General features: G+C 70.6%; 39 protein-coding genes and 1 riboswitch (2 of these 40 only partly in view). Of the genes, 29 read left to right on the forward strand and 10 right to left on the reverse strand.

The features are described 5' to 3' along the window. Nucleotides 1-692, forward strand: the 3' portion of a protein-coding gene (gene secA2 / locus BN976_RS18050; protein ID WP_375167619.1) for an accessory Sec system translocase SecA2. 1726 nt of this gene lie to the left of the window's left edge; only the last 692 of its 2418 coding nucleotides appear in the window; its start codon lies off the left edge, out of view; its stop codon occupies nucleotides 690-692. A gap of 4 nt (nucleotides 693-696) precedes the next feature. Here the strand turns inward: secA2 and BN976_RS18055 are convergent, their stop codons facing one another. Next, nucleotides 697-1728: an AbrB family protein gene (locus BN976_RS18055; RefSeq protein ID WP_036372687.1), complete on the reverse strand. Its 1032-nt coding sequence runs from the start codon at nucleotides 1726-1728 to the stop codon at nucleotides 697-699. A 166-nt stretch (nucleotides 1729-1894) separates the two neighbouring features. Between BN976_RS18055 and BN976_RS18060 the strand changes: the two genes are divergently transcribed. The 11 genes from BN976_RS18060 to BN976_RS18110 are packed head-to-tail and all read left to right on the forward strand — an operon-like array spanning nucleotide 1895 to nucleotide 14499. After that, nucleotides 1895-2746, forward strand: a complete 852-nt coding sequence (locus BN976_RS18060) for a carbon-nitrogen hydrolase family protein (protein ID WP_011780367.1) — start codon at nucleotides 1895-1897, stop codon at nucleotides 2744-2746. After that, the gene (locus BN976_RS18065; protein WP_036372691.1) at nucleotides 2743-4086 is read left to right on the forward strand and encodes an amidohydrolase family protein; all 1344 of its coding nucleotides are present in this window, start codon (nucleotides 2743-2745) and stop codon (nucleotides 4084-4086) included. Before BN976_RS18060 ends, BN976_RS18065 begins: the two co-directional genes overlap by 4 nt. Further along, nucleotides 4086-5018 (forward strand): GntR family transcriptional regulator, encoded by a 933-nt coding sequence (locus tag BN976_RS32135; RefSeq protein ID WP_011780365.1) that lies wholly within the window; start codon nucleotides 4086-4088, stop codon nucleotides 5016-5018. The genes BN976_RS18065 and BN976_RS32135 overlap by 1 nt, the downstream gene beginning before the upstream one ends. Beyond that, complete coding sequence (locus tag BN976_RS18075; protein ID WP_036372694.1) at nucleotides 5015-5989, forward strand: hypothetical protein; 975 nt, start codon at nucleotides 5015-5017, stop codon at nucleotides 5987-5989. Before BN976_RS32135 ends, BN976_RS18075 begins: the two co-directional genes overlap by 4 nt. Nucleotides 5990-6019: 30 nt before the next feature. Next, complete coding sequence (locus tag BN976_RS18080) at nucleotides 6020-7435, forward strand: 4-hydroxyphenylacetate 3-hydroxylase family protein (RefSeq protein WP_011780363.1); 1416 nt, start codon at nucleotides 6020-6022, stop codon at nucleotides 7433-7435. Next, entirely contained in the window at nucleotides 7432-8610 is a 1179-nt protein-coding gene (locus BN976_RS18085; RefSeq protein ID WP_051558487.1) for an amidase family protein, read from the forward strand. The genes BN976_RS18080 and BN976_RS18085 overlap by 4 nt, the downstream gene beginning before the upstream one ends. Continuing rightward, nucleotides 8607-9491, forward strand: a complete 885-nt coding sequence (locus tag BN976_RS18090; protein WP_036372696.1) for a polysaccharide deacetylase family protein — start codon at nucleotides 8607-8609, stop codon at nucleotides 9489-9491. The genes BN976_RS18085 and BN976_RS18090 overlap by 4 nt, the downstream gene beginning before the upstream one ends. Then, nucleotides 9488-10726, forward strand: a complete 1239-nt coding sequence (locus tag BN976_RS18095; RefSeq protein ID WP_051558488.1) for an amidase family protein — start codon at nucleotides 9488-9490, stop codon at nucleotides 10724-10726. Before BN976_RS18090 ends, BN976_RS18095 begins: the two co-directional genes overlap by 4 nt. Beyond that, nucleotides 10723-12144 (forward strand): FAD/NAD(P)-binding protein, encoded by a 1422-nt coding sequence (locus BN976_RS18100; RefSeq protein WP_011780359.1) that lies wholly within the window; start codon nucleotides 10723-10725, stop codon nucleotides 12142-12144. The genes BN976_RS18095 and BN976_RS18100 overlap by 4 nt, the downstream gene beginning before the upstream one ends. Continuing rightward, nucleotides 12141-13028: a polysaccharide deacetylase family protein gene (locus BN976_RS18105; protein WP_011780358.1), complete on the forward strand. Its 888-nt coding sequence runs from the start codon at nucleotides 12141-12143 to the stop codon at nucleotides 13026-13028. The genes BN976_RS18100 and BN976_RS18105 overlap by 4 nt, the downstream gene beginning before the upstream one ends. After that, entirely contained in the window at nucleotides 13021-14499 is a 1479-nt protein-coding gene (locus BN976_RS18110) for an amidohydrolase family protein (protein ID WP_051558489.1), read from the forward strand. The genes BN976_RS18105 and BN976_RS18110 overlap by 8 nt, the downstream gene beginning before the upstream one ends. Here BN976_RS18110 and BN976_RS18115 read toward each other — a convergent pair. The 9 genes from BN976_RS18115 to BN976_RS18155 all read right to left on the reverse strand — a co-directional run bounded on the left by BN976_RS18115 (nucleotide 14483) and on the right by BN976_RS18155 (nucleotide 25053). Next, nucleotides 14483-15466, reverse strand: a complete 984-nt coding sequence (locus BN976_RS18115) for a methyltransferase (RefSeq protein WP_158498033.1) — start codon at nucleotides 15464-15466, stop codon at nucleotides 14483-14485. The two genes, BN976_RS18110 and BN976_RS18115, sit on opposite strands and share 17 nt — an antisense overlap. Next, complete coding sequence (locus tag BN976_RS18120; protein WP_036372702.1) at nucleotides 15463-17058, reverse strand: phytoene desaturase family protein; 1596 nt, start codon at nucleotides 17056-17058, stop codon at nucleotides 15463-15465. The genes BN976_RS18115 and BN976_RS18120 overlap by 4 nt, the downstream gene beginning before the upstream one ends. Then, entirely contained in the window at nucleotides 17055-18479 is a 1425-nt protein-coding gene (locus BN976_RS18125) for an amidohydrolase family protein (protein WP_011780354.1), read from the reverse strand. Before BN976_RS18125 ends, BN976_RS18120 begins: the two co-directional genes overlap by 4 nt. Further along, a complete protein-coding gene (locus tag BN976_RS18130; protein ID WP_051558490.1) occupies nucleotides 18476-19702 on the reverse strand; it encodes an aspartate aminotransferase family protein in 1227 nt (408 codons plus the stop codon). Before BN976_RS18130 ends, BN976_RS18125 begins: the two co-directional genes overlap by 4 nt. Nucleotides 19703-19745: 43 nt before the next feature. Beyond that, a complete protein-coding gene (locus BN976_RS18135; RefSeq protein ID WP_036372708.1) occupies nucleotides 19746-21173 on the reverse strand; it encodes an aldehyde dehydrogenase family protein in 1428 nt (475 codons plus the stop codon). Continuing rightward, nucleotides 21170-22255: a hypothetical protein gene (locus BN976_RS18140; RefSeq protein ID WP_036372711.1), complete on the reverse strand. Its 1086-nt coding sequence runs from the start codon at nucleotides 22253-22255 to the stop codon at nucleotides 21170-21172. Before BN976_RS18140 ends, BN976_RS18135 begins: the two co-directional genes overlap by 4 nt. Nucleotides 22256-22257: 2 nt before the next feature. Next, the gene (locus BN976_RS18145) at nucleotides 22258-23409 is read right to left on the reverse strand and encodes a hypothetical protein (protein WP_036372715.1); all 1152 of its coding nucleotides are present in this window, start codon (nucleotides 23407-23409) and stop codon (nucleotides 22258-22260) included. A 112-nt stretch (nucleotides 23410-23521) separates the two neighbouring features. Next, nucleotides 23522-24316, reverse strand: coding sequence for an ABC transporter permease (locus BN976_RS18150; protein WP_011780349.1), 795 nt, complete (start codon nucleotides 24314-24316; stop codon nucleotides 23522-23524). Continuing rightward, nucleotides 24313-25053, reverse strand: a complete 741-nt coding sequence (locus BN976_RS18155; protein ID WP_036372718.1) for an ABC transporter ATP-binding protein — start codon at nucleotides 25051-25053, stop codon at nucleotides 24313-24315. Before BN976_RS18155 ends, BN976_RS18150 begins: the two co-directional genes overlap by 4 nt. Nucleotides 25054-25258: 205 nt before the next feature. On the opposite strand from BN976_RS18155, the gene BN976_RS18160 reads away from it, so the two are divergent. From BN976_RS18160 to BN976_RS18240, 17 genes are all read left to right on the forward strand, one after another. Next, nucleotides 25259-25843 (forward strand): CDP-alcohol phosphatidyltransferase family protein, encoded by a 585-nt coding sequence (locus tag BN976_RS18160; protein WP_011780347.1) that lies wholly within the window; start codon nucleotides 25259-25261, stop codon nucleotides 25841-25843. Then, on the forward strand, nucleotides 25840-26733 hold the full coding sequence (locus tag BN976_RS18165; protein WP_011780346.1) for a DUF881 domain-containing protein: 894 nt from the start codon (nucleotides 25840-25842) through the stop codon (nucleotides 26731-26733). The genes BN976_RS18160 and BN976_RS18165 overlap by 4 nt, the downstream gene beginning before the upstream one ends. A 31-nt stretch (nucleotides 26734-26764) precedes the next feature. After that, nucleotides 26765-27097 (forward strand): small basic family protein, encoded by a 333-nt coding sequence (locus BN976_RS18170; protein ID WP_036372721.1) that lies wholly within the window; start codon nucleotides 26765-26767, stop codon nucleotides 27095-27097. Between the two features lie 2 nt (nucleotides 27098-27099). Beyond that, nucleotides 27100-27864 carry a DUF881 domain-containing protein gene (locus tag BN976_RS18175; RefSeq protein WP_036372724.1) on the forward strand — a complete coding sequence of 255 codons (765 nt, stop codon included), beginning with the start codon at nucleotides 27100-27102 and terminating at the stop codon, nucleotides 27862-27864. Nucleotides 27865-27884: 20 nt separating this feature from the next. After that, a complete protein-coding gene (gcvH, locus tag BN976_RS18180; protein WP_036372727.1) occupies nucleotides 27885-28280 on the forward strand; it encodes a glycine cleavage system protein GcvH in 396 nt (131 codons plus the stop codon). 156 nt (nucleotides 28281-28436) lie between these two features. Further along, nucleotides 28437-28910 carry a glycogen accumulation regulator GarA gene (garA, locus tag BN976_RS18185; RefSeq protein WP_011780342.1) on the forward strand — a complete coding sequence of 158 codons (474 nt, stop codon included), beginning with the start codon at nucleotides 28437-28439 and terminating at the stop codon, nucleotides 28908-28910. A gap of 20 nt (nucleotides 28911-28930) precedes the next feature. Beyond that, on the forward strand, nucleotides 28931-29665 hold the full coding sequence (gene ftsR / locus BN976_RS18190) for a transcriptional regulator FtsR (RefSeq protein ID WP_036372729.1): 735 nt from the start codon (nucleotides 28931-28933) through the stop codon (nucleotides 29663-29665). Between the two features lie 47 nt (nucleotides 29666-29712). Further along, entirely contained in the window at nucleotides 29713-30207 is a 495-nt protein-coding gene (locus tag BN976_RS18195) for a bifunctional nuclease family protein (protein WP_011780340.1), read from the forward strand. A 199-nt stretch (nucleotides 30208-30406) separates the two neighbouring features. Next, nucleotides 30407-31030, forward strand: a complete 624-nt coding sequence (locus tag BN976_RS18200; protein ID WP_011780339.1) for a MerR family transcriptional regulator — start codon at nucleotides 30407-30409, stop codon at nucleotides 31028-31030. Nucleotides 31031-31418: 388 nt separating this feature from the next. Further along, nucleotides 31419-31517: riboswitch (glycine riboswitch) on the forward strand. A gap of 138 nt (nucleotides 31518-31655) precedes the next feature. Then, nucleotides 31656-34508, forward strand: a complete 2853-nt coding sequence (gene gcvP / locus BN976_RS18205) for an aminomethyl-transferring glycine dehydrogenase (protein ID WP_036372731.1) — start codon at nucleotides 31656-31658, stop codon at nucleotides 34506-34508. A gap of 30 nt (nucleotides 34509-34538) precedes the next feature. Further along, nucleotides 34539-35282, forward strand: a complete 744-nt coding sequence (locus BN976_RS18210) for a thioesterase II family protein (protein ID WP_036372734.1) — start codon at nucleotides 34539-34541, stop codon at nucleotides 35280-35282. Nucleotides 35283-35836: 554 nt separating this feature from the next. Next, nucleotides 35837-37615 (forward strand): AMP-binding protein, encoded by a 1779-nt coding sequence (locus tag BN976_RS18215; protein WP_036372737.1) that lies wholly within the window; start codon nucleotides 35837-35839, stop codon nucleotides 37613-37615. Then, nucleotides 37612-43086, forward strand: a complete 5475-nt coding sequence (locus BN976_RS18220) for a type I polyketide synthase (protein ID WP_036372739.1) — start codon at nucleotides 37612-37614, stop codon at nucleotides 43084-43086. The genes BN976_RS18215 and BN976_RS18220 overlap by 4 nt, the downstream gene beginning before the upstream one ends. Nucleotides 43087-43145: 59 nt before the next feature. Continuing rightward, the gene (locus BN976_RS18225; RefSeq protein ID WP_036372742.1) at nucleotides 43146-44876 is read left to right on the forward strand and encodes an AMP-binding protein; all 1731 of its coding nucleotides are present in this window, start codon (nucleotides 43146-43148) and stop codon (nucleotides 44874-44876) included. Next, nucleotides 44873-49618 carry a type I polyketide synthase gene (locus BN976_RS18230; protein WP_036372744.1) on the forward strand — a complete coding sequence of 1582 codons (4746 nt, stop codon included), beginning with the start codon at nucleotides 44873-44875 and terminating at the stop codon, nucleotides 49616-49618. Before BN976_RS18225 ends, BN976_RS18230 begins: the two co-directional genes overlap by 4 nt. A 5-nt stretch (nucleotides 49619-49623) precedes the next feature. Continuing rightward, entirely contained in the window at nucleotides 49624-55062 is a 5439-nt protein-coding gene (locus BN976_RS18235; protein WP_036372747.1) for an SDR family NAD(P)-dependent oxidoreductase, read from the forward strand. Next, a protein-coding gene (locus BN976_RS18240; RefSeq protein ID WP_036372750.1) for a type I polyketide synthase crosses the window boundary here: on the forward strand, nucleotides 55062-57671 show its 5' end (the start). 2808 nt of this gene lie beyond the right edge of the window; only the first 2610 of its 5418 coding nucleotides appear in the window; its start codon is at nucleotides 55062-55064; the stop codon falls past the right edge of the window. The genes BN976_RS18235 and BN976_RS18240 overlap by 1 nt, the downstream gene beginning before the upstream one ends.

The raw sequence follows: 57671 nt of genomic DNA on the forward strand, positions 1-57671 counted from the left end.
TGTTCTTCTCCAGCTGGGAGGACGACCTCGTGATGTCCCACCTCGAGGACAACAAGCTGCCGCTGGAGTGCGACGAGACCGGACGGGTGATCAGCCCCAAGGCGGCCACCCTGCTCGAGCATGCCCAGCGGGTCGCCGAAGGCCGGCTGCTCGACGTGCACGCCAACACGTGGCGCTACAACCAGCTCATCGCCCAGCAGCGCGCCATCCTGGTCGAGCGCCGAAACACGTTGCTGCGCACCACGACCGCCCGCGACGAGATCGCCGAGCTGGTGCCGGAGCGCTACGAGGAGGTCAAGGCCAGGCTCACGGCGAAGGACTCCGAGACAGGAGAGGCGAAGCTGGAGAAGATCTGCCGGCTCATCATGCTCTACCACCTCGACCGTGCCTGGGCCGATCACCTGGCCTTCCTGGCCGACATCCGGGAGAGCATCCATCTGCGCGCGCTGGGCAGGCAGAACCCGCTCGACGAGTTCCACCGGATGGCCGTCGACGCGTTCGCCTCACTGGCCGCCGACGCCATCGAGGCCGCCCAGCAGACCTTCGAGACCGCACCGTCCATCGAGGACGAACCCGGAGTCGACCTGTCGAAGCTGGCGCGACCGACGTCGACGTGGACGTACATGGTGCACGACAACCCGCTGGCCGACGACACCCTCTCGGCGCTGAGCCTGCCCGGGGTGTTCCGCTGACCCGTCAGGACGCTGCGCGGCGTAGGTAGGCCGCGATCAGCGGGGCGCTGGCCAGCACGATGAGCAGGCGCAACATCTGCGCCGCCGCGACGAACGCGACGTCGCCGTCGGTCGCCGCGGCGATACCGAGCACCGCGTAGATGCCGCCGGGCGTGGTGGCCAGGTAGGCGTCCAACGGCGACGCGTCGGTCGTGACCGTCAGCACCCAGCCCAGCCCGGCGCACGCGACGAGCGTCACCACGATCGTCAGCAGCGCCGTCGGCAGCATCCGGCCGATGGCCCGCAGGCTCGCCGCGGTGAACTTGAGCCCGACCTGGACCCCGATTACCAGATAGCCGAGCGCCTCCACGACCGGTGGCACCGCCGCGCCGTCGAAGATCGGCACCAGCGTGAGCAGCGCAGCCACCAGCAGAGGTCCGAGGATCGCCGCCGACGGCAGCCGCAACAGCCGGCCCGCCAGCAAACCGCACGCGACCGCCGCGGCCACGAACGGCACGTCGACGCGCCAGTCCGTACCGGTGACACCGAGCGCGGGACCGTCTTCACGCGCGCCGAACACCAGCGTGACCACGAGCGGCATCGTGACCAGCACAACGAGCAGCCGCAGATACTGCAGCACCGCGACGACGCGCGCGTCGGCGCCCAGGTCGTCGGCCATGGCGGTCAGGCCCGCCGCGCCGCCGGCCACCGATGCGAACGTCGCCGTGGCCGGGCTGGCTCCGCGCCTGATCAGCAAACGACCCACCAGCACGCTGACGACGAGTGAGAAGCACGAGACACCGACGACGACCAGCCACCGCGGACCGAGTGCGCCCAGGCTGTGCCAATCCATCGAGGCGCCCACGATGACGCCGACCACCGCCTGTCCCGCCTGAAACCAGGAGTCGGGAAGCCGTAACGGCGCCTGCGGCCGCACCAGGGCGTAGAGCAGGGCGCCGGCCAGCCCGCCGAACAGCAGCGGGGTGGGCAACCGCGCCAGCGTGAACAGCGACGACACCGCCGCGACCATCAGGATCAGCACAAGCCAGCGGCGCATGGCGCACAACCGTAAGGCGCGAACGGCGTCCCCGCACACCGAGACGACGCCCGCTCTGTCCCTCTGTCCCGAATGATGTAACAAGGGTGAGAAACTTCCGCCCGATGCCGTAAAAAGCCAGTTACGGACGGCTTTTCGGGCCCGCCGCGTTCCTAGGCTGACGGCCATGGCACCAAGCACCTACACGCTGGCGATGGCCCAGCCCCGCCGCATCGCCGGCCCCGACGGCAGCGCCAACGTGGCCCACGCGGTCCGACTGGTGGAGCAGGCGGCCGGCGCGGACCTGGTGTGCTTCCCGGAATTCAGCCCGGGGCCGGTGCGCGCCCACGACACCTTCTACGACGCGGGCCCGGCCCTGGCGGCCGCGGCGCGGGCGTGCGACGTCAACGTCGTCTGGTCCCGCACGGAGCGCTGCGACGACGGACGCAACCGGCTCGTCGTGTACGTCACCGGCCGCGACGGGGACCCGGTGCTGCGCTATGCGCGCACCCACCCGGCCACGATTCCGCCGGGCGAAGACGGTGAGCTGGTGTCGCCGGCGGACACGTTCGGCAACTTCGAGGTCGACGGGATCCCGATGGGCATCGTCGTGTGCTCGGAGATGTGGACACCGGAGATCGCCCGGATCGTCGCGCTGCGCGGCGCCGAGATCATCCTCTCGCCCGCCGGCGGCGGCTTCACCAGCCTCACCCGCAACTGGCAGATCATCGTGTCGGCCCGCGCCATCGAAAACCTCTGCTACATCGGCCTGACCAACAATCTGTGGGGCGACGAGCAGGGCGCCGCGATGATCACCGGCCCCGAGCATCCGCTGGCGCACGCCGGACGGAGCGAACTCGTCACGGCCACAGTGGATCTGGACCGACTGCGCTGGCTGCGCGCCCACGACGACTCGATGGCCGAACCCAAGGCGTTCGACTCCATCCCCGGGTTGCTGCGGGCCCGCCGGCCGGAGCTGTACGGCGAGCTGGTCGCCCCGCAGGCCGACGCCTACGACTACGCGAACGGACAGGCATGAGCACCACGCTGATCCGGGGGGCCTGGGTGCTGGCGCCCGAGCCGATCCGCGACGGGGCCGTGGTGATCGTCGGCGACCGCATCGCCGCGGTGGGCACCTACACCGACCTGGCCGCCGAGTATCCCGGCGCCGCCCAGCACGGCTCCGCGCACGACATCGTCGGCCCCGGCTTCGTCAACACCCACGGCCACTTCTCCGAAGGCCTGATCACGGGCATAGGCAGCGACTTCACGCTGTGGGAGTGGATTCACACACTGATCCGGCCGGTGGACCCCCACCTGGATCGCCGGAAGGCGTATCTGGGCACGATGGTCGCGGGCATCCAGATGCTGCGCAGCGGCGTCACCACCGCCAACGACATGTTCGTGTGCACGCCCACCGGCACCCCCGTCTCGCCGGGCGTGGTCGACGCACTCGACGAACTCGGACTGCGTGGCGTGGTGTCGTTCGGCGCCGGCGACGTCGGCGGCGCACCGATCGCCGCCCAGTTCGACGAGCACGAGGCGTTGCGGGAGGCGGCCACGGCCAGCCGGCTGTGCACCTTCCGGCTCGGCATCGGCGCGCTGGGCGGGCAATCCGACGAGATGTTCGCCCGGTCGGTGGACTACGCCGTCGGCGGCGGGCACGGCGTGCACATCCACGTCCAGGAGATCCGCGAGGAAGTCACCGCCACCTTCGCCCGCACCGGGCGCACCGTCGTCGCGCACTGCGCCCACGAGGGGCTCTTCGCCGCGCCCACACTGGCGGCGCACTGCGTGTGGGTGGATCGCAACGACCGCCGGATCCTCGCCGAGCACCGCGTCGGGGTCGCCCACAACCCGGTTTCGAACATGATCCTGGCCAGCGGTGTGGCCCCCGTCGCCGAGATGCGCGAGTTGGGCATCGACGTCGGCATCGGCGTCGACGGCCCGGCCTCCAACGACTCGCAGGACTACCTGCAGGCACTGAAGACGGCGGCCCTGCTTGCCCGCGTGCACCACCGGCAGGCCACCGCGATGAGCGCCTACGAGGCATGGGAGATGGGGACCATCGGCGGTGCCCGGGCGCTGCGCATGGACGACGAGATCGGATCGCTGGAAGTGGGCAAGAAGGCCGACGTGCTGGTCCTCGACGGGCGCGGGCCGACACTGGCCAACGTCCACGACCCCTACCAGGCGGTGGTGTTCGTGGCAGGAAGCCGGGAGGTGAGCGAGGTCTGGGTCGACGGCGTCCCCAGCGTGCTGGGCGGTGACGTCGTGCGCGTCGATCCCGGCGAGATCGCCGAGCTGTCGCGGCCGGCGGCCGCGGAACTGGTCACCCGGGCCGGGCTCGGGCATCTTTCGGCACTGGTGGAGGCCTGATGGACGTCACACCCGGTGTCGACGAGGTACACCAGCGGCTGCTCGACCGCATCCTCACCGGCTACTACCCGGTCGGTTCGCGGCTGCCGTCGTGCCGCGCGCTGGCCGCCGAGTTCGGTTCCAACTCCTCGACCGTCGACCGCGCCATCGGCAGGCTGGCCAGCGGCGGACGGGTGCGGACCATCCCGCGCCGCGGCAACTTCGTGCAGGAGGTACAGGAGGCGGCGGTCGACGCGCGCAGTGTGGTCGCCGCCCAGCTCGACGACGTGCTGCTGCGGGCGCGGCGGCTCGGCTTCTCCGGCGGTGAGCTCACCACGATGGTCCAGGTGGCGCTCGAGCGGGTCGACTCGATGCGCCGCATCGCGGTCGTGGAGTGCAATCCGCGCGATCTGCGCCAGGTGCAGGAACTCGTCCAGCGCGCGATCGACGTCGAAGTGCAGCCGGTCTTGCTGTCGGAGGCAGGCGGCCGGGTTCTGGACGCCGAGTTCGACGCCGTCGCGGTACCGATCTTCCACCTCAACGACGTCGCCGACCTCGTCCGCGACCTCGACCAGGTGATCGACCTCAATCTCGTCGCCTCTCCGACCGCGCTGCGCCAGCTGATCGGGGTGCGCAACGTCGAGCGCCTGGTCGTGGTGGCGCCCAGCGCCCGGGGCGTGCAGTGGATGACCGCGCTGGTCGGCCAGTACTTCCCGGGCCAGATCGACGGTGTCGAGATCGGCAGGGACGACCCCGCGCTGCTCGACGGTGCGCCCGTGCTCGTCGTCAACAACGCCGCGCAGCTGCCGCCGGACATCGCCGATCGCGTCGGCCGGATCATCGCCATCGAGTGGGAGCTCGACGGGCGGTTCACCACCGCGCTGCGCGCCCGCGTCGAGAACGTGATCAGCGAGCGCGCCTTCGTCGGCGTGCCGGGGCGGTCGGTGTCGTGAAGCTGACCATCGGGCTGTCGGGGTCCGCGCGCACCCGTCCGCTGGCCGACGGCCGCGTCGGCATCGACGGCGTGGAGCCGGAGTTCACCGTCATGGGGGTGCAGGCGCTGTTCAACCTGCAGATGACCGCACATCCCTTCGACGTGTGCGAATTTCCGATCGTCACCTATCTGCGCAGCCTGGAACGAGACCGCCGGTATCTGGCGGTCCCGGTGTTCCCGTCCCGGCACTTCCGGCTGTCGTGCATCTTCGTCGGCGCGCACAGCCCGGCCGTCACGCCGAGCGACCTCGCCGCCGCCCGCATCGGTGTCTCCGTGTTCGACATGGCGGCCGCGGTGTGGTTGCGCGGCATCCTGCAGGACCACTACGGGCTCGACCGGTTTGCCCCGACCTACGTCATCGGCGGCCTCGAAGGCGCCCGCGTGGGCGACGAACATCCCCAGCTGTATCCGCCGGGATTCACGTTCGAGCACCGCACCGACGCCGGGCTGGCGCAGCTGCTGGCCACCGGCGAGATCGATGCGTTGATGACCGCCCGCGCCCCGTCCACCTGGCCCGGCGACGGTGTGCGCCGGCTGTTCGACGAACCCCGCGCCGCCGAATTCGACTACTACCGGCAGACCGGCATCTTCCCGGCCATGCACGTGCTTGCGGTCAAACGCGACATCGCCGAACGGTGTCCCGGCTTGCCGGGGGCGCTGTACCGCGCATTCGGCACCGCACAGCAGATGGCCCGCGACGACCTCTTCGACTCCGCCGCGCTCGACACCGTGCTGCCCTGGCAGCTGGAGGAACTCCTGGAGACCGAGCGGGCGCTCGGAGCCGGCTACTGGGCCACCGGGCTGGCGGCCAACCGCCCGATGCTCGAACGGATCATCGACTACTCGCTGGCCGACGGTCTGATCGGCACCGCGTTCACCCCCGAAGACCTGTTCGCCGGCCCCGGCCAGGCCGACATCCTCACCACCTGATTTCACGACCCGAGTAAGGAGACACCGACCATGCGATCCGGTGCCGACTATGTGCGCGCCCTCGACGACGGGCGCTGCGTCTACGTCAACGGGGACAAGGTCTCCCGCGTCGCCGACCATCCCGCGTTCGCCGGCGTGGTCGCGACGATGGCGGCCGTCTACGACGCCTCGTGCGCCGAGGGGTCGCCGTTGGTCGACCCCGGCACCGGCCGGCTGGCGATCTTCACCTGCCCGCGCACCCGCGAGCAGCACGAACTCCGCAGGACGGCGCTGGAGCAGTGGAGCGCGCTGACGCACGGCTTCATCGGCCGGGGCCCCGACCACGTCGCCGGACTTCTGGCCGGATTCTCCTCACGCCCAGAGCTTTTCGACACCGAGCGGCACCAGCTCGGCCGCGGCGTGCAGTGCTACCACCGGTACGCGGCCGAGCGTGGCCTGTGGGTCACCAACTCGATCGTCCCGCCCCAGGCCAACCCGAACGACCCGACCAGCCGGGTGCGGCCGGTGCGGCTGGTCGAGGAGACCGCCGAGGGCATCGTCGTCGACGGCGCCCAGATGCTGGGCACCGGCGCCGCCGTGGCGGACGCGATCTTCGTGACCAGCATCCGGCCGCTGGCCCCCGACGAGACGGACCGGGCGGTGTCGTTCGTGGTGCCGATCTCGGCGCCCGGGCTGAAACTGTTGTGTCGCAGGCCGTATGCCACCGCGGGGGAGCCGTTCGACTACCCGCTGAGCACCCGGTTCGACGAGACCGACGCGATGGTGGTGTTCGACCGTGTGCTGGTGCCGTGGTCGAGCGTGTTCGCCGCCGGTGACGTCACAGTGGTCAACAGCCAGTTCTTCGGCACCGCCGCCCATCAGATCGGCAACCTGCAGTCGATCATCCGGCTCACCGCCAAGCTGCGGTTCGTCACCGGGGTGGCCAGCCTGATCGTCAAGGCCAACGGCCGCGACACCGATCCGGCGATCAAGGGACAGCTCGCCGAACTGGCGACCGTGCAGACCGTGTCGGAGGCGCTGACCCACGCCGCGCACAGCCACGCCGAGCGCGACGAGTACGGGGTGTACCGGCCGGCGGGCAAGTACCTCTACGCCGCCCTCGGCATGCAGACCGAGGTGTACCCGAAGGCCATCAAGCTGCTCGGCGAGCTCGCAGGCGGCGGCGTCATCCAGGTGCCGTCGTCGGTGCGTGACTTCGACGACCCCGAGGAGCTGGCGGCGATGGACGTGCTGATGGGTTCGGACCGGTTCCCGGTGGCCGAGCGGGTCAAGCTGTTCAAGCTGGCCTGGGATCTGGTCGGCTCGGAGTTCGCAGGCCGGCACGTGCAGTACGAGCGGTTCTACTCCGGCGCGGTGGCGACGGTGAGGGCGCACGCGCACCGCTTCTATCCCTTCGCCGACGCCGAGGCGCTCGTCGGCGACTTCCTGGCGTCCTACCGCGCATGACCGGCCAGACCATCGACGGTGCGTTGGCCCCCGCCGGGCGGACAGTGGTGCCACCGACCGGGCGCGGAGCATGCGACGGTGTGCGCGTCGCCGTCAAGGACCTGTTCGACGTGGCCGGGACCGTCACGGCGGCAGGCAATCCGACGCTGGCCGCCGGCCCCGCGGCGGCGCACCACGCGGCAGCGGTGGCCGCGCTGCTGTCGGCCGGGGCGACGGTGGTCGCCAAGACCGCCACCGACGAACTCGCGATGGGGATGTTCGGCGTCAACGCCCACTACGGCACGCCGCCCAACCCGGCCGCGCCCGACCGGGTGCCCGGCGGGTCGAGCAGCGGCTCCGCCAGCCTGGTCGCCGGCGGGCAGGCCGAGCTGGGGCTGGGCACCGACACCGGCGGTTCGATCCGGGTGCCCGCCGCGTTCTGCGGGCTGGCCGGCCTGCGCACCACCCACGGCCGCATCGACACCGCCGGGGTGCGCGCGATGGCGCCGGAGTTCGACACGGTCGGGCTGATGGCAGTCGAAACATCTTTTCTGGCAAAGGCTTTCAGTGTGCTGACGACACCGCGCACGCCGCGCGAGGTCACGGCGCTGGTGCTGCTGACCGACTTGGCGGCGCTGGCGTCGGCAGACGTTGCGGCTCGTACCCGCGCCACCGCGGCCCGGTGGGCCGAGCGCCTGGGTCTCCCGTTGCGCACCGCATCCCTGGGCGGCGGCCCGGATCCGGTGCGGGTGTTCTGGCCGCTGATGAGCGCGCAGCTGTGGGACACCAACGGCGCCTGGGTGGCCGAGGCACGCCCCGTGTTGGGGACGGGCATCGCCGAACGGATCCGCGCCGCCGCCTCGGTGACCGACGCAGAGGTCGAGGTCGCCGAAGCACAGCGCACACGGTTCCGCGAGCACCTGCACGGGTTGCTCGCCGGCGCGGTCGCGGTGCTGCCCACCACGATGGACGCCGCCCCCGCGCGCACCGCCGACCATGCCGCGCTGATGGCCTACCGCGACCGCAACCTGGCGTTCGTGGTGCCGGCGTCGCTGGCCGGCGCGCCGCAGCTGACCGTGCCGCAGGGCACCGTCACCGATCCGGGCTGTGGCACCGACGCACCGGTCGGGGCCTCCCTGCTCGGGCTGCCCGGCGACGACGAGCTGCTGCTCTCGCTGGCGGAGGCGGTGCAGTGACCGAGCGCCGCGCCCCGGCCCCGTTCGCGCTCAGCACCCAGGCGCCCCGGCTGACCCCGCCGGCGGCGGCGACGGTGCTGGTCAATGTCGTGGTCAACCTCGAGCACTGGACGCTGGACCAGCCGATGCCCCGTGCGGCGCTGCCCGCCCCGCACGGGGTGTCGGTGGTCCCCGACGTGGCCAACCACTCGTGGGTTCTCTACGGGCTGCGGTCGGGACTGCCGCGCCTGGCCGAGGCGCTCGCCCCGCTGGGCAGCGCGGTCACCGTCGCGCTCAACGCCGACGTGATCGACCACTACCCGCAGGTCGCCGACCTGATCGACGAACGGGGCTGGGAGGTGGTCGCCCACGGCGTTCGCCAGCGCTCGATCCAGTCCTACGACGAGGAGGAACCCGTTGTCGCAGAAGCAGTCTCGCGGATCCGGCAGCGCTTCGGCGCCGGCGGCTGGCCACGCGGCTGGCTGAGCCCGGGCATGAACCAGACCGACGAATCGCTGCGGATCATGCGCGAGCACGGCCTGGAGTTCAACCACGACTGGATGATCGACGACCGGCCGGTGTGGCTGACCACCCCGGCGGGTCCGATCCTGGGGCTGCCGTACACGCTGACCCTCAACGACGTCACCACCTATCAGATCGGGCTGCAGGCTGACGGCGCCCTGGCCGACCGCACCCTGCGCAGCCTGGAGCGCCACCGCGTCGAAGGTGCGGTCAACCCGGTGGTCATGCCGATCGGGCTGCACCCGCACATCGTCGGGGTGGCGCACCGCATCGGTGAGATCGACCAGATCGTGGCGGCCGTGGTCGGCGCGCCCGACGTCGCCGCGGTGACGTCGTCGCAGATCCACGACTGGTTCGTCGGTCAGGTGCCGGCGCCGTGACCGCCGCGCTGCGGCCGTGGACCGGCGACGCCGCGGACTATCTGGCAGGTTCGGCGCAGATGCTCGCCGAGCTGGAACCGGGGGTCCGGGCATTCACCCACGTCGACGTCGACGCCGCGCGGACCGCCGCCACCCGCGCGGTCGGTCCGCTGGCCGGCATGCCGGTCGCGGTCAAGGAGATCATCGACGTCGACGGGATGCCGGTCACGTTCGGCTCCATCGTGTTCGCCGGCCGGATCGCCACCGAGGACGCCGAGGCCGTGGCTCGGCTGCGGCGCGCCGGCGCCGTCGTCGTCGGCATGACCACCACAACGCCGTTCGCGTGCGGCACCACCACCGGCACCGACAACCCGCACCGGCCGGGCCACACCCCTGGCGGCAGTTCGGCGGGCTCGGCGGCGGCCGTCGGCGCCGGAATGGTGCCGGTGGCGCTGGCCAGCCAGAGTCAGGCCTCCACGCTGCGGCCGGCATCCTATTGCGGCGCATGGGGTTTCAAGCCGTCACACCTGCGCCTGCCGCGGGCGGGCATGCACCTGCTCGCCGACGTCCTCGACGACCTGGGGCTGATCGCCGCCTCGCTCGACAACCTCGACGCGGTGTTCGGGGTGCTCGCCGAACCGTCCCGGGTGCCCGTCGCCCCGTCCGGCCCGCTGCGCGTCGGGCGGCTACGACTCGACGACGGCGGGCTGCCGCGGCGTGCCACCGTCGCCGCGCTCGACGATCTGCTGAGCAGGCTCGCCGGGCCGGATGTCACGGTCGCCACCGATACGCCGGTGCTGGCCGAGACGGACCGGTTGCTCGCCGGATCCGGGCGCACCTGCTTCGATCTGTTCGCCGCGCAGAGCGCGTCGCGGCTTGCCCATTACGCCGCCGCGGGCGAAACGGACCCGCGGCTGCGGGAGATGGTCGGGCACGCCGCCGCGCTCGGTGCGGACGGGGCCGCGCGGGCACTGGCGCGGCGCGACCGGTTGCGCGGCGCCTGGGCGCAGCTGGCGGAGCACTACGACGTGCTGGTGGCGCTGGCCACCACCAACCCGGCGCCGGCGGGTCACGCCGGCACCGGGTGCCGTCGGCTGCCCGCGACGTCGTCGCTGCTCGGTATCCCCGCGCTGACGGCGCCGTGGCTGACGGTCGACGGTCTGCCGCAGGGCGTGCAGCTGCTCGGGTTCGAGGGCCGCGACGAGGAGCTGCTCGCCGCCGCGCGGGTTCTGGCTGAGACGGGAGTGAATGCATGACGGCGCTGGACGCCTTGGCCGAACGGGTCCGCCGGGAACTGGAACTGACCGCCTATCCGCGTCCGCAGTGGCTGACCTCGCGGCAGCATGACGGCGAACCAGTGGTCGACGTGCTGATCGTCGGCGGCGGACAGGCCGGGTTGACGGTGGCGTTCGCGCTGAAGCGGCGCGCCATCACCAACACCGTGATCCTGGAATCCGCACCCGCCGGGGCGGAGGGGCCGTGGACCACGTACGCGGCGATGCACACCCTGCGCACCCCCAAGGGGCTGACCGGTCCGGATCAGGGGCTGCCCGCGCTGACGCCGGAATCCTGGTACCGCGCCGCGCACGGCGACGACGCCTGGGAGGCAATCCAGTTCATCCCCAAGGAGCACTGGCAGGACTACCTGGTCTGGTTCCGGGCGGCCACCGAACCGCGGATGCGCAACGACGTCGCCGTCACCGGGATCCGGGACGCCGGGGACGGCGTGCTGGAGGTCAGCCACACCGGCGGGCGCACGTTCGCGCGGCGGGTGGTGCTGGCCACCGGGATGGCGGGCAACGGCGAGTGGAGCGTCCCGCCGGTCATCCGGGCCGCGCTGCCGCCGCAGCGCTACGTGCACACGGGAGCCCCGGTGGACTTCCGCCGGTTCGCCGGACAGCGGGTCGGGGTGCTCGGCGGCGGCGCGTCGGCGTTCGACTACGGTGCCAGCGCGCTGGAGCACGGCGCGGCCAGCGTCGACCTGTTCTACCGGCGGGCGCAGGTGCCACGCGTCAACCCGTTCCGCTGGATGGAGTTCTACGCGTTCGGCGCGCACTTCCCGGACCTGCCCGACGAGGACAAGTGGAAGTTCACCGTGCAGTTCGCCCGCACCAATCAGCCCCCGCCGCAACAGACCTGGTACCGCTGCACGCGCTGGGACACCTTCGCCTGGCACACGGCGGCGGACTGGTCGGCCGTGCGGATGGACGGCGACGAGATCGTGGTGCGCGCCGGCGCCGACGAGTTCCGGTTCGACGCCGTGATCAGCGGCACCGGCCCGAACGTCGACCTCGCCGCGCGGCCCGAATTGCGGGACCTGGCAGGCCGTGTCGCGGTGTGGGCGGACCGCTTCACCGCGCCGGCCGGCTGGGAGGACAACTCACTGCTCGGCTATCCGTACCTCGGGCCGGGTTTCGAATTCACCGAACGCGACCGGGGAAGCGCGCCGTGGCTGAGCCGGGTGCACGACTTCACCTACGGGGCAAGGTTGTCGATGGGTCTCAACGGCAACATGAACTCGGGTCTGGGCGCAGGCGGCAGGCGGCTGGCCGACGCGCTCTCGCGGGCGTTGTTCCTGGAGGACCGGCACCGGCTCTTCGCCTCCTATCAGGACTACGACGTGGCCGAACTGGTGGACCTGGGCCGGCCGGCGGACCGGGTGGGCATGTCGTGACCCGTGACCTGATCGGCTACGGCAGGCACCGGCCGGACCCGCGCTGGCCGGACGGTGCGCGGCTGGCGGTGAACATCGCGGTCAACATCGAGGAGGGCGCCGAGGACTCGGTCGGCGACGGCGCGGCGCGCAGCGAGGCGCCGCTGACCGATGCCGCCGACGCGGGCGCGGACGTGCCGGGCCGCGACCTGGCGGCCGAGTCGATGATGGCCTACGGCAGTCGCGTGGGCTTCTGGCGCGTGCACCGACTACTCACCGAGCGCGGCCTGGTGGCGACGGCCTCGGCGTGCGCGGTGGCGCTGGAACGCAACCCGGACGTCGCGACGGCCGCGCGTGCGGCGGGCTGGGATCTGCTCGGCCACGGCTACCGGTTCACCAAGCACTACCTGCTGAGCCCGCAGCAGGAACACCGACAGCTCGAGCTGGCGTTGGCCTCGTTCGAGCAGACCTGGGGAGCACGGCCGGCCGGCTGGTACTGCCGATACGGACCGTCCCTGCACACCCGTGAAATCCTGGTCCGCGCAGGCGGTTTCAGTTACGACTCGGATGCCTACGACGACGAGCTGCCGTACTGGACCCGGGTGGGGGAGTGCCCGCACCTGGTCATCCCGCACACGTTCTCCAACAACGACAACAAGTACGCGAAGGGCTGGTGGGCCACCAGCGAGGACGCATTCACCTACCTGCGCGACGCGTTCGACGTCCTCTACGCCGAGGGCGGGGCGATGCTCGTGGTGTCGGTGCATCCACGGCTGACCGGGCATCCGGCCCGGGCGGCCGGGCTCGCACGATTCCTGGACCACGTGCGCGGCCACGAGGACGTGTGGGTGTGCACCCGTTCGGCCATCGCCGACCACTGGCGCCGGACCCACCCTCATGACTGAGCGGCAGGTTCTGCACGGCGGCATCGTGCTGACCGGCCCGCAGTGGCGCCCGCGGCCCGCCGACCTTCTCATCGCAGGCGGCCGTATCGAGGCCGTCGCGGCGCCCGGCGGCTTCGCCGGCGTCGACGCCGCCACCCACGACGTGACCGGCCGACTGGTGATCCCGGGACTGATCAACGCGCACACCCATTCGCACACCGCGCCGGCGCGCGGCGCCGCACGGGCCTGGACGTTGGAGGACTCACTGCTCAACGGCGGCTGGATGGCCGCGCCCCGCTCCGAGGAACTCACCGAGCTGGCCGCCCTGCTGACCGCCACCGAGCTGATCGCCTCCGGGTGCACCGGCGCATTCGATCTCATCGCCCAGGCCGGCGGCCCCGACCCGGCCGGCTGCCACGCCGCCGCCCGCGGCTACGCCCGCGCCGGGCTGCGCACCGTGCTGGCGCCGATGGTGGCCGACCGCACACTGCACGAGGCGATGCCTGCGATCGGGGCGTGCTGCGGGGCGCCGGCAACGGGCAAACCGGGCCCGTCGACAGCCGACGTCCTCGCCGCGTGCACGGCCTACGTCCGGAACTTCCCGGCGCTTCAGGGAGTCATGCCCGCGCTGGCCCCCACCATCCCGGGACACTGCACCCCGGAGCTGACGGTCGGGTTGGGTCGGCTGGCCGCCGAACACGGGCTGCGGGTGCACACCCATCTCGCCGAATCCAAACCGCAGGCACTGGCCGGCGCGTCGCGGTTCGGGCATTCGATCACCCGCGAACTGGCCCGCCTCGGTGTGCTCGGCGACCGGCTCACCGTGGCGCACGCCATCTGGGTCGACGACGAGGACATCAGGATGCTGGCCGCCTCCGGCGCGGTCGCGGTCACGGTGCCCGGCAGCAATCTGCGGCTGGGGTCCGGCATCGCCGACACCCGCGCGATGCTGGCAGCCGGCCTGCGGCTGGCGGTCGGCACCGACGGCGCCAACTCCGCCGACGCGTTCGACGCGCTCGACGCGGTGCGGCTGACCGCGCTGCTGTCGAGGGTCAGTGAGCGGCCTGCCCGCCAGTGGCTGACCGTCGAGGAGACCCTGGACGCCGCCACGGCCGGCGGTGCGGCGGCCTGCGGCTGGACCGACACCGGTCGGCTGGCGCCCGGCCAACGCGCCGACTTCGCACTGCTCGACCTCGGCGCCCGGGCGTTCCGGCCGCCCACCGATCTGGCCAACCAGCTGTTGACCGCGGCGCGCGCCGCCGACGTCACCGATGTCGTCGTCGGCGGGCGGTTCGTCTACCGTGACCGCGCGTTCCCGCACCTGGACGTCGCGGCGGCACTGAACCGGTTCGACACGCTGGTCGAGGAGTTCTGCGCCCGGGTGGCGCCAGCGCGCGCCGACGCCGACCGCCAGGCTGCCCTGGCGGCGACCGCGCTGGCCGGGCTGCGCCGGGCGCCGTCTCCGGTGCGCCGTCTCATCGGCTGGCGATGAACACCCCGTGCGGGCGCCGGTAGGCGCCCGACTCGTGCACGCCGGTGAACCCGGCCGCGCGCAACAGCGCGACGAGTTCGTCGGCCCGCCGCGCCCGGCCCTCGGTCTCGACGCGCATCATCAGGTCGAACATCGGCCCGAACGCGCCCGGCGGGTCGCCCGGCAATTCGAAGACCACCACCTGCCCGCCATGGCGGCACACCGTGGCCGCCACCTGCAGAACGGCGGCGCAGTCGTCGTCGCCCAGGTCGTGCAGCAGATGCGCCAGCAGCACCACGTCGTAGCCGGCGTCGGTGCCCACCCGCTCGGCGGCATCGGGCCCGAGCAGGTCGACCGCCCGCACCTCGATCTGCCCGGGCACGCCCGACCCGGCGAGCCGGCCCCGCGCCCACGCCGCCACCGGCGGCAGGTCGACCAGCGTGACCCGCGCGCCCGCCGCGGCCAGCGGCACGGCGTAGGAGCCGAGTCCGCCGCCGAGGTCGGCGATCCGCACACCCGGTCCCACGCCGGGCAGCCGGGTCAGGTCGGGACCGGTCTCGCGCGCCAGCACGACGAGCGCCTCCAGGAAGCGGCGGACCTGCTCCGGCTCGGCGGCCAGCCTCGACCGCCACGGATCGAGCCGGGGACGTCCGGTGCGCACACTGTCGGCCAGCGACAGCCACGCTTCGGCGAAGAACGCCTCCTTCTCCGCGATCAGGCGCAGATCCCCATCCCGGCCGAGCCGGCGCGCGACCGGCGCCGCGGTGTAACCGCCGTCCTCGGTGCCGAGCAACCCGAGGCCGGTCAGTGCGTCCAGCAGCGCACGGGTGGCCAGCGGATCGGTGCCGAGCCTGGCGGCGACGGCATCAGCAGGCAGCGGCGCATCCGTCAGCACGTCGAACACGCCGAGACGCGCGGCCGCGGTGAGCGCCGCCGCCGGCTGATAGCCGGTCATCATGTCGATGACGTCGAACACGCCCGGGTTCATCGCGGACCCCGGCGCATCGCGCGGTACGCGGTCAGGCCCGACCACAACGCGTGCACCTCCCGCACGGCGCGGCGATCAAGCCGGTCGCGGCGGCGCGTACCCAGTACCGCCGCCGCGGCCGCGCTGCCCGACGCCCCGGACAACCCGCCGCCGGGATGTTGCCCGGCGCCGGCCAGGAACAGCCACGGCAGTTCGGTGCGCATGTCGGCATGGCCCGGGGGGCGCCACCCCAGAAGCTGGTCGAGGGTGTTGTCGAGGTGGTTGGGGTTGCCGTCACCGCCGATCCGGGCCGCCCAGGTGAGCGGACCGGACACCACGACGTCGACGAGGCCGTCGCGCAGGTCCACACCGAGCACCGACCCGACCTGGTCGATAACCCGGTCGGCGGCCTCGCGTTCCCGTTCCGGCGTCCACTCGCCGTCGGCCCGGTGCAGCGGCACGATCGAGCTCATCCACACCGCGCCACCGGTGATCCCGTCGGGCTGACCCACCTGACCGACCATCGACCACGGCGAGGACGGCAACCGGCCGGCCAGCACCTCGGCGAATCCGGTGCGCACATCCGCGGGAGACCTCAGCGTGTACCAGACGGCGTCGGGATCCTGCAGCGGCAGGGCGTGCGCGCGGTCGTGGACGACGGTGACCGTCAGCTCCGCGATGTTGAAGTGCCCGCTGTGCAGTCCGCGTGCGGTGGCGCGCATCGCCGGGGCAGGGTCGGTGAGCAGCGCGGCGGTGCGCGGCAACCCGATGGCCGACACCACCGCGTCGGCGGTCAGCACCGCGCCGCCGGCCAGTTCCACCCGGCCCCGCGTGGCGGCCGGGCTTTCCGTGCTGCCCATCGCGACGACGGCCGCGCCGGTGCGCACCGTGGCGCCGGCCCGCTCGAGCGCGGCGACCAGTGCGTCCACCAGTGCCCGGGATCCGCCGGCGGGGCGGACGGCGGGGCTGCGATGCGAGGCGGGCAACAGCAACGCGAACAGCCCGCTGCCCGGCGCCCAGGCCGGCACCTGGGCGTGAGCGGCCTGCAGCGCCATCGCCGCGCGCGTGTGCGGATCCGAGACGGCGGCGTCGAGCACCGTCTCGGCGGGTTGCAGCAGCGTGCGGAACAGTTCGTCGCCTCCGGGCAGCGCGGCCAGCGCGGCCGCCACCTGGGTCAGCGTGGGCGCGGTGCCGAAGGTGTCCAGCATCCCGAACAGCGCGTCGGCGAGTTCGACGAGGTGCCGGTAGCCGGGCCCGTCGGCGCCCAGCGCCGCGACGGTGGCCGCCACATCGCTGTAGAAGACGCGCCGCTGCCCGTCGCCGAAGGCGACACCGGCCAGCACGGGATGCTCGCGGTAGCGCACCGCGCGGTCACCGAGCGCGGGGTCGTCGAGGCCGAGCTCGACGGCCATCGGGTACACCCCGCCGTGCTCGAAGGCGCCGCGTTCGACCAGGACACCGGACGGGTGGCGGTCGGTCCACACGCATCCCCCGGGTTCGGCGCCCTGCTCGACCACGGTGACGCGGCGGCCGGCCCGGGCCAGCCGCAGCGCGGCGATCAGCCCGTTGTGCCCACCACCGACGACGAGCACATCGGACACCCCGGTGCTCACCCGGTCACCACGGAGTGGCCGGTGGCGACCAGGCCCGCCTTCACCCCGACCCGGTCGGCCAGCGGGCGGCAGCGGGCGATCTGGGTGGCCTCGTCGACGGTCGTGCACCGGTGATCGGCCACCACCTGCACGCCGTCCACCCACACGTCGCGCACCGACCGCGGCGACGCGCCGTACACCAGCTGGGCCACCGGATCGTGCAGCACCGCGACGTCGACGGTGTCCTGCAGCAGCACGATGTCGGCGCGTTTGCCGGGCTCCAGCGATCCGACCAGGTGGTCCAGGCCCAGCGCCCGCGCGCCGTCGATGGTCGCCATCGTCAGCACGTCGAGCGCGTCGACCACCAGCGCGTCGAGGTGGTGCACCTTCTGCAGCAGCGCCGCCGCCTTGACCGCCTGCAGCATGTCCTGGCTGTCGTTGGAGGCCGCGCCGTCGGTGCCGATGCCGACGGGCACCCCGGCCGCGCGCAGCCGCGGCACCGGGCACACCCCGGAGGCCAGGATCATGTTGGCGACCGGATTGTGGGCGATCGCGGCGCCGTGCCGGGCGAACGTCGCGATGTCGGCCTCGGTGAGCCACACGCCGTGACCGGCGATGAGCGGGCGCTCGAACAGCCCGGCCCGCAAGGAATGCTCCACCGTGCGGTGCCCCCACCGGTGCCGTGCGGTGGTGACCTCCTCGCGCACCTCGGCCAGATGGGTGTGCACACCCCAGCCGGCGCGGCGGCACTCCTCGACCCCGGCGGCGAGCAGCTCGTCGCTCTGCCCGAGCAGCGTGCCGACGCCGTAGCGGAAGTCCAGCAGCGGCGCGGTCGCCGCGTGCGCGGCCAGGTCGTGCTGTTCGGCGAGCACGTCGTCGATGACGTCGCCCGGCGCGAGGGTGCTGCGCTCGAGCAGCGGCAGATCCTCGGCGCCGTAGGCGACGACGCCGCGCATCCCGGCGCGGGTGAGGCCGTCGACCACACCGAGGCTGGCCCGCGAGCCGATGTTGGTGTGGCAGAACATGTCGTTGACGGTGGTCACCCCCGACAGCAGCATCTCGATCGCGCGCAGCGCGGTGCCCTCGGCGGCGTCCTCGCGGGTCAGCACCATGCCCAGCGGCGCGACGATCGCGTCGGCCCACTCGAACAGGGACAGCTCCGAACCCATGCCGGTGGCCAGCGACTCGGACAGGTGGGTGTGGGTGGAGATCAGGCCCGGGATCACCAGACCTGTGCCGTCGCCGTGCACCGGCAGGTGCGCCTGCGCGGCGACCAGTGCGGCGTAGCCGTCGACCGCGACGATCGCGCCGTCGCGCACATGCACGGCCGCGTCGGTGAGTACGCCGTCCAGATGCGCGCCGGGGGTGCGGACGCGCTCGGCCGGTGCGGGCAGGCCGGCCATGGACAGCACATAGCGGCCGCGGACCAGGAATTCCGTCACGACGCCACCTCGCCGAGCACGGTGCGCAGCACGCCGACGAAGGTGTCGATCTCGGCGTCGCTGATGACCAGCGGAGGCATGATCCGAACCGTGCCCGACTGGTTGAGCACGGAGCCGACCAGCACGCCGAGCTGCTGCATGCGCGCCACCACCGGGTTGGCGTCCACGGACAGTTCGATCGCGCACCACAGACCCCGGCCGCGGACGTCGACGAGCAGCCCGGCGAACTCGTCGCACAGTGCCGCGAGGCCGGTGCGCAGATACTCGCCGGCCTCCACGACACGGTCGAGCAGGCCGTCGGCGATGACGTCGAACGCGGCGATGCCGGCCGCGCAGGCCACCGGGTTGCCGCCCATCGTGGTCAGGTGTGACAGCGGCGGGTCGACGAAGGTGGCGAAGAGTTCGGCCGAGGCGAGCACCGCCCCGAGTGGCAGTCCGCCGCCGACCGCCTTGGCCATCGTGATGATGTCGGGGCGCACATCGGTGTGCTGGTGGGCGAACCACCGCCCGGAGCGGCCCATGCCGCCCTGCACCTCGTCGACGATCAGCAGCGCGCCGGTGGCGTCGCACAGTTCGCGCAGCCCGGGCAGGAAGTCGTCGGACGGCACCCGGATGCCGCCCTCGCCCTGGATGGGTTCGACGATCACCGCCGCGGTGCGGTCGTCGACGGCTGCCGCGGCGGCGGTCAGGTCGTCGTAGGGCACGAACATCACCTCGTCGAGCAGGGGTTCGAACGGGGCACGCCACTCCTCACGCCAGCTCACCGACAGGGCGCCGAGGGTGCGCCCGTGGTAGGCCCGTTCGAACGCCACGAACTTCGGCCGTCCGGTGTGTTTGCGCGCCAATTTCATTGCGCACTCGGTGGATTCGGCCCCCGAGGAGGTCAGGTAGGCCATGTCGAAACCGGCGCCGGCCGCCCCGGTCAGCCGTTCGACGAGCTCGACCTGTTCAGGGACGACGAAGCGGCCGTAGACGTTGACGTGGGCGTAGCGGGCGGCCTGGGCCTGGATCGCCTCGACCACCCGCGGGTGGCAGTGACCGACGTTGGCGACGCCGATGCCTGACGTCATGTCGAGGTAGCTGCGGCCGTCGGCGGTGGTGACGGTGCAGCCGCGCGCCTCGGCGACGACGAATTCCTTGCGGCCGGGCACGGTCTGGGACAGGTGGCGCACGAAGCGGTCCCGGTAGGACTCGATCTCGACGCCGGACATGGTGGGGTTCAACGGATCTCCTGGGTGGATGTGACGGGTCGCGGGGCGCGGCCCATCACGTCCGCGGGCAGCAGGCCGGGACCACCCCGGCCGGCCGCAGACCCCGCAACGCGATGAAGCGGGTGCGGGTGAGCTCACCGAGAGTCCAGCCCAGGCCTTCCCGTCCGCTGCCTGCGAGGTCGACGCCGCCGAACGGCACCACCGGCGGCCGGTAGTTGTTGGTGCCGTTGACGACGACGCCGCCGAAGTCCAGCCCCGCCGCCATCGCCATCGCCGCCGGCCAGTCGGCGGAGAACACCGCGGCGGTCAGCCGCAGCCTGGTTGCGTTGGCCAGGGCCACGGCCTCGGCGTCGCTGTCGACCGCGGTGACGGGGAACACCGGGCCGAAGATCTCGTCGTCGTGCAGCACGGCGGCGGTGCGGGGCACGTCGGCCAGCACGGACGGGACGCACCAGGCGCCGTCGGGGGCGTGGCCGAGCACCCGGACGGCGCCGTCGTCGACCGCGCGCGCCACCTGCTGTTCGACGCGGGCCGCGGCGGCGTCATCGATGAGCGGGCCGAGCCGGGCGCCGTCGGCGAGCGGGTCCTGCGGCGTGACGTCACCGAGCGCGGCGACCAGACGCTCGGTCAATTCCGCGGCGACCGCGCGGTGCGCGATGAGCCGTTTGGTGGCCGCGCAGGCCTGACCGTTCATCAGCAGCCGGCCGCGCAGGGTCTCGGGGACCACCAGGTCCAGGTCGGCGTCGGCGCGCACGATGGCCGCACCGTTGCCGCCGAGCTCAAGGTGCAGTGGCCGCAGCAGGTGGGCGGTCGCGCGGGCCACCGACACCCCCGCGCCGACCGACCCGGTCAGCGACACCGCGTCGACGCCGGTGGCCGAGCACAGCGCCGCGGAGGTCGGCGTGTCGGCGTCCACGTACTGCAGCACCCCGGGCGGCAGGTGGCGGGACAGCACGTCGAGCGCCGCCTGGGTCGCCAGCGGGTTCTGCGGCGGCAGTTTGACGATCGCGACGTTGCCCGCGGCCAATGCGGCGGCGGCCTTCTCCATCGTCAGCTCGACGGGGAAGTTGAACGGGATGACAGCCACCACCACGCCCAGCGGGACCTGCTCGACGAAGGTCAGGTCCCGTTCGCCGCCGGGCAGCGCGCCGGTCGGGGCGAGTGTGCCCGCCAGCGTGCGGCCCAGTTCGGCGTTGCGGCGCAGCAGGGCGATCGCACCGGTGACCTCGTGGCGCGCCTGCGGCAGGATCTTGCCGGACTCGCGGGCGTGGGCCACCGCGAGTTCGTCTGCGCCGCAAGCCAGTTCGTCGGCGGCCGCGTCGAGCAGGGTGGCCCGCTGGTGCGGGGCGGCCGCCGCCCAGTCGGGATAGGCGGCTCGGGCCGCGGCCACCACCGTCGCGACGTCGTCGATCGCCAGCGCGGTGATCTGACCGACCGGTTCGCCGGTGCCCGCGGCCCGCACGGTGCGCGGTGCCACCGTCACAGCCGGGCCGCCTCGAAGTCCAGCCGCGCCACCAGTGCGGCGGTCAGTTCCGGCAGGCCCAGCGGGGTGTCGTGGCCGTCGCCGCGGGCATAGACCGCGCGCACCGACCCGGTCCCGGCGGGGCGGCCTTCGCGGCGCAACCGTTCGGCGAGTTCCTCTTTGGCGCAGGCGATCTGCTCGCGGGTGGGCAGTATGTCCACGACGCCGGGCACCGCGTCGAGTGCGCCGCGCAGCGGGATCTCACCGCGCACTCCGCGCCGCGCGGTGGGCAGGCCGTCCTCGGCGCGGAACGCGGCGTCGGCCAGGAAGCTGCGGTGTGTCAGACCGGGGGAGACCCACGCCAGCAGCGTCCGGTAGGCCGGGGAGATCCGGGCGAGCGTGACGCCCAGCGCGTCGGCCATCGCGTTGTGCATCTCCGCGTAGGCCTGCCGCTCGGCCGGCCCCCACGCCCACGTCCCGTCGCGCCGGGCGGTGGCGGTGCAGTCGGCGCGTTCCGGCGACACCGAGGTGCCACGGTTCTCGAACATGCCGGGATCGTCGTAGGACGCGGCCGGGGCCTGGGCGCCGCGGAACGTCATGGTCAGCTCGTAGGGCACCAGTGCCAGCGGTTCGGAGATCACGAACCGGTCCAGTACGACTCCGTCACGCACCAGTGGTGCGGTGTTCAGCACGTCCTCGGGTGCCGCGTCGTCAAGCACACCGCGCAGCTCGGCAGGACCGTCGTACGGGCGTGACGGGCGCCATCCTGCGGCCAGCAACGCGCTGTTGACGCTGCGGTGCTCGCGGCTGGTGGCGTAGGGCTTGTACTTGGTGCACGGCAGCAGCAACCCGAGCCGGGCACGGGTGCCGGGCACCGGCGTGGGTTCCCAGTCGTGCTGGACGTAGGCAAGCCACTCGGCCACCCGCTGGTGGCCCAGGGCGTCGACATTGGCCTGCGGCGAGTAGAACCGCATGCTGGGGTCGAGCACGAACGGCGGCCGGATCTTGCGTTGTGACGACGGCAGCCGGTGGCGTGGATGCAGCGCGTCGGGGTCCGGCCCGGCCATCGCGGCCGGGCCGGGCATCACGGGAGTCTCGGTCACCGTCAGCTCTTGGCGCTGATCGTGGTGTCGAGGAACTCGTTGGTGACCAGGTCGTCGGGTGTGATGCCGGCGACGTCGGCGTCGCTGTACTGGTCCACGATCTCGATCAGGGTCTGGACGCGGTCCTTGTCGAAGCTGCCCATCACGCCGTCCGCGCCGTCGGCGAGGATGCCGTCGGCAACCGCGGTCTTGTGGGCGTATTCGGCGCCTTCGGTGCTGTACACCCAGCCGGTGTCGTACTCGCCGACGAGCTTGACGATCAACGCGTTGGTGGCCGCCGGATCATTGATGTAGTCGACCTGAGCCTGCTGCATGATCGGGACGAGCTTCTTCAGGCAGTCGCCCTGGGCCTGCACGTCGGGGGTGCGTACGGTCAGCGCCTGGAAGTACTCCGGGTAGCCGGCGTCGGCCACCAGCTCTCCGACCACCGGCTTGCCCCAGTCGGCGATCTCGTACTCGTACATGAAGGGTTCGGCGGTGATGAAGCCGGCCTCGGCGAGCTTGCCCTTGGCGGCGACGAACATCCCCGGCTTGTTCTGGTCGCTGCGGTCGATCTGCTTCTCGTCGAGTTGGCCGGACCCGATGAGGTACTCGACCCACACGCCTTCCTCCGGGCCGACCGACACCGCGGCGCCGGTCGATTTGAGGTCGCTGATCTTCTTGACGGCCGGGTAGGTCTGCGGGTCCCAGTAGATGGCGTACGGACTCTTCTCCATGGTGGCCAGCACGGCCGTCACGGGGGTGTCCTGCTGCGCGACCATGTACTCGGTGGTGCGGCCGTAGCCGAACAGGATGTCGCGGTCCTGGTAGAGCAGCGACTGCGCCGACTGGTATCCGACCGACGGACCCCCGATGCGGATCTCGACGTTCACCCCGGTCGGTTCGCCGGCCGCCATCAGTGGGCCGGTCACCGCCTTGCGATTCGTGTCGATGGTGTAGTCGTCACCCAGCAGCGCGTACACGCCGCCGTGTTCGGCTTCGGGCTCCCAGTCGGTCTGGATCACCACGGTGTCGGGGCAGACGCCGGAGAGGACGCCCCCGGCGGCGGCCGGGGACTCCTCGCTGGTGCTGCCGCCGCAGGCCGCAACGGTGGCGGACGCGACGAGCAGGGCGCCGGTGACGGTGACGGACCGTCGGAGGCCGGTTGTGCGCATTGAATGTTCCCTTCCAGGAGTGAGCCGGGAGTCGGCTGAGAACGCCGGTGACGGCAAGCGGGGTGGCGAAGAGAGCGGGCGTCGTTGCCCGCGGTCGGATGTGGTCGGTTCCCTAGCGCGCCCCCCACGCAGGTGACCATCTGCCGACGATCCGGCGGCCGAGCGCGCCGAAGATCCAGAATGCGACGACGCCGAGCAGACAGGCCGTGAGGACGGTGGCCAGCATCTCGGCGGACTGCAGCCGGGAGCTGTACCGGGCCAGCAGCATGCCCAACCCGATCTGCCCGCGCCCGAAGAAGTAGTCACCGACCGTCGCGCCGACCACCGCCAGTCCGGCGGCGCTCTGCAGGCCGACGAAGACATCCGGCATGGCCGACGGGATCTGCAGCTTCAGCAGCCGCGTCAACGGGCGCGCGCCGGTCAGGGTGAACAGGTCGTGCAGGCCGCGGTCGGCGCCCAGCAGACCCTGCAGCGGGTTGATGATCAGCGGGAACAGGGCGATGATCACGACGACGAGGACGCGGGCGAACAGCTCGAACCCGAACCAGAAGCCGATCACCGGCACGATGGCCAGGATCGGAACCGTCTGCAGCAGGATCACCCACGGGTACAGCGAGCGTTCGACCCATTTCGCCTGCGCCATGGCGACCGCGAGAACTCCACCGATCACGATCGCGGCGACCAGCCCGATGATCGCCACCTTCGCCGACACCCACAGTGCGCTGGTGATGTCGTCGCGGGTGTCGGCGTCGAGCAGTCCCTGCGCCACGACGTCGTGGGGCGGGGGCAGCAGGAACTTCTCGCTGCTGTCGAGCACCAGGTAACTGACGGCGTACCAGGCGACGATCACCACCGCCAGCAGTGCCATCGGCGGCCCCGCCAGCGACACGATCCGGCGTGCGGTCACGACGCCTCCTCCAGAGACTTGGCCACCCGTCCGGCGAGTTCTGCGAACTCGGGCTGATAACGCAGCTCCAGCGCGCGGGGGAACTCGAACGGCACGGTGAACTCGTCGACGATCCGGCCGGGGCGGGCCGACATCACCACGACGCGGTTGGACAGAAAGACCGCCTCCTCCACGGAGTGGGTGACGAACAGGCCGGCAAAGGAGTGCTGCAGGAACAGGTCCTGCAGCACGAGGTTGAGACGGCCGCGGGTGATCTCGTCGAGTGCGCCGAACGGCTCGTCGAACAGGAACACCTCGGGCTTGAGCACCAGCGAGCGGGCCAGGCTGGCCCGCATCTTCATCCCGCCCGACAGCTGGCGGGGCAGGTGCTCGGCGAAATCGGTGAGGCCGACCGTGGCAAGCGCGGACTCGACCTCCGACCTGATCTCGGCGCGGCCGCGGCCCTGCAGCTCGGCGAGCAGGCCCACGTTGCGCCGCACCGTGCGCCACGGCATCAGCGTCGCGTCCTGGAAGACGTATCCCACACTGTCGGTGGCGAACTCGACAGCACCTGCGGTGGGCTCGTCGAGCTTCGAAGCAAGGCGCAACAGGGTGGACTTGCCGCACCCCGACGGTCCGATGATCGAGATGAACTCGCCGCGCTTGACCGCCAGATCACAGGGTGCCAGGGCGTCGACCGCTCCGAAGGTGCGACTCACGCGGTGGAACTCCACCAGGGGGCGTGGTGCATTCGGCATGCCGCCGAGGCTATGGGAGCGATTCCCCAGGCACAGGCTGGTTTACGACCAATTTACTGCGGTCCGGTAGATGTTCTCAGCTCTGTTACAAACAGTGGGACAGGGGGACACAGGTGCACCGGCCGACGGGCCGTCGCGCCACCCCCGCGGCGCCGAAACGGCGTCAGCGCCGGGCCGGTCACCGTGTCTCGGCTAGGTTTAGCGCATGGACCACGCTCCTGTGCGTGACCGGGTGCTGACGGTGCCCAACGCACTGTCGGTGATCCGCCTCGTGCTGGTCCCGGTCTTCCTGTATCTGCTGCTGGCCGCCGGTGCGACGGGGTGGGCTGTCGCGATCCTGATGTTCAGCGGCGCCTCCGACTGGGCGGACGGCAAGATCGCCCGGCTGTTCGACGGCCAGTCGTCGCGGCTCGGCGAACTGCTGGACCCGCTGGTCGACCGGATCTACATGGTCGTCGTCCCGATCTCGATGGCTGCGGTGGGCTTCGTTCCGTGGTGGGTGGTGGCGTTGCTCCTCGGCAGGGATCTGGTGCTGGCAGGCACGCTTCCGCTGCTGCGCCGCCGCGGGTTGACCGCATTGCCGGTCACCTACATCGGAAAGGCCGCCACGTTCGCGCTGATGTCAGGTCTGCCACTGGTGCTGCTCGGACAGGTCGACGCCCAGTGGGCCAGGGTCGTGCTGGCGCTCGGGTGGGGGTTCCTGATCTGGGGTCTGGCGATGTATCTGTGGTCGGGGGCGCTCTATCTCGTGCAGGTCGGGATGGTGATGCGGACGTTGCCGCCGTCATGAGCAGTCTGGGGGGATACGACCTTTCCGCGGGGCGCGACGCGCACCGGGCGGATGCGCCGACGCGCATTCCGGTTCCGTCGCTGTTGCGGTCGCTGCTCACCGAACACCTCGACCCCGGCTACGCCGCTGCCGCGCAGGCACCACGACGGCGCGGGAGGGTGTCGGAGATGGCGTGGCAGGTGGTCGCCGCCGTGCTGGTGGCCACGGTGTTCGGCCTCGCCTGGACGCAGGCACGCGACACCGCCTCCGGTGTGCGCGAGTCGCAGCAGGTGTTGGTGGGCAGCGTGCGATCTGCCGAGGCCGCCGCCGACACGGCCGCCGAGCGTCGCGACAGCCTGACCGCCGAGGTCGACGCCGAACGGCGCAGCCGGCTGGAAGGCGACGCCACCGGCCGCCAACTCCTGACCGATCTCGACCAGGCCGAGCAGGCCGCCGCGGCCACCCCGGTGATCGGCCCCGGTGTGACGATCACGGTTACCGATCCTGGGATGTCGCCGAATCTGACCGACGTGTCCAAACAGCGAGTGGAGGGCAGTATGCAGGTGATCCTCGACCGGGACCTGCAGCTGGTGGTGAACTCCCTGTGGGTCAGCGGAGCCGAGGCCATCTCCGTCGGCGGGGTGCGGATCGGCCCCAACGTGACGATGCGGCAGGCCGGCGGCGGAATCCTCGTCGACAATCAGCCGGTGTCCAGTCCCTATGCCATCCTCGCGGTGGGGCCGCCGAACGCGATGCAGGACAACTTCAACCGCAGCGCGGGCCTGCAGCGGCTGCGGCTGTTGGAGGCGTCCTACGGTGTGGTGGTCAACGTCTCCGGCGGCGACGGTCTTGTGCTGCCCGCCGGATCGGTCCGAGACATCAACTTCGCCAAACAGATGGGGCTTAAGTGATCGGCATCGCTTGTTCGATGGGCGTCCTCTCTTGATCGGCATCGTCGCGCTCGTCGTCGGCATCGTGCTCGGTGTGGTGTTCCATCCGGACGTCCCCGAGTTCGCCCAGCCGTATCTGCCGATCGCGGTGGTGGCGGCTCTCGACGCGGTGTTCGGCGGGCTGCGGGCCTACCTGGAGAGCATCTTCGACTCCAAGGTGTTCGTGGTGTCGTTCGTGTTCAACGTGCTTGTGGCGGCCCTGATCGTCTATGTCGGCGATCAACTCGGGGTCGGCACCCAGCTGTCGACCGCGATCATCGTCGTGCTCGGGATCCGGATCTTCGGCAACGCCGCCGCGCTGCGACGCAGGCTGTTCGGGGCCTGACGATGAGCGAGCACGGACGCCACGAACTTCCGCCCGACGACGGTGCCGCACCGGCCAGGGGCGGGCGGTCTCAGGCCGTGTTCGGGGTGCTCGCCGTGCTGTTGTGCCTGCTGCTCGGGGTGGCCATCGCCACCCAGGTCCGGCAGACCGAATCCGGTGACTCGCTGGAGACCGCGCGGCCCGCCGATCTGCTGGTACTTCTGGACTCGCTGCAGCAGCGCGAGGCCGCGCTGAACACGGAGGTGGCCGACCTGCAGCGCACGCTGACCCAGCTGCAGGCATCCGGAAGCAGTGATCAGGCCGCGATCGAGAATGCCCAGGCGCGGCTGGCCGCCCTGTCGATTCTGATCGGCACCGTCGCCGCGACCGGTCCCGGTGTGACGATGACCATCACCGATCCGGCGCAGGGGGTGGCCGCCGAGACCATGCTCGACGTCATCAACGAGCTGCGCGCGGCGGGCGCCGAGGCGATGGAGATCCGCGGTGAGCAAGGCGGTCAGCAGGTCTCGGTGCGGATCGGGGTGGACACCTGGGTCGTCGGCGGCCCGGGGGCGTTGGTCATCGACTCCGCCACCGTGGGTCCGGTGTATTCGGTTCTGGCGATTGGGGATCCGCCCACGCTCGCTGCGGCGATGAACATCCCGGGCGGCGCGATGGACAGCATCGAACGCGTCGGCGGCACGATGGTGGTACAACAATCCGACCGGGTCGACGTCACCGCCTTGCGGCAACCGAAAGCGCGCCAATACGCTCAGCCCGTCAAGTGACCAACAGATCAAGGAGCGCCGTGAGCGAGATTCCCGCCGACCTGTCCTACACCACCGAACACGAGTGGGTGCAGCAGACCGGCGACGGCACGGTTCGTGTCGGCATCACCGACTACGCGCAGTCGGCGCTCGGTGACGTGGTGTTCGTGCAGCTGCCCGATGTCGGCTCCGATGTCACGGCGGGGGAGTCGTTCGGCGAGGTCGAGTCGACGAAGTCGGTGTCGGACCTCTACGCACCGGTGACCGCGAAAGTGATTGCCGTCAACGGTGATCTGGAGGGCAATCCGCAGCTGGTCAACTCCGATCCGTACGGCGAGGGCTGGCTGGTGGAACTGCAGACCGAGACCGAGTCGATGCAGGCGGGGTTGGCCTCGCTGCTCGATGCGGAGGGCTACCGCGCCCACGTGGCGGACTGAGGTGTTGTTAGGGTCGTCCAGACAGACCGGAACGCGACGTGCGGATCCGGCAGTGGTGAACACAACGCGGTCGTTTGCGCGGTACGGTCGACACCAGCGGCGCATCGGCTGGGAGTCCGGCCGGTTATCGCCACAGCAGCCAGTGAGGAGCAGCGGGTGACGGACAAGGACTTCAATTCCGGGACCGACTCTGACGAAGTCACCGTGGAGACGACATCGGTGTTCCGCGCCGATTTTCTCAACGAGCTCGACGCTCCGCCCGCCGCAGGCGGCGAGAGCGCGGTTTCGGGTGTGGAAGGCCTGCCGGTCGGGTCGGCGCTGTTGGTGGTCAAGCGCGGACCCAACGCCGGGTCACGGTTCCTGTTGGATCAGCCCACCACCTCGGCGGGCCGCCATCCCGACAGCGACATCTTCCTCGATGACGTCACCGTCAGCCGCCGGCACGCGGAGTTCCGCCTCGAAAGCGGTGAGTTCCAGGTCGTGGATGTGGGCAGCCTCAACGGCACCTACGTCAACCGCGAACCGGTCGATTCCGCGGTGCTCGCCAACGGCGACGAGGTGCAGATCGGGAAGTTCCGTCTCGTCTTTCTGACCGGCCCGAAGGGCGCTGACGGCGGTGCCTCCGATTGAGTGACTCCGACCGGTAACCCATGACGCAACCCGACACACCTGCACTCAACGGGATGTCGATCGGGGTTGTCCTGGATCTGCTGCGCGGCGACTTCCCCGACGTGACGATCTCCAAGATCCGATTCCTGGAGGCCGAAGGGCTCGTCACGCCCGAGCGCACCGCATCCGGCTACCGGCGCTTCACCGCCTACGACTGTGCGCGCCTGCGCTTCATCCTCACCGCACAGCGGGACCAGTATCTGCCGCTGAAGGTGATCAAGGCGCAGCTCGACGCGCAACCCGACGGTGAGCTACCCCCGTTCGGATCCGCTTATGCGACACCGCGTCTGGTGTCGGTCGGCGGGGACGCCACGGACGCCACGGACGTCCCGGCCGGCCCCACTCAGGTGCGGCTGAGCCGGGAGGATCTGCTGGAGCGGTCCGAGGTCGGCGGGGAACTGCTCAACGCGCTGATCAAGGCCGGCATCATCACCACCGGACCCGGTGGTTTCTTCGACGAGCACTCCGTCGTGATCGCCCAGTGCGCCCGCGCGTTGGCCGACTACGGAGTGGAACCGCGTCACCTGCGGGCATTCCGCTCCGCCGCGGACCGGCAGTCGGATCTGATCGCACAGATCGCAGGCCCGGTGGTCAAGGGCGGTAAGGCCGGGGCCCGGGACCGGGCCGACGACCTGGCGCGGGAGGTGGCGGCGCTGGCGATCACGTTGCACACGTCATTGATCAAGTCGGCGGTACGCGACGTCCTGGATCGCTGAGGACTAGACTTGCGGAGACGGGTTCGTCGGCGTCCGGAGGTAGGCACATGGGTGAGGTTCGTGTGATCGGCATTCGAGTGGAGCCGCCCCAGAACCAGCCTGTCCTGCTGCTGCGGGAATCGAACGGGGACCGGTATCTGCCGATCTGGATCGGTCAGTCCGAGGCCGCGGCGATCGCCCTGGAACAGCAGGGGGTCGAGCCGCTGCGACCGATGACCCACGACCTGTTCCGTGATGTCATTGCGGCCCTCGGTCATTCGCTCAAAGAGGTGCGCATCGTCGATCTGCAGGAGGGGACCTTCTACGCGGATCTCGTCTTCGATCGCGACATCAAGGTCTCGGCGCGGCCGTCGGACTCCGTGGCGATCGCGCTGCGCGTCGGCGTGCCGATCTACGTCGAGGAAGCCGTGCTGGCCGAGGCCGGGTTGCTGATCCCCGACGAGGGTGACGAGGAGGCCGGCGGGACGGTGCGCGAGGACGAGGTGGAGAAGTTCAAGGAGTTCCTCGACAGCGTGTCGCCGGACGACTTCAAGGCCACCTGAGGGGTTGGTCACGGATGCGTCTCGTCGCATCCGACACGCGGGTCAGGTTTTTTCAAACACCGAATTGGGCAGCCATACTTGGTCCCGACGGGCAGTCACGGAGCGCCCTCAAGCGTATGCTCGAACGAAGTTCGGGCCGGGTGGAAGTGCGCCCACGCAGGGCATGGATGCGGGTTCGATCGGCGAGAGGAATCGAAAAGTGGGAGACACTCCACGCCAGGAGGAGTTGGACCTGACCGGCAGCTCCCCGCAGCCGGACCCTCTGCCCCGAGTGGTCGCCGAGCCCGTGCAGGCGGGCCTGTTCCCCGACGATTCGGTGCCGGACGAACTGGTCGGCTACCGCGGTCCCAGCGCCTGCCAGATCGCCGGCATCACCTACCGTCAGCTCGACTACTGGGCGCGGACCTCGCTGGTCGTTCCGTCCATCCGCGGCGCGGCGGGATCGGGCAGCCAGCGGCTGTACTCGTTCAAGGACATCCTGGTCCTCAAGATCGTCAAGCGCCTGCTCGACACCGGGATCTCCCTGCACAACATCCGCGTCGCGGTGGACCACCTGCGCCAGCGCGGGGTGCAGGATCTGGCCAACATCACGCTGTTCTCGGACGGCACCACGGTGTACGAGTGCACCTCCGCCGAGGAAGTGGTCGACCTGCTGCAGGGCGGCCAGGGTGTGTTCGGCATCGCGGTATCGGGTGCGATGCGCGAGCTCACCGGTGCGATCGCCGACTTCCCAGGTGAGCGCGCCGACGGCGGCGAGTCGATCTCCGCTCCGGAGGACGAGCTGGCCTCGCGGCGCAAGAGCAGGGATCGCAAGATCGGCTGAGCCGAATCAGGGTCGCTGCGGCGGCCCTTTTTTGTTGCGCGCCGGGCCGCGAGGGACGGCATCGTGGTGTGTCGATGCGAAAAGTGTTGGTGCGTCGAGGATTTCGTCAAGGGGCAGCGAGACATCTTCTGCGGAAACGGTGGTTAGAGCTCAATCCTGCGTGCAGCGCGGGAGATCGCCGAAAACCATTGGGCAATAATCAGTTCCGATCCATCTTTGGCGGCTTCGGGTCGTTCCTCTGCTCGCCATCTCTCGCGGGCAGCGGACATCCGCGGCGCCGTGGGCCCGGCAGTGGCGAAGACGGCGGCGTCCCGCCGGGACGGCGGCGGCGCCACGGCATCGGTGTGGGCGGCACTCGATCCGGCAGGGCGGTATGATAGCTGGCGCATCGCCCTGTGCGGGAGAGTTCCGTTGCCGCCAGCCACGGACGCCGAAGGAGCAATACCTCTCCGTCAACCTCTCAGGCACCCAGGACCGCGCCAGGCCCCGATGCCTCTGGAAAGTGGTGTGTTGGCACCCGCCCATGGGGAAAGGCCCAGCCGGCCGAAACTCTCAGGCAGCCCGGACCGGGTCGACGACAGAGGGGGAGGAGCCGTTCGTTCGCGCTCCCGGGAGACGTCGTCACGTGTCAGATCAGTTCCGCACCCCCTCCTTCGTCGACCGGCACATCGGGCCCGACGCGCACGCCGTCGCGACCCTGCTCGGCACCATCGGCGTCAGCTCCCTTGACGATCTCGCGGCCAAGGCGCTGCCCGCCGGGATCCTCGATCCGCTGACCGGGGCCGGCACCGCGCCGGGGCTCGAGCATCTGCCGCCGGCCGCCACCGAACACGAGGCGCTGGCCGAACTGCGTGCGCTGGCCGAGTCGAACACCGTCGCGGTGTCGATGATCGGGCAGGGGTTCTACGACACGCTCACCCCGCCGGTGTTGCGTCGCAACATCCTTGAGAACCCGGCGTGGTACACCGCCTACACGCCGTACCAGCCCGAGATCAGCCAGGGCCGGCTCGAGGCGCTGCTCAACTTTCAGACGATGGTCAGCGACCTGACCGGCCTCGAGGTCGCCAACGCGTCGATGCTCGACGAGGGGACCGCTGCCGCCGAGGCGATGACGCTGATGCACCGCGCCGTGCGCGGACCGTCCAACCGTCTGGTGGTCGACAGCGACGTCTACGCGCAGACGGCCGCGGTGCTTGCCACCCGCGCCGAACCGCTCGGCATCGAGATCGTGACCGCCGATCTGCGCCACGGCCTGCCCGACGGTGACTTCTTCGGCGTGATCGTGCAGCTGCCGGGCGCCGGCGGCGCGATCACCGACTGGTCCGAACTGGTCACCCAGGCCCACGACCGCGGCGCCCTGATCGCTGTCGGTGCGGACCTGCTCGCGCTGACACTGATCGCCCCGCCGGGTGAGATCGGCGCCGACGTCGCGTTCGGAACGACCCAGCGCTTCGGGGTGCCGATGGGATTCGGCGGACCGCACGCGGGATACCTTGCGGTGCATTCCAAGCACGCCCGTCAATTGCCCGGCCGGCTGGTCGGGGTGTCGGTGGATGCCGACGGTGCCGCAGCGTTCCGATTGGCGTTGCAGACCCGCGAACAGCACATCAGGCGCGACAAGGCCACCAGTAACATCTGCACGGCACAGGTGCTGCTGGCCGTGATGGCGGCGATGTACGCCAGCTATCACGGCGCGGACGGGCTGCGGGCGATCGCCCTGCGCGTGCATGCGCAGGCGTCGGCGCTGGCCGCCGGCCTGTCCGGCGCGGGCATCGAGGTGGTGCACCCGTCGTTCTTCGACACCGTGCTGGCCCGGGTGCCGGGACGCGCGAGCGAGGTGCGCGCCGCCGCCAAGGAGCGCGGCATCAACGTCTGGCTCGTCGACGACGACCACATCTCGGTGTCGTGCGACGAGGCCACCACGGACGGCCACGTCGCCGACGTACTCGCCGCGTTCTCGGCCGAGCCGACGGTCGGCGGGGACGTCACCGCCGCCTCGATCGCCACCAGGACCTCGGAGTTCCTCACCCACCCGGCGTTCACCAGGTACCGCACCGAAACCGAGATGATGCGCTATCTGCGTGCGCTGGCGGACAAGGACATCGCGTTGGACCGCAGCATGATTCCGCTGGGCTCGTGCACCATGAAACTCAACGCGGCCGCGGAGATGGAGCCGATCACCTGGCCGGAGTTCGCCCGTCAGCATCCGTTCGCTCCCGCATCGGACACCCCCGGAATCCGCCGCCTGATCGCCGATCTGCAGGGGTGGCTCACCGGCATCACGGGCTATGACGAGATCTCGCTGCAGCCCAACGCCGGCTCGCAGGGGGAGTACGCCGGGCTGCTGGCGATCCGGGCCTACCACGCGGCGCGCGGAGACACCGACCGCACCGTGTGCCTGATCCCGGCGAGCGCACACGGCACCAACGCCGCCTCCGCGGCGATGGTCGGCATGCAGGTCGTGGTCGTCGCGTGCCGCGCCAACGGCGACGTCGACCTCGACGATCTGCGCGCCAAGGTCACCGAGCACGCCGAACGACTGGCCGCGTTGATGATCACCTATCCGTCGACGCACGGCGTCTACGAGCATGACATCGCCGAGATCTGCGCCGCGGTGCACGACGCGGGCGGTCAGGTCTACGTCGACGGTGCCAACCTGAACGCGCTGGTGGGGCTGGCCCGTCCCGGCAGGTTCGGCGGCGACGTCAGCCACCTGAACCTGCACAAGACGTTCTGCATCCCGCACGGTGGCGGTGGCCCGGGTGTGGGTCCGGTCGCGGTGCGCTCGCACCTGGCGCCCTATCTGCCCGGGCATCCGCTGGCCGACGAGCTCTCCGATGAACACACGGTGTCGGCCGCCCCGTACGGTTCGGCGTCGATCCTGCCGATCACGTGGGCCTACATCCGGATGATGGGCGCGCAGGGACTGCGGTCGGCCTCGCTGGTGGCGATCGCGTCGGCCAACTACATCGCCCGCCGCCTCGACGAGTACTACCCGGTGCTCTACACCGGGGAGAACGGCATGGTGGCGCACGAGTGCATCCTCGATCTGCGTGCGATCACGAAGGCCACCGGAGTGACGGTGGACGACGTCGCCAAGCGGCTCGCCGATTACGGCTTCCACGCACCGACGATGAGTTTCCCCGTCGCGGGCACGTTGATGGTCGAGCCCACCGAGAGCGAGTCGCTGGCCGAGGTCGACGCGTTCTGTGAGGCGATGATCGCGATCCGCGGCGAGATCGACAAGGTCGGTTCCGGGATGTGGTCCGTTGACGACAACCCGCTGCGCGGAGCACCGCACACCGCCGGGAGTCTGCTGGTCGAGGACTGGCACCACCCGTACACACGCGAGCAGGCCGCCTACCCGCTGGGCAAGGGCTTCCGGCCCAAGGTGTGGCCGCCCGTGCGGCGCATCGACGGCGCCTACGGCGACCGCAACCTGGTCTGCTCGTGCCCGCCGGTAGAGGCGTTCGCGTGACCGGTGGTGGACGGGCTATAGGGTGACGGCATGACCACAGGAGGGGCTGGGGAGAGTTCGGCGGGTCAGCCGAAGTTGTTCATCTTTCCGCACGCGGGCGGGTCGGCGCAGTACTACGTTCCGTTCGCCAAGACCTTCGCGACCGACATCAAGCGGGTCGCGGTGCAGTACCCGGGGCAGCGGGGTAAGCAGGACTTCGCGTCGTTCACCAGCCTGCCTGCGCTGGCCGACGAGGTCTGCAAGATGGTCTCGCCGGACAAAGAAGGTGGCGTCGATGGACCCCCTATCGCCTTCTTCGGGCACAGCATGGGCGGTTTGCTGGCGTTCGAGGTGGCCCGCCGCTTCGAGGAGGCGGGGCGCCCCATCGCCGCACTGTTCGTGTCAGCGGTCGCAGCGCCCGGCCGGGTCGGGTACGAGGACATCCCCGACGACGACGAAGGTCTGCTCGCGGCGGTCAGCTCGATGACCGGTGCCAATCCCGAGTTCATGAAGAACCCGGAATTCGCGGCCGCGATCCTGCCGACGCTGCGTGGACTCAAGGCGATCGCCAACTACACCTGCCCACCTGACGTCACCCTCTCGTGCCCGATTCACGCGTTCTACGGCGACGATGACGAGATCGCCACGGCCGACAAGGTGAAGCCGTGGGCGGAGCGGACAACCGCCGATTTCACCGCTCGCGAGTTCAGCGGTCACCACTTCTATCTCAATGACCACCTGGGGGAATTGGTGCCCGACCTGGAGCAGAAGCTCTGGTCGCGGCTGCGGGAGTAGTTTCCGTTTCCTGTGGTGTTCACCACACCGTGTCGTCGCTGGAATGGGCGTTGGAGCTCATATCCGGCGGGTGGAGCCATGTCGTGGGGAGACCTTCCGGAAGTGGCCGGACCAGGATCTTACCGACCAGTCAGGAAGAAATCCGACGCGAACGTGCAGTCTTGGCAAACGCCTTACGTACGCGTCAAGGCGATACGAGCACTGCATTCGGTGGCTGCGCCCGCGTAACCGCTCACCAGGCGGTCACGGCTCTGAGCAACCCGGAACCGGGGGACTAGGTGGGGTGTTCCGATATCTGGCAAAACTGTGAGCAGGCTGTATGGAACGACCTGGGCACTCGGGTGCTCCCGGTTCCGGCGAAATTTGCCCCGATCTGCCGGCTTCCCTCTGGCAAGCAAGTCGTGATCTAATCCATGGTCGGATTAGACGAAATTATTAACGGGTCAGTGTTAGCCTTCGGGCAAGCGGGGGAATGCGCGGCCGAGAGCTGCGAACTGGTTTGCCATCCGCGGCGATGAAGCCGGGGCGCAGAAGATAAGTGAAAGGACGTCGCCATGCCGTTGCTTGAGTCGACCATTCCTGGCTTGCTCGCCGAACGTGCGCGCCTGCAGCCCGATGACGTGGCCTACACGTTCATCGACTACGACGTCGATCCCGCGGGCTTCGCCGAGACGCTGACGTGGTCCCAGGTCTACCAGAGGGTCCAGGTTGTCGCCGAGGAGCTGCTGCGTCACGGTTCCAAGGGGGACCGCGCCGCCATCCTGGCCCCGCAGGGGCTGGAGTACATCATCGCGTTCTACGGCGCGATGGCGGCCGGCTTCATCGCGGTACCGCTGCCGGTGCCCGCGCTGGGCCAGCTCGACGAGCGCGTCAACGGCGCACTGCGCGACTGCCAGCCGGTCGCCGTGCTCACCACGTCGGCGGTCGTCGGCGACATCATGACCTACGTCGGGGCCCTTCAGGGCGCCGCCCAGCCTGCCGTCATCGAGGTCGACGCGCTCGATTTCGATTCGCCACGCGCGGTCGAGGTGAACGTCGGACCGTTGCCCAAGACTGCCTACCTGCAGTACACGTCGGGCTCGACGCGTGCACCGGCCGGCGTGATCATGACCCACAAGAACGTGATCGCCAACCTCGAGCAGATCTTCACCGACTACATGTCGCACCGCGGTGGCGTGCCGCCCCAGGACACCACGATGGTGTCGTGGCTGCCCTTCTACCACGACATGGGCCTGATCCAGGGTGTCTTCGCCACGCTGCTGTGCCCGCCGGACGGGCCGGACGGCACGTGGGGCCGACCCGCGGTGCTGATGAGCCCGGTGGCGTTCCTGCAGAAGCCCGCCCGCTGGATCCAGCAGCTGGCGATCAACCCCCACTCGTGGTCGGCGGCGCCCAACTTCGCCTTCGAGCTCTCGGTGCGACGCACGTCCGACGCCGACATGGAAGGTCTGGACCTGGGCCAGGTGCTGGGCATCATCAGCGGCAGCGAGCGCATCCACTCGGCGACCATCCGCCGGTTCAACCAGCGGTTCGCGCAGTTCAACATGCCCGACACCACGGTGCGGCCGTCGTACGGGCTGGCCGAGGCGACGCTTTACGTGATCTCGGCCCCGACCGGGCACACGCCGGCGACGGTGCGTTTCGACTACGAGAAGCTGTCGGCCGGCCACGCCGAGCGGTGCGGCACCGATGCGGGAACCGAGCTGGTGAGCTATGGCCGGCCGCGCTCGTCGACCGTGCGCATCGTCGATCCCGAGACGCGCACCGAGAACCCGGACGGCAAGATGGGCGAGATCTGGGTGCACGGCGACCAGGTCGCGATGGGTTACTGGCGTAACCCGCAGCAGACCGAGCGCACGTTCGGTGGCGAGATCGTCAATCCGTCCGAGGGCACTCCGGTCGGTCCGTGGCTGAAGACCGGCGACCTGGGTGTGATGTCCGAGGGCGAGATGTTCATCATCGGCCGGATCAAGGACCTGTTGATCGTCGACGGGCGTAATCACTACCCTGACGACATCGAGGCCACCATCCAGGAGATCACCGGGGGCCGCGTCGCAGCGATCTCGGTGCTCGATGACACCAGCGAGCAGCTCGTCGCCATCGCCGAGCTGAAGAAGAAGGGCGCCTCGGAGGCCGAGGCGCTCGACAAGCTGCGGGCGGTCAAGCGTGAGGTGGCCTCGGCCATCAAACGGTCGCACAGCGTGCGCGTCGCCGACCTGGTGCTGGTGGCACCCGGTTCCATCCCGATCACCACTAGCGGAAAGATCCGGCGCTCGGCCTGTGTCGATCGTTATCGACTGGACGAGTTCAGCCGGCTGGACGTCACTACATGACCTCAGCTTTCGACGAGGACGCAATCCGGAACTGGTTGGTCGACTACCTGGTCACCAACATCGGTTGCAGTCCCGACGAGATCAATTTCGATGCACCCCTGAACGACCTGGCCGTCGGTTCCAGTGACGCCGTCGTGCTGACCGGCGAGCTCTCCGAGCTGCTGGGCCGCACGGTGTCGCCGGTGGAGTTCTGGCAGTACCCGACGATCAACGCGCTGGCGAAGTTCCTCACCGGTGGTGAGGTCGAGCCGGCCGCCGAGGCCGTCGTCAGCCGCGATTACGGCGCCGACGACGAGCCGATCGCGGTGATCGGCCTGGGCTGCAGATTTCCTGGAGGGGACGGCCTCGACGGCAACATCACGGGTCCGGATGCGTACTGGCGGTTCCTGATGGAAGGCCGTTCGGCGGTCCGGCAGGTGCCCGAGGAGCGCTGGGAGTCCTTCCAGATCAACACCCCGGAGGCCGCGGCGGCGCTGGCGGGCACGACCCGCTGGGGCGCGTTCCTGCGCGACCTGGACGCATTCGACGCCGAGTTCTTCGAGATCTCGCCGAGCGAGGCCGACAAGATGGATCCTCAGCAGCGGCTGCTGCTTGAGGTGACCCAGGAGGCGCTCGAGCACGCCGGCATCCCGGCGCACACGCTGCGGCACTCGCAGACCGGGGTGTTCGCGGCGGCCTGTCTGGGCGAGTACGGCTATCTGTCCACCGTCGACCTCGGCGACGTCGACTCGTGGTCCGGCACGGGCGGGGCGTTGAGCATCATCGCCAACCGGGTGTCGTACTACTTCGACCTGCGCGGCCCGTCGGTGACCATCGACACCGCCTGCTCGTCGTCTTTGGTGACGATCCACCTCGCCTGCCAGAGCCTGCGCTCCGGTGACTCCAACATGGCGCTCGCCGCCGGGGTGAACCTGCTGCTGTCGCCCGCGGTGACGCGCAGCTTCGACCAGCTCGAGGCGATGTCGCGCACCGGGCAGTGTCACGCTTTCGACGCCGGCGCCGACGGCTTCGTGCGCGGCGAGGGTTGCGGGGTGACGGTGCTCAAGCGGCTGTCCGACGCGCAGCGCGACGGAGACCGCATCCTCGCGGTCATCCGCGGGTCCGCGGTGAACCAGGACGGCCGCTCCAACGGCCTGATGGCCCCGAACCCGGCCGCCCAGATGGCGGTCCTGCGGTCGGCGTACTCGGCCGCAGGTGTCGAACCCCGCGATGTCGACTACGTCGAGACGCACGGCACCGGCACCCTGCTGGGTGACCCGATCGAGGCACGCGCGCTGGGGACCGTGCTGGGCCGCGGCCGCGCCGCCGATGCGCCGCTGCTGCTCGGTGCGGTCAAGTCCAACCTGGGCCACCTCGAAGCCGCCGCCGGTGTCGCCGGGTTCATCAAGGCCGTCCTGGCCCTGCAGCACCAGCAGATCCCGGCCAACCTCGGATACGAGAAGCCCAACCCGCACATTCCGTTCGACAACCTGCGGCTGAAGGTCATCGCCGAGCACACCGAATGGCCCGCCCCGGCCGGGCGCCCGCGCCGCGCCGGCGTCTCGTCGTTCGGGTTCGGCGGCACCAACGCCCACGTGGTCATCGAGCAGGCCCCGCCCAAGGCGCCCGCCACGAACGGCCAGGGCGAGCCCGCGGTGACCACGCTGGTGGTCTCCGGGCGCACCGCCGAGCGCATCGCCTCCGAGGCCGGCATGCTGGCCGAGTGGATGGCCGGCCCAGAGGGCTCGCTGGCGTCACTGCCGGAGGTGGCGCACACGCTGAACCACCATCGCTCGCAGTACAACAAGTTCGCCACCGTCGCCGCCCGCGACCGTGATCAGGCCATCGCCGGGCTGCGTGCACTGGCGGCGGGCCAGACCGCACCCGGCGTGGTGGGTGCCCCGACGGGGGCACGCAAGCGGGGCACGGTGTTCGTGTATTCGGGTCAGGGGTCGCAGTGGCCGGGGATGGCCCGGCAGCTGTTGGTTGATGAGCCGGCGTTCGCGAACGCGTTGGCCGAGATCGAGCCGGTGTTCGTCGAGCAGGTCGGTTTCTCGTTGCGTGACGTCATCGCCGGGGGCGAGAGCGTCAGTGGTGATGCGCAGGTTCAGCCGGTGCTGATGGGTCTGCAGCTGGCGTTGACGGAGCTGTGGCGGTCCTACGATGTGCATCCGGATGCGGTGATCGGTCATTCGATGGGTGAGGTGACCGCCGCGGTGGTGGCCGGGGCGTTGAGCCTGGCCGACGGGCTGAAGGTCATTGCCGCGCGGTCGTCGATCATGTCCCGGCTGGCCGGGCAGGGCGCCGTCGCGCTGGTCGAACTCGACCCCGAGGCCGCGGCCGCCTTCATCGCCGACTATCCGAGCGTCGAGGTGGCGGGCTTCGTCTCGCCGCGCCAGACCGTGGTGGCCGGCCTGCCCGAGCAGGTCGACGCCGTCATCGCCGCGGTCACCGCACAGGAGAAGTTCGCCCGCCGGGTGAACATGGAAGTCGCGTCCCACACCGCGCTGATGGATCCGGTGCTGCCCGATCTGCGCGAGGCGCTGGCCGGCGTCACCCCGCGCACGCCGAACATCCCGTTCCTGTCGACGGTCACCGAGCCCGACGGCGAACCGGCCCTGGACGCCGACTACTGGGTGGCCAACGTGCGCCAACCGGTCAAATTCAGCCAGGCAGTCACGGCCGCCGCGCAGGAGATCGGCACGTTCATCGAGGTCAGCGCCAACCCGATCCTGACGTACGCGATCAACGACACGCTGTCGTCGGCCAGTCATGTCAGCCTCGGCACGCTGGCCCGCGACGCCGACGACACGTTGACGTTCCACACCGCGCTCAACGCGACGTTCACCGGCCACCCGCCGGTGACGCCGCACCACGGTGAACCGCACATCCAGCTGCCCACCACGCCGTGGCATCACACGCACCACTGGGCGATTCGTAAGCACACCGCCTCGGGGGCGACGGCGCCCCGACCGGGCACCGTGCTGGGGTCGCACACCGCCGTCGCGGGAACGCAGCCGGGCCATCTGTGGCAGGCCCGGCTCGCGCCGCAGGCCAAGCCGTACCCGCAGCCGCACAAGTTCGCCGGAGTGGAGATCGTCCCGCTGTCGGTGCTGCTGCAGACGCTGTCGCTGGCTGCCGCCGAGTCCGGTGCCCGTGCTGTCGCCGACGTCCGGTTCGACTTCCCGATCACGGTGGACGCACCGCGGGTGGTCCAGGTCGTCAGCGACGGCGAGACCATCACCGTCTCGTCGAGCACCGCTGCCGCCGGTTCGGACGACTCCGCCCAGCGCTGGATCCGCCACCTCACGGCGCGGGTCGCGCACCGGGTCGCCGACAGCCCGGCCACGGCCGGTACTGCGCAGTCGTCCGGGTACGACCCGTCGGCGCTGGCCGAACTGCACAACGCCTGGGGCATCGACGGGATGGCGTATCCGTGGACCGTCGCCTCCCACGAGTCGGCGCCCGGCGAGCTGCGCACCGTGATCGACCTGACACCCGGCTCCCTGGTGGGTCTGCTCGACGCCGCGGTCAACCTCGGCCGCCTGGTCGACTCGTCGAGCCCCGGCCTGATGGTGCCGTCGGCGGCCGAGAGCGTGCGTTTCGGCGACGACGCCACCGGCACCGGTGGAGTCATCACGGCGCGCAGCCGCGGACGCGACGGCGACGATCTGCTCGTCGACATCTCGATCGGCGGAGTCGACGGCGCGGAGTACGCCCACATCACCGGGCTGCGGTACACGCCGGTCGAGATCGGCACCGTCACCACCTCGGCCGCCGCCGACCCCCAGCGCGTCGCGCACCGGCTCGACTGGCAGCCGTGGACGCCCGCCGCCGACGCCGGGCCCGACACCGGTTCCGTCGCGGTCATCGGTGACGACGATGTGGCGGCCGCCGTCCGCGGCGCCGTCGCCGCCAACGGACACGCAGTCGCCGAGATCCCCGACGCCCGCTTCGTGGTCTACGTCGCCGACGTCGGCGACGTAGACAGCGACCAGGACGTCGCGGTGCGGCTCACCACCGAGGTCGCCGACCTGGTCGGCACACTTGCCGAACGTGATCCGCGGAATCCGGCCACGCTGTGGATCGTCACCCGCGGGGTGTACGAGTCCGCCACGGCCGCAGCGCTGCCGCAGAGCACCCTGTGGGGTCTGGCCGGAGTTGTCGGCGCCGAACAGCCGCAGCTGTGGGGCGGGCTGGTCGACCTTGCGGGCGAGGACCCGGCGGGTTCGGCGGAGGCGCTTGCCGCACTGCTGCCCACACCGGTCAAGTCCGTCGCGATCCTGCGGGACGGGCAGCTGCGCACCTCCGTGCTGGCCGAGTTCACCGAAGCCCCGGCCCGGGAGACGTTGCGGTGCAGGCCCGACGCCGCCTACCTGATCACCGGCGGTATGGGCGTCCTGGGTCTGCTCATGGCGGACTGGCTGGCCGACCGCGGCGCCCGCCGCGTGGTGCTGGCGGGCCGGACACCGCTGCCGCCCCGCCGGGACTGGGACGACGAGTCGATCGACGCGGACACGCGCCACAAGATCGCCGCGATCCGCGCGCTGGAATTGCGCGGCGTGTCCGTCGACACCGTGGCACTCGACGTCGGGTCCCGTGAGGCGCTGACCGCGGTGCTCGACAAGCGCGACGGTGACGGCGCCCCGCCGATCCGCGGCGTCATCCACGCCGCGGGTATGACGGAGGCGCAGCTGCTCACCGAGATCGAGGCGGACCGCGTGCACCGCACGGTCTGGCCGAAGATTGCCGGCGCCAAGGTGCTCGACGAGCTCTTCCCCCCGGGCAGCCTCGATTTCCTGTATCTGGCCGCCTCGGCGGGCGCCGTGTTCGGCATCCCCGGACAGGGTGCCTACGCCGCGGGCAATGCCTACCTCGACGCGCTGGCGCGGTCGCGGCACCACAGGGGCGACAACACGGTCAGCCTGGACTGGGTGGCCTGGCAGGGTCTGGGCTTCGGCAGCGAGGCCCAGGTCGTGGTCTCCGAGCTGGAGCGGGTCGGGTCGCGGCCCGTCGTGCCGGCCGAGGCGTTCGCCGCGTGGGACTTCGTCACCCGCTTCGACGTGGCCCAGGTCGTGATGGCGCCGATGCAGTCCGCGGAGGACGCCGCCGCGGTCACCGCCGACACCCACCGCGCACCCACGCGGGACTGGACGGCGATGGCCCCGGACGAGCTGCTGGCCGAGCTGCAGGACGGGCTGCGCGGCATCCTGGCCACCGAGCTGCGGTTGCCCGAGAGCGACGTCCACACCGACCGGCCCTTCGCGGAGATGGGTCTGAACTCGGTGATGGCGATGTCGATCCGCCGTGAGGTGGAGCGCCTGGTCGGGCTGGAGTTGTCGGCGACGATGCTGTTCAACCACCCGACGATCGAGTCGTTCGCGAGCTATCTCGCACAACAGCTCGCACCTGAGACCGGCGGCGACGACGAGGTGGCCGACGATTCGGGCGGCAGCCTGCTCGACTCGCTGTTCGACAGCGTTGAGAACTGATTTCCCTGATTACCCCGATGCGCGAGATCATGTCGGGAGCTGATTGAAAGGATGCACCGATGGCGCCGTCTGAAGCCACGATCCCTGCGGTCCTCGCCGACCGCGCGCAGCAGCAGCCCGACGACATCGCGTACACCTTCGTCGACTACGAAGCCGACCCGGCCGGAATCTCGGAGAGCCTGACCTGGTCGGAGGTGCACGAGCGCGTCCAGATCGTTGCCGAGAAGCTCTCGAAGATCGGCTCACCAGGGGACCGGGCCGTGATCCTGGCCCCGCAGAGCCTGGAGTACGTCATCGGTTTCCTGGGCGCGATCCAGGCGGGCTTCATCGCCGTGCCGCTCTCGATGCCGCAGACACGTCACCACGACGAGCGGGTGACCGGCGCGATGAAGGATTCGACCCCCGTCGTGGTGCTGACCACCTCGGCGGTCGTCGACGAGGTCCGCAAGTACGGGCAGGCCGACCCCAAGGCGCGGCCGCCGAAATTCCTCGAGGTCGACACGCTCGATTTCGACTCGCCTCCCAAGCCGGCGCCGCAGGTGCCGTTGCCCAAGACCGCGTACCTGCAGTACACGTCGGGTTCGACCCGGCAGCCGGCAGGCGTGGTGGTCACCCACAAGAACGTCATCGTGAACCTCGAGCAGCTGCTCACCGACTATTACGAGGCGTGCCCCGGCGGTGCGCCCGAGGACACCACCGTCGTGACGTGGTTGCCCTTCTACCACGACATGGGCCTGATCGTCGGCGTCTTCATCCCGATGATGCTGGGCCGCCCCGCGGTGCAGATGAGCCCGGTCGCGTTCATGCAGAAGCCGGCCCGCTGGATGCAGCAGCTGGGATCACACCCGAGTGCATTCACCGCGGCGCCGAACTTCGCGTTCGAGCTCGCCGTCAAACGCACCACCGACGAGGATCTCGCCGGTAAGGACCTCAGCACCGTCAAGGTGATGATCAACGGCGCCGAGCGGGTGCACGGCGCCACCGTGCGGCGGTTCAACGAGCGGTTCGCGGCGTTCGGCCTGGCCGACTCGGCGATGCGCCCGTCCTACGGTCTGGCGGAGGCGACGGTCTACGTGGTGGCGTCGGCGGGTGGGCGTCCGCCGACCGCGGTGCGGTTCGATTACGAGAAGCTGGCCGCGGGCCACGCGGAACGCTGTGACGATGACGGCGGCGCCGAGCTGATCGGCTGCGGTGTGCCGCGGTCGACGACGGTGCGCGTGGTCGATCCCGACAGCCTGGTCGAGAACCCCGCAGGCAAGATCGGCGAGGTGTGGCTGCACGGCGACCACGTGGCCGCCGGCTACTGGCACAACCCGAAGCTGAGCGAGCTGTTCGCCGCGCAGTTGGGCGAGCCGAGCGCGGGCACCCCCAAGGGTCCGTGGCTGCGCACCGGCGACCTCGGCGTGATGTTCGACGACGAGCTCTACATCATCGGGCGCATCAAGGACCTGCTGATCGTCGACGGGCGCAACCACTATCCGGACGACATCGAGGCCACCGTCGCCGAGTTCACCGGCGGCCGGGTCGCGGCGATCTCGGTGCCCGACGAGGCCAGCGAGAAGCTGATCGTGATCGCCGAGCTGAAGAAGCAGGCCGATCCAGCCCTGCTGGAGTCCGTCAAGCAACAGGTGACCGCGGCCATCTCGCAGACGCACAGCGTGCGACTCTCCGACTTCGCGCTGGTCGCCCCCGGCTCGCTGCCGCTGACCACCAGCGGCAAGGTGCGCCGCGCATCCTGCGTCGAGCTCTACCGCAACGACAAGTTCAGCCGTCTGGACGCCACTACATGACCTCTGCTTTTGACGAGGCAGCTGTTCGTCGGTGGTTGGTCGACTACCTGGTCACGAACAACGGTTGCAGTCCGGAGCACATCGAACGCGGCGCCTCCATGCACGACCTCGGCGTGGGATCCCGCGACGCGGTCGTGCTCACCGGCGTGCTGTCGGAGTACCTCGGCCGCGCCGTGTCGCCCGTGGACTTCTGGCAGTACCCGACGGTGGACGCGCTGGCCAAGTTCCTGACCGGTGGCGAAGTCGAACCCGTCGACCCCGGCCCCGGCGTCCGGCCGGCCGCCACGAACGAGCCGATCGCGGTGATCGGGCTCGGTCTGCGTCTGCCCGGTGGCGCCGACCTGGACTCCAACATCGAAGGGCCCGAAGCCTTCTGGGAGTTCCTCACCGAGGGCCGCTCGTCGGTGCGGGAGGTCCCCGAAGACCGCTGGGAGTGGTGCGAGGACGGCACACCCGAGGGCGCCGCCGCGCTGGCAGACACCACCAGGTGGGGTTCGTTCCTGCGCGACCTGGACGCCTTCGACGCCGAGTACTTCGAGATCATCCCGCGCGAGGCCACCCGGATGGATCCGCAGCAGCGGCTGCTGCTCGAGGTCACCCACGAGGCCCTGGAGAACGCGGGCATCGCCGCCGACTCGCTGGCCGAGACGCAGACCGGCGTGTTCGCCGGCGCGAGCGCCGCCGACTACGCACAGCTGGGCGCCACGGACCTGAGCGGCATCGACGCCTGGTACAGCACAGGTGGAGCACTGAGCATCATCGCCAACCGGGTGTCGTACTACTTCGACCTGCGCGGCCCGTCGGTGACCGTGGACACCGCCTGCTCGTCGTCACTGGTGGCCATCCATCTGGCGTGCCAGAGCCTGCGCTCGGGCGACTCGGAACTGGCGTTGGCGGCCGGGGTGAACCTGCTGTTGTCACCGGCCCCGACGAGGAGTTTCGACCGGGCCAAGGCGATGTCGCCGACGGGACAGTGTCACGCTTTCGACGCCGGCGCCGACGGCTTCGTGCGCGGCGAGGGTTGCGGGGTGGCGGTGCTCAAGCGGCTGTCCGACGCGCAGCGCGACGGTGACCGGGTGCTCGCGGTGATCCGCGGGTCCGCGGTGAACCAGGACGGCCGCTCCAACGGCCTGATGGCCCCGAATCCGTCGGCGCAGATGGCGGTGCTGCGCGCCGCCTACGCGGCGGCCGGGGTGGACCCCCGTGAGGTCGACTACGTCGAGGCGCACGGCACCGGCACGCTGCTGGGCGATCCGATCGAGGCGCGGGCGCTGGGCACCGTGCTCGGTAAGGGCCGCGCGGCCGATGCGCCGCTGCTGCTCGGTGCGGTCAAGTCCAACCTGGGCCACCTCGAAGCCGCGGCAGGCATCGCAGGGTTCGCCAAAGCGGTATTGGCGTTGCAGCACAACATGATTCCGGCCAACCTCGGCTACCAGAGCCCGAACCCGCACATTCCGTTCGAGAAGCTGCGGTTGAAGGTCGTCGCCGAGCACACCGATTGGGCCCCCGCCGGGCGGCCCCGGCGTGCGGGCATCTCGTCGTTCGGGTTCGGCGGCACCAACGCCCACGTCGTGATCGAACAGGCTCCGGTGTTCGCCCCGTCGCCGGTCGAGGAACCCGAAGCGGTCACCACGCTGGTGGTGTCGGGCAAGTCGCCCGAGCGCATCGCGTCGCAGGCCGCCGCACTGGCGGAGTGGATGGCCGGCGCCGGATCCGACGCCTCACTGGTGGAGGTGGCGCACTCGCTCAACCACCACCGCGCCCAGCACGCCAAATTCGCGACCGTGGTGGCCCGCGACCGTGATCAGGCCATCGCGGGGCTGCAGGCGCTGGCCGCCGGGCAGTCCGCGCCGGGCGTGGTCGGGGTTGCCGCAGGCAACCCGCAGCCTGGCACGGTGTTCGTGTATTCGGGTCAGGGGTCGCAGTGGCCGGGGATGGCCCGGCAGCTGTTGGTTGACGAGCCGGCGTTCGCGAACGCGTTGGCCGAGATCGAGCCGGTGTTCGTCGAGCAGGTCGGTTTCTCGTTGCGTGACGTCATCGCCGGTGGCGAGACCGTCAGTGGTGATGCGCAGGTTCAGCCGGTGCTGATGGGTCTGCAGCTGGCGTTGACCGAGCTGTGGCGGTCCTACGATGTGCATCCGGATGCGGTGATCGGTCATTCGATGGGTGAGGTGACCGCCGCAGTGGTGGCCGGGGCGTTGAGTCTGGCCGACGGGCTGAAGGTCATTGCCGCGCGGTCGTCGATCATGTCCCGGCTGGCCGGGCAGGGCGCCGTCGCGCTGCTCAACCTCGACGCCGACGCGGCCCGCTCGCTGATCGCCGACCATCCGAGCGTCGAGATCGCCGGATATCTGTCGCCGCGCCAGACGGTGGTGGCCGGCCTGCCCGAGCAGGTCGACGCCGTCATCGCCGCGGTCACCGCACAGAACACGTTCGCCCGCCGGGTCAACATGGTCGTCGCCTCCCACACCGCGCTGATGGACCCGGTGCTGCCCGACATCCGCGCGGCGCTGGCCGGAATCGAACCCAACATCCCGACGCTGCCGTTCCTGTCGACGGTCACCGGGGCCGACAGCGCACCGGTGCTGGACGCCGACTACTGGGTGGCCAACGTGCGCCAACCGGTCAAATTCAGCCAGGCCATCGTCGCGGCGGCAGCCGACAACGGCACGTTCATCGAGATCAGCCCGCACTCGACGCTGGGTCAGGCGATCGGCAACACGCTCGGTGACGGGCCGGACCATCACATGCTCGGCACCCTGGCGCGCGACACCGACGACACGGTGACGTTCCACGCAAACCTGAACGCCACCCACACGTCGCGGCCCCCGCAGACCGCCCATCACGGCGAACCCCACATCGTGCTGCCCACCACCCCGTGGCACCGCAGCAGACACTGGGTGGACGTCCGCCCGCTGCGCCGCGGTGGCGGCGTGCGTGCCGGTGCGTTGCCCGCCGACAGCGCGGTCCCGCCGGAGTGGTTCTGCGAGCTGACGTGGCCCGCCAAACCCCTTGTGGCGCAAGATGGTCCAGTCGACCCGGGCGCCAGCTGGCTGGTGGTCGGCGACGACGCGCTGGCCGCCGAGATGGGTAAGCTGCTGGGCCGCCCGGTGGCCACCGGTGACGGAGCGGATCTGTCCTCGGCCACGCACGTCCTCTACGCGCCGACCTCCGGTGACGAGCTGGGTTACGAGCTCTTCGAGGCGGGCCGTGCGATTGCGACCACCGCGAGCCGCGTATCGCAGCCCCCGAAGCTGTTCCTGCTGACCCGCAATGCCCAGCCGGTCAGCGAGGGGGACCGGGCCAACCCCGGGCAGGCGGTGCTGTGGGGCCTGGGCCGCACACTGGCGCTGGAGCATCCCGACATCTGGGGCGCCCTGATCGACACCGACGAGTCGGTGCCCGCGGTCGTCGCCGCGCGCTGGGTGCTCGCGGAGGCGCATGCCGGCGACGGTGAAGACCAGCTGGTGTACCGGGCCGGCATCCGCCGGGTGGCCCGCCTCGTGCACGCGCTGCCGCCCGCGCCGACGGGTTCGGGGACACTCGACGCCGACGGCGCGCACCTGGTCATCGGCGCGACGGGCAACATCGGCCCCCGACTCGTCGAGCAGCTCGCCGCGATGGGCGCCAAGACCGTGGTGGCGGTGTCCCGTAACCCGGGCTCACGGCTGGACGAACTGACCGCGCGGCTCGCGGCCTCCGGGACGACGGTCGTGACCGCCGCAGCGGATGCGTCCGACGCGTCATCGCTGCGAGCGGTGTTCGACCGCTTCGGGGCGGACCTGCCCCCGCTGAAGGGCGTCTATCTGGCGGCGATGAGCGGCGGTCCGGTCACGCTGGACGAGATGACCCACGACGACGTGGTGGCGATGTTCCGGTCCAAGATGGATGCCGCGGCGCTGCTGCACCAGCTGTCGGCGGGCCATCCCGTCGAGCAGTTCGTGCTGTTCTCGTCGATCTCCGGCGTGCTGGGTTCGCGCTGGCTGGCGCATTATGCGGCGACGACGACGTTCCTGGACACCTTCGCGTTCGCCCGCCGGGCGGCAGGGCTGCCGGCCTGCGCGATCAACTGGGGCCTGTGGAAGTCGCTGGCCGACGCGCAGACCGGGTTCGAACGTCAGGCCACCCAGGAGTCGGGTCTGGAGCCGATGGACGACGCGGTCGCCATCACCGCGCTGCGCTCGTTCATCGGACCGCAGGCGCCCGCCAGGGCCACCGTGGTGGCGGCGGACTGGCCCCGGCTGGCCGCGGCCTACCACACCCGCGCGCAACTGCACATCCTCGACGACCTGCTGGCCACAGAGGGCACAGCGGCCACCGGCCTTACCCCGACCGGTGACACGAAGTTTCGCCAGGAGCTGAAGGAGTGCGAGCCCCAGCGGCGTGTGGAGTTGCTCACCGATCACGTGTTGTCGCAGATCGCCGCCGCAATGGGGCTGGCTTCGACGCACACGCTCGACCCGACGGTGGGGTTCTTCCAGTTCGGAATGGATTCGCTGATGAGCGTAACGTTGCAGCGTTCGCTGAGCGAAAGCCTGGGGGAGGCCCTGCCGGCGTCGGTGGTGTTCGACTACCCGACCGTGGAAGCGCTCACCGATTATCTGGCGTCGGTTCTTCCTGAGATAATCGAGACCGCCGGTACCGACAACGACGTCGATGGTGGCCCCAGCGTCATTGAGGACGCCTACGACGACCTCGCCGAGGACGAGTTGCTGGCGAGACTTTCGGAAAGATTGAGTTGAGTGAGATGACCCAAGCGTCCTCTGCGTCGCCTGCCACACCCGATCGCCGCGCGATCATCACCGAGGCCCTGCGCAAGATCGACGATCTGACCGCTCGGCTCGCGGTGGCCGAGAAGGCCGAGACCGAGCCGATCGCCGTGGTCGGCATCGGTTGCCGCCTGCCCGGTGGCGTCGACAACGCCGACGACTTCTGGAAATTGTTGTGTGACGGCGAAAGTGGCGTCATTCGGGTGCCCGCCGACCGGTGGGACGCCGACCAGTACTACTCCTCCGACTACAGCGTGCCCGGCACCATCTGCAACCGCGAGGGCGGCTTCCTGACCTCGTGGCAGCCCGACGAGTTCGACGCCGAGTTCTTCTCCATCGCACCGCGCGAGGCCGCGGCGATGGACCCGCAGCAGCGTCTTCTGCTTGAGGTCGCCTGGGAGGCGCTCGAGGACGCCGGCATCAACCCGCGCACGCTGCGCGGCACGTCGACCGGTGTGTTCATCGGGCTGACGACCAACGACTACTACCACTCGGTCGTCGGCAAGCTGCGGCCCGAGGACATCGACCCCTACATCCCGTTCGGCAACGCGCCCAACTTCGCGGCCGGCCGGCTGTCCTACTTCCTCGGAGTGCGGGGACCGGCCGTGGTCAGCGACACCGCGTGCTCCTCGTCGCTGGTGTCCATCCACCTGGCCTGCCAGAGCCTGCGCCGCGGCGAGAGCGACCACGCGCTGGCCGCCGGGGTGAACCTGATCCTGTCCCCGGACAACAACATCGCCTGCTCGCGATGGGGAATGCTGGCTCCCGACGGCAAGTGCAAGACGTTCGACGCCGACGCCGACGGATATGTCCGCAGCGAGGGCGCGGGCGTGGTCGTGCTCAAGCGCCTCACCGACGCGCTGCGCGACGGCGACCGGGTGCTGGCCGTCGTCCGTGGCTCGGCCGTCAACCAGGACGGTGCGAGCAGCGGTCAGACCGTGCCCAACGGGCCGGCCCAGCAGGAGCTGATGCGCAAGGCGTTGGAGACCGCGCGGCTGGAACCGTCCGACATCGACTACATCGAGGCGCACGGCACCGGAACCTCGCTGGGTGACCCGATCGAGCTCGACGCGCTCGCGGCCGTGTACGGCGACCGCAAGGATTCGGCCCCGCTGGTGCTGGGTTCGGTGAAGACCAACCTCGGACATCTGGAGTCGGCGGCCGGTGTCACCGGCTTCATCAAGACCGTGCTCACCGTGCACCACGGCTCCATCCCGAAGCAGCTGTACTTCAAGAAGCTGACCCCGCAGGCGTGCGAGGGGGCGCAGAAGTTCCGGATCGCGTCGGAGCCCCTCCAGTGGCCCCCACTGACCCGCCCCCGGCGTGCCGCGGTGTCGGGGTTCGGTGTCAGCGGCACCAACGCCCACATCGTGATCGAGCAGGCTCCACAAGCCGAAGCGGTTGCGCCGCAACCGGAACCGCCGGTGAGCACGCTGGTCGTGACCGGCAAGACCGCCCCCCGGATCGCCTCGCTGGCCGGCCGGCTCGCGGACTGGCTGCAGACCCCGGAGGCGGCTTCGGTGAGCCTGGCCGACGTGGCCGAGACCCTGAACCACCACCGCGCCCAGCACACCAAGTTCGCCACCGTCACCGCGGCGGATCGTGAGCAGGCGGTGGCCGGGCTGCGTGCCGTCGCCCAGGGCTACCCGGCCCCGGGCGTGGTCCCCGCCCACGACGGCGCCTGCGGGTCGGGCACCGTGTTCCTGTACTCCGGGCAGGGTTCGCAGTGGGCAGGCATGGGCCGACGGCTGCTGACCGACGAGCCGGCGTTCGCCGCCGCCGTCGACGAGCTCGAGCCCGACTTCGTCGCCGCGGCCGGGTTCTCGCTGCGCGACGTGCTGACCTCCGGGGAGACCGTCGTCGGCATCGACCGGATCCAGCCGGTGCTGGTCGGCGTGCAGCTCGCGCTGACCAAGCTGTGGCAGTCCTACGGCGTCAATCCGGACGCCGTGATCGGCCATTCGATGGGCGAGGTGACGGCCGCGGTGGTGGCCGGCGCGCTCAGCCCGGCCGACGGGCTGAAGGTGATCGCCACCCGGTCACGGCTGATGAAACGGCTGTCCGGGCAGGGCGCGATGGCGCTGCTCGAGCTCGACGCCGAGGCCGCAGAGCAGCTGATCGCGAACTACTCCGGCCTGACGGTCGCGGTGTACGCGTCACCGCACCAGACGGTGATCGCGGGCCCGCCCGAGCAGGTGGACGCCGCGATCGCCGAGGTCGACAAGCTCGACAAGCTGGCCCGCCGCGTCGACGTCGACGTCGCGTCGCATCACCCGATCATCGATCCGATCCTCGAAGATCTGCGCGCCGAGCTGGCAGACCTGAAGCCGCGGCAGCCGAGCATCCCGATCATCGTCACCACCGACCAGCGTCCGACCGACGGCACATGCGTGTTCGACGCCGACCACTGGGTCGCCAACCTGCGCAACCCGGTGCGGTTCGCCCGTGCGGTCGCCACCGCCGGTGCGGACAAGGCGGTGTTCGTCGAGGTGAGCCCGCACCCACTGCTCGGATACGCCATCAAGGACACGCTGGCAGGCACGCATCACCACAGCATCGCGACGTTGCAGCGCGACGCCAACGACACGGTGACGTTCCACACCAACCTCAACGCCACCCACACGGTGCGCCCGCCCAAGACCCCGGCGCGCAGCACGCGGGTGCAGATCCCGACCACGCCGTGGCATCACACGCACCACTGGATTCACACATCGTCGGCAGACGTGGTGCAGGACAAGGGAATTCCTGTTTCCCTCGCCGAGGGCGAGAAACATGAGTGGTTCCACCAGCTGAGCTGGCCGGTGCGCGAGCTGCCCGCGGGCAGCACCGAGGTCTCCTGGCTGGTCTTCACCGACAAGGCAGGCACCGACCTGGCCGAGCTGCTCGGGCCGGGTTCGCGGGCGCTGCCGCTGTCGGTGCTCGACGACGCTGACGCGCTGAGCGCGGCGCTGCCCGGTGTCGAGCACGTCGTCTACGCGCCGCCGGTGTCGGGACAGCGATTCCACGCCGAACCGAGCTATGCGGTGTTCGGCCAGTTGCGCCGACTCGTCGTGGCGCTGGCCGGCGCCGCGGACAGCCCGAAACTGTTCGTGGTGACCCGTAACGCGCAGCCCGTCGCCGACGGCGACCGGGCCAACCCCGCGCACGCCGTGCTGTGGGGGCAGGGCCGCACGCTGGCACTGGAGCATCCGGAGTTCTGGGGCGGCATCATCGACGTCGACGAGACGCTTCCGCCGGAACTGCTCGCGCAGTACCTGCGTGCCGAGGCGTCGGCTCTGCCTGCGACCGGGGCCGACCGCGACGACCAGGCCGTGTACCGCGGCGCCGAGCGCCGGGTGCCGCGCCTGGAGCCGCGCCCGCTGCCCGCGGTCCCGCTGACCCGGCTGGAAAGCGGCACCAGCCACCTCGTCATCGGTGCGACCGGCAACGTCGGCCCGCACCTGATCCGCCAGCTCGCCGACATGGGCGCCGCCACGGTCGTCGCAGTGTCGCGGCGCGGCGGGTCGCAGTTGTCGGAGCTGGCCGAGGAGTTGGCGGCAGGCGGCACCACGCTGGTCGAGGTCGCCGCCGACGCGGCCGACGAAGCGTCGATGGCGGCGGTGTTCGACCGCTTCGGCGCGGATCTGCCTGCGCTGGAAGGCGTTTACCTGGCGTCGCTGGCAGGCGGTGAGGCGCTGCTGGCCGACATGACCGACGACGACCTGGCACCGATGTTCCGGTCGAAGATCGACACCGCCACGGTCCTGCACAAACTGTCGCTGCGCACACCGGTGCGCCGCTTCGTGCTGTTCTCGTCGATCACCGGGCTGCTGGGTTCGCGGGCCGTGGCCCACTACACGGCGGCCAACGCGTTCGCCGATGCGTTCGCCTACGCCCGCCGGGCCCTGGGTCTGCCCGCGACGGTCCTCGACTGGGGTCTGTGGAAGTCCTGGTCGGATGCCCAGCCGCAGATGAAGGCGGCGGGGCTTGAGCCGATGCCCAACGACGTCGCGATCAAGATGCTGCCCGCGGTGCTCGGCCCGGACGCGCCGGTGCAGGCCGTGGTGGCAGGCGCCGACTGGCCCCGGCTGGCCGATGCCTACCGCATGCGGGCCGCGGTGAAGGTGCTCGACCACCTGGTGTCCGGGCCCGGCGAGGACGCCGACCTCGGCGCGGTGCCTGCCCCGGCGTGGGGGACCGTGCTCGGCGAGCCGGTCAGCGGCACCTCCCACGATCACCTGTGGCGCGCCCGGGTGCTGCCCGGCGAGCGGTCCTACCCGGTCGCACACCGGGTCCGCGGCGTCGAGGTGGTTCCGGTTTCGGTTCTGCTGCAGACACTTTCGGCCGCAGCGGCACAACTCGACGAGGCAGGCCCCAATGACGGTCCGACCGTCGCGGTGGGCGACGTGCGGTTCGAGTACCCGATCGTGGCCGACCAGCCCAAGGTCGTGCACGTGGTGGCCGACGGAAAAGCGTTGACCGTGTGGTCCAGCTCGGGGCCGGACAGCCCCGAGCAGCGCTGGACCCGGCACGCCAGCGCCGAGCTGACCACGGCCCCCGGCGGTACGCCGGCGGGCGATCAGGGCGCAGTCGGGAAGACGTTCGACGGTGCCTCGATCGCCGAGATGCAGCGCGCCCTCGGTGTGGAGGGGCAGCCGTTCGAATGGGCGGTGTCCGACTGCGCGGCCACGGCCGCGGGTGCCCGCGCCGATGTCGAGGTGCCCGAGGCCACCGAATCCCCGGCCGCCGCGCTGGTCGATGCCGCGGTGCACGTGGCGCGGCTGGCCGATGCCGACAACGCGCAGCTGCTGCTGCCGGCCGGCGTCGAGAGCCTCGCGGTCGCCGCGACGGTGGGCACCAGCGGTGTCATCGAGGCCTATCGGCGCGACGTCGAGGGCGACGCACTGGTGGTCGACGTCCTCGTCAAGGGTGCCGACGACTCCGTGTGGGTGGACATCCGCGGGCTCAACTACGCCCCGGTGGAATCGGCGCCGGCGCCGGTCGCCGACGAAAGCGCCTCCGGTGCAACCGAGTTCGTCGACTGGTCGACCATGACGCGGCAGCAGACGGTGGCCGAGCTCCGGACCCGGCTGCGCACCATCCTGGGCCGTGAACTCGGAATGCCGGACAACGCCGTCGATTTCGACATGCCGTTCCCCGAGCTCGGACTGGACTCGATGATGGCGATGAACCTGCTGCGGGACGCCAAGGCGTTGGTCCGGACCGATCTGTCGGCCACGATGCTGTGGAACCATCCGTCGATCTCCCAGATGTCGGAGTTCGTCGCCGACCTGCTCGCGCCGCAGCAGAACGCGGTCGACGAGCCCGAGCCTGAATCAAACGAGAACGCCGAGGACGATTCCGACTCGTTCAGTGTGCTTGACGAGCTGTTCTCTTCCGTCGAGTCGGCGAACGCCGGCAGTGAGGGATCAATCTGATGAAGACGACCTTCGACCGGATCTCGGCCATGTCGGCCGAGCAACGCGGCAAGCTGGCCGAGCAGTTCGAGAAGGCCTCCCGCGTCGCCGGGGCGGAACCGATCGCGGTGGTCGGCATCGGCTGCCGTCTCCCCGGGGGAGTCACCGGCCCGGACAGCTACTGGGAGCTGCTGGAGAACGGCACCGACGCGATCACCGAGGTGCCCGCCGACCGATGGGACGGCGACGCGTTCTACGACCCGGACCCGATGGCGCCGGGCCGGATGCCCACCAAATGGGGCGCCTACCTCGACGACGTCTCGGGCTTCGACGCCGACTTCTTCGGCATCACTCCCCGCGAGGCCGCCGCGATGGACCCGCAGCAGCGGGTGCTCCTCGAAGTCGCGTGGGAGGCGCTGGAAAACGCCGGGCTGGCGCCCGACACCCTGAGTGAGACCCGCACCGCGGTGATGATGGGCGTCTACTACACCGAGTACCAGAATTCGTCGGCAGGCAACCCCGACACCATCGACGCCTACTCGGCGACCGGTAACGCGCACAGCGTGACCGTCGGTCGGATCGCCTATCTGCTCGGACTCAAGGGACCGGCCGTGGCCGTCGACACCGCGTGCTCGTCGTCGCTGGTCTCGATCCACCTGGCCTGCCACAGCCTGCGGATGCGCGAGAGCGATCTCGCGCTCGCCGGCGGCGTGAGCCTCAACCTGCGCCCCGAGACCCAGCTGGCCCTGGCCAAGTGGGGCATGCTGTCGCCGCACGGCAAGTGCTTCGCGTTCGATTCCCGCGCCGACGGCTTCGTGCGTGGCGAGGGCGCGGGAGTAGTGGTGCTCAAGCGGCTCACCGATGCGGTGCGCGACGGAGACCGTGTCCTGGGCGTCGTGCGTGGTTCGGCGGTCAATCAGGACGGCCGCTCCAACGGGCTGACCGCCCCCAACGCCCCGTCGCAGCGCGACGTCATCACCCGGGCGCTGCGCTCGGCCGACGTCGCCGCGGGCACCGTCGACTACATCGAAACGCACGGCACCGGAACGGGTCTGGGCGACCCCATCGAATTCGACGCGCTGGCCGCCGTGTACGGCAAGGGTGAGGTGCCGTGCGCGCTCGGCGCGGTCAAGACCAACATGGGCCATCTCGAGGCCGCCGCGGGAGTGGCCGGGTTCATCAAGACCGTGCTGAGCCTGCAGCACGGCAAGATCGCGCCCAACCTGAACTTCGAGAAGTGGAACCCGCAGATCGATCCGAAGCCGACACGGCTGTTCGTGCCGACGGAGGCGCAGGACTGGCCCAAGAGCGAGCATCCGCGGCGCGCCGCGGTGTCGTCGTTCGGCATGGGCGGCACCAACGCCCACATCGTGCTGGAACAGGGCCCCGAGCCCGCCCCGGCGGGCGCCGCCGACACCGGGGTGGTCACGCTTGTCGTGTCGGGCAAGACGTCCGAGCGGCTAGCCGCGTCGGCCAGGTCGTTGGCCGACTGGCTGGACGGCGACGGCGCGGACGTGCCGCTGGTCGACGTCGCCTACACCGTCAACCACCACCGCAGCCGCTACCAGACCATCGCGACCGTGTGCGCCCGCACCCACGCCGAGGCGGTCACCGGGCTGCGGGCGTTGGCCGACGGCAGGCCCGCGCCGGGCGTGATCGCCCCGCACGACGCCAAGGGCGGCGTAGGCGCGGGAAAGGGCGTGGTGTTCCTGTACTCCGGGCAGGGCGCGCAGTGGGCCGGCATGGGCAAGACGCTGCTGACCGAGGAGCCCGCGTTCGCCGCCGCGGTCGACGAGCTGGAACCGGCATTCGTCGAGAAGGTCGGGTTCTCGCTGCGGCAGACCCTGGAGGCCGGTGAACCGGTCGTCGGCATCGACCGCATCCAGCCCGTGCTGGTCGGCATGCAGTTGGCGTTGACCGAGCTGTGGCGTTCCTACGGCGTGGAACCGGACGCGGTGATCGGGCACTCGATGGGCGAGGCCACCGCCGCGGTGGTGGCCGGGGTGCTGACCCCGGCCGAGGGCTTCGACGTCATCGCCACCCGCACCCGGCTGATGAAGCGGCTGTCCGGGCAGGGCGCGATGGCGCTGCTCGAACTTGACGCCCAGGCCACCGAGAAGCTGATCGCCGACCGCTCCGACGTGACTATCGCGGTGTACGCCTCGCCGAAGCAGACGGTGATCGCCGGCCCGCCCGAGCAGGTCGACGAACTGGTCGCCGCGGTCGACGCCCAGGGCAAGCTGGCCCGTCGCATCGAGGTGGACGTGGCCTCGCACCATCCGACGATCGACCCGGTGCTGCCCGAGCTGCGGGAGGCGCTGGCCTACCTGACACCGGCGGCGCCGAAGATCCCGCTGGTGTCCACGGTCGGCTACGCCGGCGACGCGCCGATGTACTCGGCGGACTACTGGGCGGCCAACCTTCGCAACCCGGTGCGGTTCTCCCAGGCGGTGCACGATGCCAGCGCCGAGAACAGCAACTTCATCGAGATCAGCCCGCACCCGCTGCTGACGCACGCGATCTCGGACACGCTGGCGGCGCAGTCCACCAGCCGCAGGTACCACGTCGGCGCGACGGTGAACCGGGACAACCCCGAGCCGCTGGCGTTCCACGCGCAACTGGCCGCGGTG

The sequence above is a fragment of the Mycolicibacterium austroafricanum genome (assembly GCF_000612725.1).
GTDB lineage: Bacteria > Actinomycetota > Actinomycetes > Mycobacteriales > Mycobacteriaceae > Mycobacterium > Mycobacterium austroafricanum.

Coding starts and splice junctions, on each gene's coding strand:
- BN976_RS18145 (WP_036372715.1), bottom strand. CDS start 23,409: ATGCGCACAACCGGCCTCCGACGGTCCGTCACCGTCACCGGCGCCCTG.
- BN976_RS18195 (WP_011780340.1), top strand. CDS start 29,713: ATGGGTGAGGTTCGTGTGATCGGCATTCGAGTGGAGCCGCCCCAGAAC.
- BN976_RS18100 (WP_011780359.1), top strand. CDS start 10,723: ATGACGGCGCTGGACGCCTTGGCCGAACGGGTCCGCCGGGAACTGGAA.
- BN976_RS18225 (WP_036372742.1), top strand. CDS start 43,146: ATGGCGCCGTCTGAAGCCACGATCCCTGCGGTCCTCGCCGACCGCGCG.
- BN976_RS18220 (WP_036372739.1), top strand. CDS start 37,612: ATGACCTCAGCTTTCGACGAGGACGCAATCCGGAACTGGTTGGTCGAC.
- BN976_RS18210 (WP_036372734.1), top strand. CDS start 34,539: ATGACCACAGGAGGGGCTGGGGAGAGTTCGGCGGGTCAGCCGAAGTTG.
- BN976_RS32135 (WP_011780365.1), top strand. CDS start 4,086: ATGGACGTCACACCCGGTGTCGACGAGGTACACCAGCGGCTGCTCGAC.
- BN976_RS18080 (WP_011780363.1), top strand. CDS start 6,020: ATGCGATCCGGTGCCGACTATGTGCGCGCCCTCGACGACGGGCGCTGC.
- BN976_RS18230 (WP_036372744.1), top strand. CDS start 44,873: ATGACCTCTGCTTTTGACGAGGCAGCTGTTCGTCGGTGGTTGGTCGAC.
- BN976_RS18055 (WP_036372687.1), bottom strand. CDS start 1,728: ATGCGCCGCTGGCTTGTGCTGATCCTGATGGTCGCGGCGGTGTCGTCG.
- BN976_RS18165 (WP_011780346.1), top strand. CDS start 25,840: ATGAGCAGTCTGGGGGGATACGACCTTTCCGCGGGGCGCGACGCGCAC.
- BN976_RS18085 (WP_051558487.1), top strand. CDS start 7,432: ATGACCGGCCAGACCATCGACGGTGCGTTGGCCCCCGCCGGGCGGACA.
- BN976_RS18215 (WP_036372737.1), top strand. CDS start 35,837: ATGCCGTTGCTTGAGTCGACCATTCCTGGCTTGCTCGCCGAACGTGCG.
- BN976_RS18110 (WP_051558489.1), top strand. CDS start 13,021: ATGACTGAGCGGCAGGTTCTGCACGGCGGCATCGTGCTGACCGGCCCG.
- BN976_RS18155 (WP_036372718.1), bottom strand. CDS start 25,053: ATGCCGAATGCACCACGCCCCCTGGTGGAGTTCCACCGCGTGAGTCGC.
- BN976_RS18115 (WP_158498033.1), bottom strand. CDS start 15,466: ATGAACCCGGGCGTGTTCGACGTCATCGACATGATGACCGGCTATCAG.
- BN976_RS18160 (WP_011780347.1), top strand. CDS start 25,259: ATGGACCACGCTCCTGTGCGTGACCGGGTGCTGACGGTGCCCAACGCA.
- BN976_RS18065 (WP_036372691.1), top strand. CDS start 2,743: ATGAGCACCACGCTGATCCGGGGGGCCTGGGTGCTGGCGCCCGAGCCG.
- BN976_RS18175 (WP_036372724.1), top strand. CDS start 27,100: ATGAGCGAGCACGGACGCCACGAACTTCCGCCCGACGACGGTGCCGCA.
- BN976_RS18060 (WP_011780367.1), top strand. CDS start 1,895: ATGGCACCAAGCACCTACACGCTGGCGATGGCCCAGCCCCGCCGCATC.
- ftsR (WP_036372729.1), top strand. CDS start 28,931: ATGACGCAACCCGACACACCTGCACTCAACGGGATGTCGATCGGGGTT.
- BN976_RS18235 (WP_036372747.1), top strand. CDS start 49,624: ATGACCCAAGCGTCCTCTGCGTCGCCTGCCACACCCGATCGCCGCGCG.